Annotated in this window: 37 protein-coding genes and 1 tRNA gene (1 of these 38 cut by a window edge); 14 read left to right on the forward strand and 24 right to left on the reverse strand. The window is 47.9% G+C overall.

What is annotated here, in order from left to right:
• The 4 genes from GWG06_RS21240 to GWG06_RS21255 all read left to right on the forward strand — a co-directional run.
• Positions 1–790, forward strand: the 3' portion of a protein-coding gene (locus GWG06_RS21240; protein ID WP_127034638.1) for an efflux RND transporter periplasmic adaptor subunit. Its footprint begins 386 nt before the window's first position; only the last 790 of its 1,176 coding nucleotides appear in the window; its start codon lies off the left edge, out of view; its stop codon occupies positions 788–790.
• Positions 791–924: 134 nt separating this feature from the next.
• Positions 925–4,101 (forward strand): efflux RND transporter permease subunit, encoded by a 3,177-nt coding sequence (locus tag GWG06_RS21245; protein ID WP_127034640.1) that lies wholly within the window; start codon positions 925–927, stop codon positions 4,099–4,101.
• Positions 4,102–4,179: 78 nt separating this feature from the next.
• Positions 4,180–5,556, forward strand: a complete 1,377-nt coding sequence (locus GWG06_RS21250) for an efflux transporter outer membrane subunit (RefSeq protein ID WP_235938473.1) — start codon at positions 4,180–4,182, stop codon at positions 5,554–5,556.
• Between the two features lie 296 nt (positions 5,557–5,852).
• Positions 5,853–5,937, forward strand: a tRNA-Ser gene (locus GWG06_RS21255).
• A gap of 125 nt (positions 5,938–6,062) precedes the next feature.
• Here GWG06_RS21255 and GWG06_RS21260 read toward each other — a convergent pair.
• The 4 genes from GWG06_RS21260 to GWG06_RS21275 all read right to left on the reverse strand — a co-directional run bounded on the left by GWG06_RS21260 (position 6,063) and on the right by GWG06_RS21275 (position 9,961).
• Positions 6,063–6,971, reverse strand: a complete 909-nt coding sequence (locus GWG06_RS21260; protein WP_160715781.1) for a helix-turn-helix domain-containing protein — start codon at positions 6,969–6,971, stop codon at positions 6,063–6,065.
• Positions 6,968–7,903, reverse strand: a complete 936-nt coding sequence (locus tag GWG06_RS21265; protein WP_160715783.1) for an NAD-dependent epimerase/dehydratase family protein — start codon at positions 7,901–7,903, stop codon at positions 6,968–6,970. The genes GWG06_RS21260 and GWG06_RS21265 overlap by 4 nt, the downstream gene beginning before the upstream one ends.
• Before the next feature lie 50 nt (positions 7,904–7,953).
• Positions 7,954–8,964: a hypothetical protein gene (locus tag GWG06_RS21270; RefSeq protein ID WP_202183081.1), complete on the reverse strand. Its 1,011-nt coding sequence runs from the start codon at positions 8,962–8,964 to the stop codon at positions 7,954–7,956.
• Between the two features lie 205 nt (positions 8,965–9,169).
• Positions 9,170–9,961 carry a methyltransferase, TIGR04325 family gene (locus tag GWG06_RS21275; protein ID WP_160715785.1) on the reverse strand — a complete coding sequence of 264 codons (792 nt, stop codon included), beginning with the start codon at positions 9,959–9,961 and terminating at the stop codon, positions 9,170–9,172.
• Positions 9,962–10,357: 396 nt separating this feature from the next.
• Between GWG06_RS21275 and GWG06_RS21280 the strand changes: the two genes are divergently transcribed.
• From GWG06_RS21280 to GWG06_RS21290, 3 genes are all read left to right on the forward strand, one after another.
• Positions 10,358–10,690: a helix-turn-helix domain-containing protein gene (locus GWG06_RS21280; protein ID WP_160715787.1), complete on the forward strand. Its 333-nt coding sequence runs from the start codon at positions 10,358–10,360 to the stop codon at positions 10,688–10,690.
• A gap of 294 nt (positions 10,691–10,984) precedes the next feature.
• Entirely contained in the window at positions 10,985–11,425 is a 441-nt protein-coding gene (locus GWG06_RS21285) for a MauE/DoxX family redox-associated membrane protein (protein WP_160715789.1), read from the forward strand.
• A gap of 36 nt (positions 11,426–11,461) precedes the next feature.
• The gene (locus GWG06_RS21290) at positions 11,462–11,713 is read left to right on the forward strand and encodes a hypothetical protein (RefSeq protein WP_148128169.1); all 252 of its coding nucleotides are present in this window, start codon (positions 11,462–11,464) and stop codon (positions 11,711–11,713) included.
• 107 nt (positions 11,714–11,820) lie between these two features.
• On the opposite strand, the gene GWG06_RS21295 is transcribed toward GWG06_RS21290, so the two are convergent.
• The 9 genes from GWG06_RS21295 to GWG06_RS21335 all read right to left on the reverse strand — a co-directional run bounded on the left by GWG06_RS21295 (position 11,821) and on the right by GWG06_RS21335 (position 18,665).
• Positions 11,821–12,240, reverse strand: a complete 420-nt coding sequence (locus GWG06_RS21295) for a hypothetical protein (RefSeq protein ID WP_160715791.1) — start codon at positions 12,238–12,240, stop codon at positions 11,821–11,823.
• Between the two features lie 60 nt (positions 12,241–12,300).
• On the reverse strand, positions 12,301–13,434 hold the full coding sequence (locus GWG06_RS21300) for a type I restriction endonuclease (protein ID WP_160715793.1): 1,134 nt from the start codon (positions 13,432–13,434) through the stop codon (positions 12,301–12,303).
• 32 nt (positions 13,435–13,466) lie between these two features.
• Positions 13,467–14,459 (reverse strand): DUF4407 domain-containing protein, encoded by a 993-nt coding sequence (locus GWG06_RS21305; RefSeq protein ID WP_160715795.1) that lies wholly within the window; start codon positions 14,457–14,459, stop codon positions 13,467–13,469.
• Between the two features lie 11 nt (positions 14,460–14,470).
• On the reverse strand, positions 14,471–15,031 hold the full coding sequence (locus tag GWG06_RS21310; RefSeq protein WP_160715797.1) for a hypothetical protein: 561 nt from the start codon (positions 15,029–15,031) through the stop codon (positions 14,471–14,473).
• A gap of 10 nt (positions 15,032–15,041) precedes the next feature.
• A complete protein-coding gene (locus tag GWG06_RS21315; protein ID WP_160715799.1) occupies positions 15,042–15,428 on the reverse strand; it encodes an HNH endonuclease in 387 nt (128 codons plus the stop codon).
• A gap of 325 nt (positions 15,429–15,753) precedes the next feature.
• Entirely contained in the window at positions 15,754–15,966 is a 213-nt protein-coding gene (locus tag GWG06_RS21320) for a hypothetical protein (protein WP_160715801.1), read from the reverse strand.
• 98 nt (positions 15,967–16,064) lie between these two features.
• The gene (locus GWG06_RS21325) at positions 16,065–16,730 is read right to left on the reverse strand and encodes a response regulator (RefSeq protein ID WP_160715803.1); all 666 of its coding nucleotides are present in this window, start codon (positions 16,728–16,730) and stop codon (positions 16,065–16,067) included.
• Complete coding sequence (locus tag GWG06_RS21330) at positions 16,727–18,319, reverse strand: tetratricopeptide repeat-containing sensor histidine kinase (RefSeq protein WP_160715805.1); 1,593 nt, start codon at positions 18,317–18,319, stop codon at positions 16,727–16,729. The genes GWG06_RS21325 and GWG06_RS21330 overlap by 4 nt, the downstream gene beginning before the upstream one ends.
• 193 nt (positions 18,320–18,512) lie before the next feature.
• Entirely contained in the window at positions 18,513–18,665 is a 153-nt protein-coding gene (locus tag GWG06_RS21335) for a hypothetical protein (RefSeq protein ID WP_160715807.1), read from the reverse strand.
• Between the two features lie 359 nt (positions 18,666–19,024).
• On the opposite strand from GWG06_RS21335, the gene GWG06_RS21340 reads away from it, so the two are divergent.
• Entirely contained in the window at positions 19,025–20,017 is a 993-nt protein-coding gene (locus GWG06_RS21340; protein ID WP_160715809.1) for a hypothetical protein, read from the forward strand.
• A 106-nt stretch (positions 20,018–20,123) separates the two neighbouring features.
• On the opposite strand, the gene GWG06_RS21345 is transcribed toward GWG06_RS21340, so the two are convergent.
• The 5 genes from GWG06_RS21345 to GWG06_RS21365 all read right to left on the reverse strand — a co-directional run bounded on the left by GWG06_RS21345 (position 20,124) and on the right by GWG06_RS21365 (position 28,612).
• Complete coding sequence (locus GWG06_RS21345; RefSeq protein ID WP_160715811.1) at positions 20,124–21,644, reverse strand: sulfatase family protein; 1,521 nt, start codon at positions 21,642–21,644, stop codon at positions 20,124–20,126.
• Positions 21,645–21,650: 6 nt separating this feature from the next.
• A complete protein-coding gene (locus tag GWG06_RS21350) occupies positions 21,651–23,303 on the reverse strand; it encodes a RagB/SusD family nutrient uptake outer membrane protein (protein ID WP_160715813.1) in 1,653 nt (550 codons plus the stop codon).
• 18 nt (positions 23,304–23,321) lie between these two features.
• Positions 23,322–26,648, reverse strand: coding sequence for a TonB-dependent receptor (locus GWG06_RS21355; protein ID WP_235938475.1), 3,327 nt, complete (start codon positions 26,646–26,648; stop codon positions 23,322–23,324).
• Positions 26,649–26,824: 176 nt separating this feature from the next.
• The gene (locus GWG06_RS30760) at positions 26,825–27,964 is read right to left on the reverse strand and encodes a FecR family protein (protein WP_160715817.1); all 1,140 of its coding nucleotides are present in this window, start codon (positions 27,962–27,964) and stop codon (positions 26,825–26,827) included.
• 66 nt (positions 27,965–28,030) lie between these two features.
• Entirely contained in the window at positions 28,031–28,612 is a 582-nt protein-coding gene (locus GWG06_RS21365; protein ID WP_160715819.1) for an RNA polymerase sigma factor, read from the reverse strand.
• A 303-nt stretch (positions 28,613–28,915) separates the two neighbouring features.
• On the opposite strand from GWG06_RS21365, the gene gap reads away from it, so the two are divergent.
• A complete protein-coding gene (gap, locus tag GWG06_RS21370; RefSeq protein ID WP_127036410.1) occupies positions 28,916–29,917 on the forward strand; it encodes a type I glyceraldehyde-3-phosphate dehydrogenase in 1,002 nt (333 codons plus the stop codon).
• 131 nt (positions 29,918–30,048) lie between these two features.
• On the opposite strand, the gene msrA is transcribed toward gap, so the two are convergent.
• Positions 30,049–30,537, reverse strand: coding sequence for a peptide-methionine (S)-S-oxide reductase MsrA (gene msrA / locus GWG06_RS21375; protein WP_127036412.1), 489 nt, complete (start codon positions 30,535–30,537; stop codon positions 30,049–30,051).
• A gap of 200 nt (positions 30,538–30,737) precedes the next feature.
• Between msrA and GWG06_RS21380 the strand changes: the two genes are divergently transcribed.
• Positions 30,738–31,271: an SRPBCC family protein gene (locus GWG06_RS21380; RefSeq protein WP_160715821.1), complete on the forward strand. Its 534-nt coding sequence runs from the start codon at positions 30,738–30,740 to the stop codon at positions 31,269–31,271.
• 20 nt (positions 31,272–31,291) lie between these two features.
• Here the strand turns inward: GWG06_RS21380 and GWG06_RS21385 are convergent, their stop codons facing one another.
• Positions 31,292–32,488 carry a winged helix-turn-helix domain-containing protein gene (locus GWG06_RS21385; RefSeq protein WP_127036416.1) on the reverse strand — a complete coding sequence of 399 codons (1,197 nt, stop codon included), beginning with the start codon at positions 32,486–32,488 and terminating at the stop codon, positions 31,292–31,294.
• A gap of 215 nt (positions 32,489–32,703) precedes the next feature.
• On the opposite strand from GWG06_RS21385, the gene GWG06_RS21390 reads away from it, so the two are divergent.
• Both GWG06_RS21390 and GWG06_RS21395 read left to right on the forward strand, forming a co-directional pair.
• On the forward strand, positions 32,704–34,476 hold the full coding sequence (locus tag GWG06_RS21390; RefSeq protein ID WP_160715823.1) for a M57 family metalloprotease: 1,773 nt from the start codon (positions 32,704–32,706) through the stop codon (positions 34,474–34,476).
• A 155-nt stretch (positions 34,477–34,631) separates the two neighbouring features.
• The gene (locus tag GWG06_RS21395) at positions 34,632–37,898 is read left to right on the forward strand and encodes a P-loop NTPase fold protein (protein WP_160715825.1); all 3,267 of its coding nucleotides are present in this window, start codon (positions 34,632–34,634) and stop codon (positions 37,896–37,898) included.
• 297 nt (positions 37,899–38,195) lie between these two features.
• Here the strand turns inward: GWG06_RS21395 and GWG06_RS21400 are convergent, their stop codons facing one another.
• The 4 genes from GWG06_RS21400 to GWG06_RS21415 all read right to left on the reverse strand — a co-directional run bounded on the left by GWG06_RS21400 (position 38,196) and on the right by GWG06_RS21415 (position 41,611).
• Complete coding sequence (locus GWG06_RS21400; RefSeq protein ID WP_160715827.1) at positions 38,196–39,122, reverse strand: MBL fold metallo-hydrolase; 927 nt, start codon at positions 39,120–39,122, stop codon at positions 38,196–38,198.
• A 39-nt stretch (positions 39,123–39,161) separates the two neighbouring features.
• Positions 39,162–39,587: an SRPBCC domain-containing protein gene (locus GWG06_RS21405; protein ID WP_160715829.1), complete on the reverse strand. Its 426-nt coding sequence runs from the start codon at positions 39,585–39,587 to the stop codon at positions 39,162–39,164.
• 116 nt (positions 39,588–39,703) lie between these two features.
• A complete protein-coding gene (locus GWG06_RS21410) occupies positions 39,704–40,831 on the reverse strand; it encodes an acyltransferase (protein ID WP_202183082.1) in 1,128 nt (375 codons plus the stop codon).
• 150 nt (positions 40,832–40,981) lie between these two features.
• Positions 40,982–41,611 (reverse strand): hypothetical protein, encoded by a 630-nt coding sequence (locus tag GWG06_RS21415; RefSeq protein ID WP_160715833.1) that lies wholly within the window; start codon positions 41,609–41,611, stop codon positions 40,982–40,984.
• Between the two features lie 114 nt (positions 41,612–41,725).
• Here GWG06_RS21415 and mqo point away from each other — a divergent pair, with 114 nt between their 5' ends.
• Positions 41,726–43,234, forward strand: a complete 1,509-nt coding sequence (gene mqo / locus GWG06_RS21420) for a malate dehydrogenase (quinone) (RefSeq protein WP_160715835.1) — start codon at positions 41,726–41,728, stop codon at positions 43,232–43,234.
• Positions 43,235–44,083 (forward strand): fumarylacetoacetate hydrolase family protein, encoded by an 849-nt coding sequence (locus GWG06_RS21425; RefSeq protein ID WP_160715837.1) that lies wholly within the window; start codon positions 43,235–43,237, stop codon positions 44,081–44,083. It begins immediately after the preceding gene.
• Positions 44,084–44,334 lie beyond the last annotated feature (251 nt).

Below are 44,334 nucleotides of genomic sequence, written 5' to 3' on the forward strand. Positions count from 1 at the left end.
AGACAGGCTGACGCCGCTGGTAGCCAATAATGTAGTTAGCGATGTGCAGCTGAAAACCGCGCAGGCAGCTTACCAGGCCGCCAAGGCGCAGGTAGCACAGGCGCAGGCCCAGCTGGGCAGCACCGCCATCAACGTGGGGTACACGCTGATTACTGCTCCTGCAAACGGATACATTGGCCGCATCCCTTATAAGGTAGGTGCGCTGGTAGGAAGAGGAGAACCACAACCGCTGACATTATTATCTGATGTTACCGAAGTATATGCCTACTTCTCCATGAGTGAAGCAGACTTCCTGAAATTCAAGAATGAAACAGCCGGTAGCAGCATTGCCGAAAAAGTTAAACAACTGCCCAAAGTTGAACTGAAGCTGGCGGATAACAGCATTTATGCAGAGAAAGGAAGAATTGAAACCATGGAAGGCCAGTTTGATAAAACAATGGGCTCCGTGAGCTTCCGCGCTTCCTTCCCGAATACTGCAGGGCTGCTGCGCTCCGGCAATACCGGTAAGATCCGTATTCCTGAACAGCTGACAGATGCTGTAGTAGTGCCTGCAGAGGCTACCTACGAAATGCAGGATAAAGTGATGGTGTTTGTAGTGGCTGACAGCAACAAGGTTGCGGGTGTGCCTATCAGCATCAGCGGTAAGAGCGGCTCTTATTACCTCGTAGATAAAGGCGTTAAAGCCGGTCAGCGTATCGTGTACTCTGGTCTTGGCCGTCTGCAGGATGGTGCTGTAATAGCTCCGCAGATGGTATCCCTGGACAGTCTGCTGAAAGTAAGACCTCTTTAATGCTACGCTGCGCCTGTGCGGCGGATGAGGTCCGCGCAGGAAGAATCGTATAGGCGGCAGCGTTAATACTGCCGCTGCAGCGCTAACTTCTATTACGTCATCTGAAAAGATGGTGATTAAATTCTATTGCTTTTATGTTTAGAAAATTTATAGAACGGCCCGTACTGGCTACCGTTATATCCATCATCCTGGTTCTGTTGGGAATACTGGCGCTCGTAACGCTTCCCATGAGCCAATTTCCGGAGATCGCGCCACCGAGCGTATCGGTAACAGCGACCTATCCGGGCGCCAACGCCGAAGTGGTAGCACGTTCCGTAGCTACCCCGCTGGAAGAAGCCGTGAACGGGGTGGAGAACATGACCTACATGACCTCCAACTCCAATAACGACGGTTCCATGACGCTGAACATCTACTTCCGGCTCGGCACCGACCCGGACCTGGCAGCGGTGAACGTACAGAACCGCGTGGCAAAAGCTACCAGCCAGCTGCCGGCAGAGGTAATACAGGCAGGTATCAGCACCCAGAAAGTACAGAACAGTATGATTATGGTGGTAGGCCTGACCAGTGATAAAGACGAATATGATGAAACCTTCCTGCAGAACTATGCGAAAATCAATATCGTACCGGAACTGCAACGTGTTAAAGGCGTAGGACAGGCTTCCGTATTCGGTGTGAAAGACTATTCCATGCGTATCTGGCTGATGCCTGACAGGCTTACAGCCTTTAACATGTCTCCGCAGGAAGTACTCGGCGCCATCCGTGAACAGAACCTGGAAGCGGCTCCCGGCCGTTTCGGTGAAAGCAGCAAGGAAGCGTTTGAGTATGTAATCAAATACAAAGGCAAGCTGAACAAAGGGCAGCAGTATGAAGACATCATCCTGCGCGCCAATGCAGATGGTTCTGTATTGCGCCTGAAAGACGTAGCCCGCGTGGAATTCGGTTCCTTCAGCTATGGCAGCTACACCAAAATTGACGGTAAGTATGGTATTGGTATCGCTATCAACCAGACAGCCGGCTCCAATGCGAATGAGATACAGGTACAGATCAATGACCTGATGAAAAAGGCCGCGAAGGCATTCCCTACCGGTATCAAACAGTTCAATATCTACAGTACCAAAAAATTCCTGGATGAATCTATCTACCAGGTAAAACATACACTGGTTATCGCGTTCCTGCTGGTGTTCCTGGTGGTATACATCTTCCTGCAGGATTTCCGGTCTACGCTGATCCCTGCGATAGCCGTACCGGTTGCGATTGTGGGTACCTTCTTCTTTATGAAGCTCTTCGGATTCTCCATCAACCTGCTCACGCTGTTTGCGTTGGTGCTGGCCATCGGTATCGTGGTGGATGACGCCATCGTGGTGGTGGAAGCGGTACACCTGAAGATGGAGAAGGGGGCTAATCCGCGTAACGCTACCTTATCGTCCATGCAGGAAATTTCAGGTGCGATCATCTCCATTACCCTGGTAATGGCGGCAGTGTTTGTTCCGGTTGGTTTCATGGAAGGTCCGGCAGGTGTGTTCTATCGCCAGTTCGCCTTTACCATGGCCATCGCCATTCTGATTTCCGCGTTGAACGCGTTGACACTGAGTCCGGCTTTATGTGCGCTGATATTGAAAAATCACCACGTGCATGATGCTAACGGCAACGGACATACGGAGCCTAAAAAAGGATATGTGAAACGTTTCTTCTCCGCTTTCAATACAGGCTTCAATGCCATGACGGATAAGTATTCCCATACTATTCAGTTCCTCATCAAACGTAAATGGATCACCATCGGTATGCTGCTGATTATCACGCTGGCAACTGTATGGATGATGCGCAGAACGCCGGCCGGCTTTATTCCTACCGAGGACCAGGGCTTTGCAGTGTATGCGGTAACTATGCCTCCGGGATCGTCTCTGGACCGTACCCGCGGCGTGATGGAAAAAGTAGCCAAGATAGTTGAGTCCAAAGGCTTCACCGCCTCCAACTTCAGCCTGTCAGGTTACAACTTCCTCGCCAACTCCAGCAGTGCTTCTTCCGGTGTGGGTTTCATCAACCTGAAAGATCATGCTGAGCGTGGAAAAGTGAAAGATGTGAATGCGCTGATAGGAGAGATCCAGGCAGAACTGGGTGCTATTCCGGATGCAAGTATCTTCCTGTTCCAGATGCCTACCGTACCTGGTTTCAGTAACGTAGCAGGTTTCGAAATGGTGTTGCAGGACCGTACCAACGGTTCGCTGGATAATCTGGCAGGAACAGCGTATGGTTTCATCGGCGAGCTGATGAAGCGTAAGGAAATAGCCTTTGCGTTTACCACTTTCAACAATGGTCATCCGCAGTATGAAATTGAAATAGACGACCGTAAAGCCAAACAGCTGGGTATCGCTGTCAGCGATATCCTCACCACCATGCAGGTGTATTATGGTAGTATGTTTGCCTCTGACTTTAACAGGTTTGGTAAATACTACAGGGTGATTGTACAGGCAGAAGCCAATCAGCGTAAAGACCCTGCTTCCATGGAAGGTGTGTATGTGAAGAACCAGCACGGTGAAATGGTGCCTATCAGCACGGTGGTATCGCTGAAGAAAGTGTACGGTCCGGAAACCGTAACACGTAACAATCTGTTCAATGCCGTAACCATCAATGGTCAGGCTAAGCCGGGCTTCAGTAGCGGTGATGCCATCAAAGCGGTGGAAGAAACAGCAGCGCAGTATCTGCCGAGAGGATATGGTTACGAGTGGGTGGGTATGAGTAAGGAAGAGATCAGCGCCGGTAATCAGGCGATTATCATCTTCACGCTCTGTCTGATCTTCGTATACTTCCTGCTGGCAGCGCAATACGAAAGTTATATCCTGCCGCTGGCAGTAATTCTGTCTATCCCGCTGGGTATCTTCGGTGTGTTTGTGTTCATCAACCTGTTTGGTATAGAAAACAATATCTATGTGCAGGTAGGTCTGATCATGCTGATCGGTTTGCTGGCCAAGAACGCGATTCTGATTGTGGAGTATGCCGTACAGCGCAGACGCAGCGGTATGAGCCTGGTAGGTTCTGCTATCCGTGCTTCCCGTCAGCGTTTACGTCCTATCCTGATGACCTCCTTTGCCTTTATCGTAGGGTTGTTACCGTTAATGTGGGCAACAGGATCATCTGCGCTGGGTAATAAATCTATCAGTACCGGTGCTGCCGGTGGTATGCTGACCGGGGTAATACTGGGGGTGTTTGTGATACCGGTGTTGTTTGTGATCTTCCAGTACCTGCAGGAAAAAGTGAGCCGGAAGCCGGTGTTTGTAGAAGAACATGCAGAGGAAGGCGCACTGGTGCACTAAGGCAGCGAAATATTTCTATTATCAGAATCAGAAAAAAGACAAATGAAAACTAGATCTCACTCATTTATATTTTTGTTGTTGTCCTTAGTTGTAGGGTTAGCAGCTTGCCGGGTTGGCCGTAATTACGAGCGGCCTCCGGTGGTGCTTCCCGCGCAATTTGGCACTGCTGCGCCTTCAGACAGCAGTATTGCAAAAGTTGAATGGAATAAATTTTTTACGGACGCCACCTTACAGGAGCTGATCGGCAAAGCCCTCAGCGGCAACTATGACCTGCAGCTGGCGGTAAAACGCGTAGAGGCGTCACAGGCTTACCTGAAGCAGGCCAAAGCGGCATGGCTGCCGGCATTTAACGCGCAGGCTTCCGCCAATACCAACTTCCCTTCCAAGAAAAGTTTTACCGGGATGAACATGTCCCAGTTCAACTTCGGCGATCACATCGAAGATTTCAACCTGGGTGTGAATATGTCATGGGAGATTGATATATGGGGTAAGATCCGCCGCCAGAAAGAAGCGGCGCTGGCTACCTACCTGCAGACCTACGAAGCGCAGCATGCTGTGCAGACCAGCCTGGTATCGGCCATTGCCAACGGTTATTTCAACCTGTTGATGCTGGATAACCAGCTGACGGTTGCCAGACGTAACGTAGCGCTGAGCGATACCATTGTGAAGATGATCGGTTTGCAGAAGACAGCCGGCGAAGTAACTGAGCTGGCCGTGCAGCAGGCTGTTTCCCAGAAGCAGACAGCCGAGCTGCTGATTCCGCAGCTGGAGCAGGGTATTGCCATCCAGGAAAATGCGATCCGTATCCTCACCGGCGACCTGCCGGGCCCGATCAGCAGAAACCGTTCCCTGCATGATTTCCAGGTAAGTGATTCACTGCCCACCGGTATTCCGGTAGCAATGGTGAGCCGCCGCCCGGATGTCAGGGCCACAGAAATGGGACTGGTAGCAGCCAACGCCCAGGTAGGCGTAGCGCAGGCCAGTATGTACCCGACACTGAATATCACCGCCAGCGGTGGCGCTAACGCCTTCAAGGCGAGCAACTGGTTCTCGCTGCCGGCATCCTTGTTCGGAACAGCAGCCGGTAGCCTTGCCCAGCCTATCTTCCAGCGCCGTGCGCTGAAGACCAGCCTGGAAGTAGCGAAGATACAGCGCGAACAGGCTGTCATCCAATTCAGACAAGCCACGCTGAATGCGGTAGGCGAAGTCAGCGATGCCCTGGTAAAGCTGGATAAACTCAAATCCCAGCAGCAGATAGCCGGTGAACAGGTAAACACCACGCAGCTGGCCGTAAAGCAGGCGCAGATGCTGTTTCGCAGCGGTATGGCCACCTATCTCGAAGTGATTACCGCACAGTCACGTGCCCTCCAGGCCGAACTGGGACAGTCTGAAATCGACCGTCAGCGCCTGAGCGCTATGGTAGACCTGTACCGTTCACTGGGCGGAGGACTGTAGGAGAAGATATAAGAATCAACAGAAGAGCAGAGAATAACCGGAATAGTAAGTACAACAATAGAGGAAAGAGCCCGCCGGATGGGAGACTTTTTTATTTTTTTATGTAGTTATTTGAGATTTTGTTCCTGATTAATATCCTTTCAGGACCTAAAAATCGGAAGAGATAATGATCAGGAACAAAATCTCAAATAACTACATAAAAAAATAACTAAATCCCCCATCCGGCGGGTTTCTTTATGGCATGATGGGAAAAAATTTTTTTATTTGAGTTTCATGTTATACATTTGCGCTCCATTGGAGAGTTGGCAGAGCGGTCGATTGCGGCAGTCTTGAAAACTGTTGACTGTAACAGGTCCCGGGGTTCGAATCCCTGACTCTCCGCAGAAAGAAATAAAAAAGCCTTCGGATATTGTCCGGAGGCTTTTTTATTTATAGCATTATGGAATTGGGAACCCTGTTTGCTGGCTGTTTGAGAGCGCTGAACGCAGGAACCAAATATTACCGGATCAATTAAAAGACTGCCGGAATTCCAGCGGAGAAACAGCCGTACGGTTTTTGAACAAACGATTAAAAGATTGCGGATGTTCAAAACCTAAATAATAAGCAATTTCTGATACTGACATGCCTGTAGTAGAAAGCAGTTCTTTCGCTTTTTCGATGATCCGGTACTGAATATGTTGTTGGGTAGTTTGTCCGGTTTGTACGCGCAGCATATCACTCAGATAATTGGGGCTTAAATGCAATTCATTTGCCACCGATTGTACGCTCGGAATTCCTGCTTTACTCAGGAAGTCACTCCTGAAATATTCATCCAATAAAGTTTCCAGCCTGGTTAATAGGTCGCTGTTGGATTTCTTCCTGGTGAGAAACTGGCGGTTGTAAAAACGGTCGCAGTATTTTAACAGTAATTCGATATTAGATATCACGAGATCTTGTGTAAAAGCGTCCATATTGGTATTGATCTCCCGCTTTATATTGGAAAAAATATCGGTTACGGATTGTTCTTCCTGTTCGGAAAGAAATAATGCTTCATTCACATTGTAAGAAAAGTATCCGTATTTTTTTATAGTTGCCGCGAGTGGGTAGCTGTGTAGAAAATCCTGATGAAACACGAGTACACTGCCTTTTACACCTTCCAGTAAAGGGTCTTCAAAACTCATTACCTGTTGCGGAGCGGTAAAGTACATCATGCCGTCATTAAAATCATAGACCTGCTGCCCGTACTTAAATTTTCCGGTGCATTCTTCTTTGATGGCAATGCCATAAAAATCAGTGATAACAGGCGTTTTCAACAATCCGGGTTCAATCCTGATATCTGTAAAGTCAAAAATACTAATGACCGGGTTGGCCGTTTTTTTCAGTTCTAAGAACTGATGCAGCATGGTGATGGAAGATATTTTTACCGGTGTATTCATGCCTTTATATTGTGTTCGTTTTTAATGGCTGCAATTCCTTGCCTATAGGTGGTTACCTGAAATGCAGGGAAACGTTTTCTGAATTTTGAATCGTCAAAAATATTGTCGTGCTTATATCTGGGTAGTAATTCCTGCAGCTCTTTTACTTTTGTGTTGAATAATGCTGCTATTGTAAAGAAGGTTTCAGGCACAACGGTATACTTCAGTTCTCTGCTATAAATGTCCGCAGCTAAGGCAATGAATTCTTTGTAAGTAAGATGACTATCGTCTACCGGTAAATGCCAGGTCTGGCCAAAAGCTTCAGGAGTATTGCCGATTAAGGCCGTTGCCCGGCTTGCATCGGGTGTCCAGATCAGACTTCTCTTTTTGTCCGCTCTAACCGGTACTTTCAGCCTTTTATCAGCTTTGATGTTATTAAAAACAAAAGTGTTGGTAATACTCTGTGTTTTTCCCGGACCATAAAATTCCGGAGCGCGGCAGATTACGGCTTCCAGTTCCCCGGACTGCATTTCCTTCAGTACCATTTCTGCCATTTGTTTTCTCACCCGCCCTTTTCTGCCAACGGGTTCAAAAACCGTTTCTTCATTAAGTATGCGTTCATCCTGCGGATACATATAGGTGTTGTCAAAAAAGACCAGCCTGGTTCCGTTGATCTTACAGGCATCAATAACATTTTGCAGAATAAGCGGAAACTGCTGTTCCCATAAATCCGAACTGATGGGCAATCCCAGCGTGAAATAAGCTGTCTCGCTACCTTTTACGGCTTCGATAGCTTTTTCCCTGATGGATAAATCTGCTGAAAATACCTCATCTGTATCATTTATTTTTGTGGCCTTCCGGCTTACAATTCTGATACCGGAAGTGAAATTTCTTTTTAATTCCCTTGCAAGTTCTTCGCCAATCTGGCCATTGGCGCCTAAAATTGTCTGCATAATACCATAGTTTTATTTCATCCTCTTCTGAAGCAGTTTGTCAGATGTCATTATTTCCTTTTGTCCTTTACCAGTTCAGGAGTATACAATGCTAACTGAAATTCAGGCTGGTATTCATAACGGATCATTTTACCTAAATTTAAGGATTTTATGAACGTTGATAAAGGACCGTTGCCCAATTGAAGTTTAAAGTTGCTTTTCCTTTTACTGCCGGCTTTTTGAAGAGCACGCGTATCTGAATAGCCGTGTGTCAGCTCTCCTTTTGTGTTTTGATTGATAAAATTGGTGCGGACAATAGCAACTTTGGTGGCGGAAACATCCAGTTTGTTTCCTGTTATGGTAAAATCCGGATTGCCGGTTTCATCATAAAAATGGAATGTCAGATGGTCTTTATTATCCAGGTAGTCGATAGGAATGACCCATTTAGGCAGGTTGTAACCCAGTACACCACGCACTCTTCCCAATTCTGAATCGAGGGGCAGTTTTACCACATATCCCCAGAGATTTTTTTCTTTCAGTTCTCCCAGTAAAGAGAAGATACCCCGGTTGGGTTTATCCGGCTTACCTGTTATGATGGAGATAGATAATTCGTTGTAGGCATCGTTATCGCAATAATGGTAGCGGTAGGCGGTGATGGCGATAAGCCCGCGGCCCGGCATAATGGAAATTGGTTTGACAAGATCCCGGACTGCCGCAGGGATCAACTCTTTCAGGCGCTTCATATCTGCCGTGTAAATGGCCGTAATACTGCTGTTGCTATAATAGAAATTAGGAGAATAGGTAGTAAAGCCTGCTTCTTTTTTCTGTTTCTGAATAGTTTTGAACCAGCTGAGGTCAATATCAGGTCTTTCTGCTGCAATTACCGAAAGGGGAGGATTGGAACGAAACCGGTCGTATAAACCGCCTTTCAGCACAGGTACAGGATGTCCTGCAAGGTCAATCATCACCTGGTTCCTGCTAATGGTATCTGATATAAAACCGGCAGGACCAGCAGGCGCATTGTTTTTACCGGAATACATGCAGATGTGTGTTACGATGATGAAGGTTTTGATAATACTCATGGTGTAATTATTTGATAAGCAAAGTTCAGTAGTATCTCAAAATGGGAAGTAGCTGAATCGGGGGAAGTTGTAACAGTATCTCTGGTACTCTTTCAGGTGGCAGTATAGGCAGGGTGAGATGGCTATTGCGGTGGTAGGGGTGTCCACCGCACACGCTCAGAATAGGCCCGGATAGTTATGCCGCCTGCTATCCGGATGATTTGCCTCACTTTTTAACAAGGCATATGCCTTTTGAATATCCAATAGGTTCGTTATTAATCTGAAGAATAGATTCTCCCTCTACATAGGTTTTGAAATCGCCCTTGATACAGTAATCATGTTCAAAGTGCTGAATGAAGGAGGCTTCATGAAAGAACCAGGCCGGGTAAGATGCTTCATATACCGATGGCCATACCTTTTGAACAGTTAGCCTGTCTTTGTTGTCTCTGATAAAAGGTGTTCTGTCAAACAGTATCGTTTTAAAGCCATAGGAAGTAAGTCTGTGCAGGAAATGATGCGGATCGGGCAAAAACTGGATGACGCCGGAAAGTATGATCAGATCTATGTTTGTAGCCGCCAGGCATTCTTCAATTGAATAAAAGAATTTCAGCGTACTGTTTTCAAACAGATCTCTGCCGCATTCAACATAATGATTCTGCTCAACAATGCACCAGGTAACGCAAACATCAGCCGGCAGAAAATCCTTTATCTGAAAGTAAGTGCTGCCAAGTGAACCTCCAAAGTCCAGTATATTCAAAGGCGTTCCTTTTTCCCAGGCTGTGCGTAGTAAACAGGAGAGTAATGGAAACGGATGTTCTTTTTTGTCAAAAAGTACGGAATCCCTTTCGTAGATAGCTTCTCCGTTTTTTATTTTTAACAGGGCATTTTTTGTTTTTTCCAGAATACTGGCTTTGCAATAACCATCGGAGATGGTGGCAGCTTCCTGCCAGGAAGAATAGTTGCCAAACCACCCATACTCATCCTTTCTGAACTTTTTTTTCAGGAAATACTTTATCATCAGATACACTTTGATTTAAAATTGCTACAGCTGACATATCCTTTTTGCCCGGAAGGAATAAGGAAATAAAGGATTCAACCCGGTATATATCATACAGGTTACTTCATTGTCTATACCAGGATAACGCTGAATGCGGTTTACCCCCTCTACTGCCGGTAAAATTTTATCTGCTGCCTGTTATATAGGTAGTATACCTGACGAAAATTGATATGTGTGATAGTGCCTGGATAAATGAGAAATGAACATATTTTAATTAGATGACATGTTTTTAGGCAGGTGATTTTTATGGATCATTGATTTTTGTTGTCTGTATCATCCCGGCTAAACTATTACCGCCTGTGGTCTTGCCTGAGTGATATTTGATTTGTATTTTTCTGGCAGGTGAAATTCTATGTCATGCGTATTAGCAAATCTCAAATCCTGGCTCTGGCAGAGGTACGTAGGTTCATTGACCAGGAGCCTTCCAGAAGATTCAGTATCCGGGAGCTGGTGCAGCATTCAGGATTAAGTGAAGATAAGCTGACCAGAAGATTTAAAGAGCTGTACCAGGTAAGCATCTATCATCACCAGTTACATGTTGCCATGGGGTATGCTGCTGAACTGCTGCAGCAGGGAGAGCTGGTGAAAACGGTAGCCATAACCTTAGGATATAAGACCCCCGGGAATTTCAGCAGAGCATTTTACAGGGTATTTCAGAAATATCCTTCTGAGATTAAGCCCGGAGCATAATCGGCCACCGCAATCTGGGTTCACTTTTCCCGGTTTTGGATATTAGTTTAAGTTTGTGATCTCATTTTACGATTGTAATTTGCTGCAGCAATAATCATTATACGAACAGTTAATCCGGCGATGCCGGAACAGCCCTTTAACCCTTAATTGTTATATCTCAGGTATAGAAGTAGCTCCAGGAAAATGTTGTAATAGCAACATCTTTTTTTGTTATCCGGTGTTACCGACATTGTTGGTGCTGGCCTGCTATGACTGTAATCAACCTGATGATGTTACACCATTAAACCCTTTCCAGTGAAACGTTCTGTAGTTATTGAAATTATTTGTTACACATTTTTTCTTCTTTTTGTCTATGCAAGCCTGGCTAAACTTTTTATCTATCCTACATATTTGCGGGACCTGAGGCGTTCGCCTTTAACCGGCAATTTTGCGTTCATCTTATCTGTAGCAATTCCTGCTGCCGAGTTGATAATAGCAACCATGGTGCTTATTCCGAAATTCAGACAACGGGGGCTGGTCGGCAGCTTTGTTTTAATGGCGCTGTTTTCGGTGTATGTAGCCTATGTGGTATTCTTTGCTGAAAAGCGTCCCTGCTCCTGCGGAGGCATCTTCCGGAATATGAGCTGGAGAATGCATCTGGTGTTTAATGCCGGTATGACGCTGCTAGCCTGTGCAGGTATACAGCTGAATAAAACAAACGATCTGGTTACTGTATCAGCACAATCGTCATGCTGAAAACTATTTTGATTCTGTATCTTCTAAATATGTTTTATGAAAAAGGTTAAACACATCATTATTACATTGCTGGTCGTTATTGCTGTTGCCGGCGCCAGCTATGGCACTAGGAGCGTTTCGAAAATTTATTATTACAGGAGCGTCGTGGGCCAGTACGTTCCCTTCGAGTCAGAAGTTAGCTGCAGCAAGTTTGCAACTGGTTGTATTGTGCAGACTCCCTGGGCGGGCATGCAGCAGGTATATGTTCAGACAAGCCCCGGGATATTTAAGGCAGTGACCTGGGATTGAGGATTACATGGGGATATCCATGACGTATTTTGTCCTTTGCCATATTACAGTGCCGGAAGGTTTTATCATGGTGAAATGATAAAACCTCCCGACACTTTTGTTCGCAACTAAATTTCTTTATCATGCTGAACGAGAAATGGGGGAAGGAACGTAAGGCCGGCAGCAGCAATTCCCATTATCACAAAGCCGTAACCGATGGAGATGCTGCTGACCAAGGTGTTGGCCAGGTCCCCGAGTACCCCCGCATTAGTTGCAGATGGAATGGAACCTATGTGCTGATTGAATCTGATGAGGAAAGTCCCTGCCATTCCTAAGGCCACTACACCTGGTATCAGTACCCATTTTGTGAATCTGGTAAATGACATAACAGCTGCTATCACTGCCAGTGAGAGAACAATTGTACCGTCTCCTTTTCCGTTTTTAAAGTAGTTGACAGCACCAATAAATGGAATGTTTATCAGGGGCAGAAACACGGATACAGCAAGCAGGCATGAAAATGTAAACAAAATGACTTGACTTCTTTTCATATGTAATGATTGTTGTGGCGAAAATTTATCAATCCCTGGCGGAAGGAGAGGTAAATAGTATTAAATCGGGCGACCGGTTGTGTATACGTCACTATCCGAGTACTTCGGTGAACTCACCTGCACTTTTTCGGCATCATACCATTCTACTGTTCTGTGAAGTATTTCTTCGAATTTAAAGAGATCGTCAATATTCATCAGCTCTGCTCTGGTTTCCTTTTTTTGCTCATCGAAAGTGCCGATATATTTCCGGGAACCGTTAAAGTACAATCTGCAGATGGTTTTCCTGTTGTTGTCATCCAGTAATATAGCGAAATAGGATTGCGCATCCCGATAAACTACTCTGGCAGGCTTTATCTTCTGGCGGAGTATTGTCTTTACAATCATATAGCCTTCTATTTCCTCCTGGGTGGTTTCAATCATGGAACCCTTTTCTTCTACATTGGGCGTTACTTCCTTTTCAGTGTCGGATGGTTCCGCGTCATTTTCCGCTTTCAGCGCGGATTTAAGTCTTTCGGTTATCAGGTCATTGATATATTGCTGGATTGACTTCCTGGTAAGGGAGCCGAGTTGCTCAACAACTTTTGAAGTTAACATTCCCTTGTATATCTGTCTGGCAAAGTGCCGTATCAGCCCTTCGGATGGGTTCTGGAACTCAACATTTATCAAGGTTTTGAGCTCATTCATATATTTGAGTTCGCTCGCAGTAGTCTGGATATTTTCCAGGTTGAAGTATGACTTGTGGAATTTTTTTAATTCTTCAATCTGATTATCTTTTATATCTGTAATGTTAAATTCAAAGAATGGCTTTTCATCCATTTTATTCTGTTCGGAAAGATCTGTATAGAACCGGTAGGTAATTCCATTGGACAATAAGCCGAATTTAGCAGTTGTGGTATGGAAATAGCGGAAAAGCTGAGAATTGTGCGGGTCCAGGTTTTCTCCCCAATGCTTGCATTCGATAAGTATAGACGGCTTCCCTTCTTTCAGTATAGCATAGTCCACTTTTTCACCTTTTTTGATTCCGATATCCGCAATGAATTCCGGCATTACTTCAAAGGGATCAAATACATCGTAACCCAGTACTTTAATGAAGGGCATGATAAAAGCATTTTTAGTAGCTTCTTCAGTCTGAATCTGATTTTTGAGCTTTTCGACTTTGTCGCCGAAGAGTTTGATTTCGTCTTTAAAATCCATAGGAGTTTTTTTCTGTTGAAGTAAGAAACATATCATTCAAATCCTTTTCCAAGGGCATCCAGCCGTCGCATTTGCAATTGCATATGATGCATTACCACTTTTTCGTAGTCATTTGACAGATCGCCCATTTTACTGAATAGTACCAGCAGTTCTATGAAGAGAAAGAAGAGAATCCACAGGATCCAGAAATATAAGGCAACGGAAGATGCGGATAACATCTGTTTCATAATCATTAGCTCATCCAGGAAGCCTGTACTGGATTTCATTTCCTTTTCCAGTGCGGGTTTGATGTGCAATAATTCATTTTCCTTAATGGCCTTTTGCTGCCGCATAGCGCCAATGGCCGAGTCGAGGGACGGCAGTAATGCTATTTTGGGATTGGGTACTAATGTAGTGGCAACTGTTACTTCACCTACCGACTTCCAGATTGTTGACTCTCCGCCTGTCGGTGTTGTTGTTTGCACGGGTACGCGTTTGGTTACTTTCTGGGTAGTGGTGGCGGTCAGGTTGGGGTGGTTACTGATATCCGTCACATAGCTTTCTCTTTCCAGTTCTTTTTTATCGATCGATGTATCCAGCGCCGCGATCTGCTTTCGTAATTCTTCGGTTTTCGAAGGTAATAATCTGTCTACTTTTACCGAAACGTAAGAAATTTTTTCGATCTCAATATCTTTTTCGAACAATATCTGATCGATGATTACTGCGCCCAGAAAGGACATCATGACGGCCAGGCAGGCCCTGGAAACCAGCAGCAGCGGACTGGGCTTTATGCACAGGATAATCTGTTTTTCAACCTGTACAATAATGACGGTAGCAAGAAAACCCGCGAGTATGCATCCTGGGAGACTAAGCGACAGATAACGATGCGCAAAAGTAAAACCAATAAAAAACCACAGAATACAGACAATCAGCATAGCTGCGGTATATTTCTTCACAGATTTAAAAGCAGCTTCACTGCAATGCCGCAGGATGTTGTAATTGTAACCTGTCATGAAGCAGCCGAAGCGGATCCATAGATGTTTCATAACACTTGGTTTTAAAAGGTTTTGTTCAGAATCATGTGACTGGAAATGGCTGCAAGGCCATTCCTGAATCCCCTGGTATAGCTGATGATAATGCCATGACCAACACCTTCGTTCTGTTTTGCCTGTTCTTCGATTTCTTTGACCTGACTGATATGACTCTCGGCAATTTCCTTCTTGACACTAAGTTCTTCAACGGTATCAATCATGCCGCTTCTGCTGCGGCTTGAGATGTGGAAGTTGATTTGCCGGATAAAATCTTCGTAGAACGTTTTTACTTTCCGGATAGATCTTTCCAGGTCATTCTTTAAAGCAATCACATTTTGATCGAGATGGGTGGCATCCGGATTTATCAGGGCATCATTATACCCTTTGGATTCATAATTCTTGTCCAGGAAATCGTATAAAAGAAGGATGCCGCCGTTGAGTGGTGTAACGGATTTTGCTTCAGGCGGCTCTTTTTCCGGTGCTTCCTTCTCGATAAAGAGCGTTTCCGGAATATCGGGTATTGCAGGCTCCATGGCCATGGTATGCCCATTCAGGCGTTGCCGGTTGAAAATATTGAATAAGCCCATACATATTTTATTAAATAGTGATTGTGGGTACTTTATACTTATTATGTCCTTTGCTGTGGCAGGATTCGCAAAGCGTGATGAGTAAATGACCGGGATAATCCCAGGGGACGCGGAACCGTTGCTCGCTCGCTATAAAGTGGTATTGCCGGTGATGCACCTGCAAGTCTTTGTCACTACGGCAATACACACAGCGATGCATGTCCCGCTCCAGTATTTTCTTTCGTTTCGCTTTCCAGTCCGGATGAAATAAAAGCGCGCCGTAACTGCCGTGAGATTTGACGTTCAGGTAATCCTGTTCCTGTGATTTTGCCGGAACATTCTCCTGAACATACCGGCTGTAAGACTGATCTCCCTGAAACTGCAGGTATTTATACGGCGCATGGTTTGGAATTGTCATAATAATAAAGATTGGAGGTTATTGTAGCATCATTCCGGTTAGAACCACCTTATTGATTGCACCGGCATGGCGTTCTGGTTTCCCATTTGCACAGCGTTCTGATGGCCATTGCTTTCTCAAGAGGGATGCCGATAATCTGGCGCCTGCAATTGTTTAATCCGGGGCAATTGGGATTATAGTGATACCTCTCAGCATATTTACTGTCACAGATATACACTATTATCTGATTGCAGTGAAAATGAATTATAAGCAACCAGGCATACAGGAGTTTCATAGCTTGATCGGTTCTGAAGATAAGGGGTTACAGAAGAACGGGGAAAAATGCTTAACTGGTATGGCAGGGCCTGGAACAGGTCCGGCAGCCATTTGCTTTCTCATAACGTTTCTTTGCTTCCAGAACGGCTGCCTGACATGTTTCAAATTCTCCCAGGTAAGTCCGGTTATACATCAAAAGAAAATAAGGGCAGGTGGCGGTGTGTACTTCATGATCGCCTTTGTCAGACTGAGGATTATTGTTTACGTAATACTTCTGTTTCATGGTTATTTTAATTTTATAAAACAAAAGTATATTTCATCCACTGTCTTATTTTATGGGAAACCGTAATCCGGAGTTTGCCGGCTGAATTTTTAAAATATTCAGATAGCACCCAGTTCTTTGAAGTAAATCACTAATTGCTCGTTCTTGGTAAAACCAAGTGTGTCTTTCATCTGATTAAGTTTTTTTTCAACGCTGCTTAATCCTGATGGCTTTATTCCTTTCTGCTGGAGGTATGCCGGTATGTCTTTCTGCAGCATCCCCTGGGAAAGCAGCTTTATGATGATGATATCAACATCTGAAAAGGAGTAGGAATTCTTTTTATCTATTAACTGACTGATATGTCGGGGGAAATAACGCCGGTGGCGGCCAATTTCCCTGATGGCCTCTTTCAGCTCCTTCGCGTCGTTTCTGGCTTTGCGTACAAAGCCGTCAATGTCATACTTGTTATAGAGCTGATCAATAGTGGCAGGCTTGTGTTCTGCTGAGAAGATCAGGATATTCAGGTCGGGTTGCACTTCCCTGGCAGCGATAATCAGATCTATACCGCCGGAAATTGCCTGCTTTGTACCATCCGGATCGAAGGACAGGTCTGTAATAAGAAGATCGAAGGAGCTGTCTGTTTTAACTGCCTGTACGATTTTACTCAGTGCATCATCGCAATAATAGGCATATGCTATATTGGTAATGTCCAGTTCTTCCAGTGTTTTCTGTACAGAAATATTGGCGCTTTCGTGATCTTCAGCAATAAGTACCTTTGTAATCATGAGGATTGAGCTATTGGGATGGTAATGTGAATTTTTAATCCTTTAGCAGGATGTTCAAATGTATATTGCCCGTTAACTTTTCTGATACGGTTTCCCGTATTCCGTAATCCGTTTCCATACTTAACTTGCCCGGAAATACCGATGCCATTATCGGTATAGCGTATTTGCAGCAGGCTGTTCTGACATTCAAACTTTATCATCACGGAATCGGCCTGGCTGTGTTTTTTCATATTAACCATCAATTCCTGCAGAATATGTTCAACCTCATGTTGTACCTGTACATCGACCTGGTTCCATAGCGCAGCGCTGTTTCCGATGATCAGGACCTTGATATGCCCGGAGCCGAATGCTTCCAGCAAATTGTCAATTTTAACAGGAAAGGGAATTTTTGAGATGACAGGGGGTTCATAGGAGATATCACGGGAGCGCTCATACAGTACTTCAATCCTATCTATAAGTTCTTCCTTGTCAACCGATGTTTTATGCTCAAGACCTGACATTATGTTGTACAAGCCATTGGCTACTACGTCATGCACCCGCTGAGAGGTGGTCAGCTGAAAGTCCTGTATAGCCTGGCGGGAGGCAAATTCTATCTCCTGCCGGCGTCTGCGGGAACGATGTACTAAAGCAATACCGGCTGTAATGAAAGAGAGGATAACCAGCACCAGTATGAACCACTGTACTACCAGCTGGGTTCTCTTTTGGGCATTATCCTTTTGCAGCTGGAGATTGTCAGCCTTGCTTTTTGCGGTTTCGTACCGGATTAATGCGAATTGGTTCTTGGCTGTATTCTTGGCCGTCTGGATACTATCTGTCAGATTTTGGTAACGGATGAAATATGGTTTCAACAGATTGATGGGACTAAGTGTAATAAGTTTGGACAGTGCTTCGACTTCGTCATCCGGACTGTTCATCTGCCGGGCGATTTCGTACCTTTTACCGGCATAGTAAAGCGCCGAATCCGGTAAGGATGGCGAATAATAGTCTGACAGATGCGCGTAAGAGGCATTAAGCCCCCTGATGTCGTTTGAATCCTTTCGGATCTGTAAGGCCTGGTATAGTTCAGGACCAGCGGGATAAGCAGGATCTTTCAGCCATTTGGTTCTGGCATAATTGGAAAGGATCCGGGCATACTCTTTCTTATCCCTGCTCTTTGCCAGTAAGGATTTGTATAGGCTGACAGCCTCGTTATAGTCGCCTTTCTTCTGATAAGTCAGCGCTATACTGTTTAAGGCAATAGCTTCGAAGTCCGTTTTATTTACGTATCTGAGCGCTTTGTTGTAATAATCGATTGCTGCTTCATAGTTCCTGAGATTAAGACAGACATTGCCCAGTTCATGGTAGTTAGAGCGAAGGACACCGTGGTGTTTTTTGTTACGTTCATTGAGATAGGTAAGGGATTTCAACAGACTTTCCTGTCCTCCGTAATGATCTCCCTCATACTCCTGGATGATGCCCATGTAAGTGTAGGCCATTGCAATATCCAGGCTGTCAGTGGCACTGGTTGCAACCAGATTGAAATAATAAAAGGCAGAGTCATTATTTTTATTGAAGAATGATTCTCCTTTATCCAACGTAGGGGCTGACACTGGTTGGGGAGATTTCCGTTTGGAGGTGCAGGCTAAGAGACTTCCAAGGAGTATGGACAGGATGATGGTTGAGGGGCGCACTAAATGATTATTTCTCTTAAAATTATTGAATTTCTCAGTTTTTGGAAATTAATATTGACAAGTAAATAAAAGAAGTGAGGCAAGAATTTTCTTGCCTCACGTAAAGTAAATATCAGGGCTTTCTCGGAGGAATTGTTCCGGTTTCGCCACCGGTATCCCCCAGAATAGTTACCTGTTCGCCATTGTTAGGATGGTTGTTATTCCCGTTGTTGGAATGGTTGGGGCATAAGAATGCCGTGAAAAAGCTGAATAATATATAAAACATTGTTGTTTTTTTTAATTTGTTTTGAAATAAGCTGCCGGTTGCCGGGCAGCCGGCAGCGGAGATTGAGTCAGTGAAGAAGCGCTTCTTGTTTTTGGGAAGTGTGGGTGTGGATTACGGAAGCTGTTGATCGCTTCCCAAAGCCGGTAACCGGCTTCCGCTTTCTTTACCCGGAGTGCATCGGTTCTGTACAGAGAACCTCTTAGCTAAGGAGGTGTTTACCCGATTGCAAAACAAAGATAGGATGGTGTAAGTGGTTGATTTGTAGGTGGTTCCGGTAAATCCTTTAAATCCTGAATTTCCCCTGGTAATTCCGGAAATGCAGATGTGAATTCCAATTATTCAGTTCAATAATTTGATTTATGACAACATGTTTTCCTGATTACCGGCAGCTGGTCATGCGGGCATATGAACGAAAGAAGGTAAACAATACATTACCTCTCGGCCTGATGCATCTCACTCCTGCAAACCTCAAAGATGAATGTGTGAAGAGTTGTACTAAAGATGTAAGTAGACGGGATGAGAAGATCATCAGGGATTTCTGCGGGGATTTGAATGAATCGAAAAGCTATAAGGATATCATTAAGCGATGTGACACGGATAGATTCAGGCCGCTGGTGAATTACCTGAAAGGAAAATCAGAAAATACAGATGAGAAGAATATCGAGTTGCTGGCCTGGCTTATTGATTTTTCCGGCAGGCCCTGGGAAATAGGGAAAAAGATTTCCGGAGAGGAAGATGTAAATGAAGACCCGGCGCCAAATGATGTCAACACGGTAGCAGAAGAAGAGGAAGTTTTATCAGATGCCCCGGTCAGCTTACCTCTGGCCGGAAGCGAGCTGCCTGCCGGAAATCCGGTAATTCCGGGAAATCCAATAATTCCGATAATTCAGGCGGAGACGGAGGACTCAAAAAGAGGGGAAATGATGGGCTTTACAACCACGACAGCTAATCCTCCCCGGAAATTAAAAGAAAAATCCGCGAAAACGCTGGCCGCAGTTATGTTATCGCTGGTGCTGGGAGCAGGTAGCATATGGTGGTGGCAAAATAGAAACCAGTCCGGCGCGGGCTGCATGTACTGGTCCGAAGATCATTATGAGCCTATAGCCTGTGATCAGAAAAAGCCCAATGTGAAGATTATAGCATTTGATGCCAGGAGGATGGAAAATTTTAAAAAGATAACCCAACCAGACACCATCACCTACCAGGCCATAGGGAAGGTTTGGTATTCCAAGATTAACAATAAAATGGAATATTATACATCGGGAGGAGAGCATCCGGTGGCCTTTGACCGGGAACTGAAGCCAATTACGGCTTATATTATTGATATTCATATCCGGAAGATCACGAATTGACAAATGAGCTGAAGAGGGGAGGCCATTCCTTACATTCCCGGTATGCTATAAAAAAGCAGATGGCCATCGCAACGATAACCATCTGCTTTACCACTTCTCCTCTCAGCTACTTCCCCGCCTTCACCTTCTCCAGTTCTGCCGCCATCTTCTTCACTTTCTCCGGATATTGCTCCGCTACATTCATGCGCTCCGGTGTTTTCCCACGAAGGTCATACAACTGGGGGTTGCTGTCATTGCCCAGTTCAATATTCACATCGGTAGCTACTTTGGGGCCTTTCGACGGAGATATATATTTCCAGTTGCCGGTGATAAAGGATAACGGTCCGCCCTGCGTAATTACATACGGGCGGTTCTTCACTGATTTCCCTGTCAGCTGCGGCAGCATGTCAAAGCTGTCGGGCGCATCGCCAGGGGCGTATGCCTGACCAGTGAGTGCTGCCAGTGAGGCGAAAAGGTCTATCTGGCTGATGAGTGCCGGGGAGCTGCGGTTCCCTTTGATGCCTGCGGGCCATTGCACGATGAAAGGTACGCGGGCGCCTGCTTCAAAGGCGCTGTATTTGCCGCCGCGCAGCGGCCCTGCAGGCTGATGTCCGCCGGCCAGTGCTACTGCCTGATCCAGGTAGCCGTCATTCAGTACGGGGCCGTTGTCACTGCTGAAGATAATCAGGGTGTTCTGTGTAAGCCCCAGGCTATCCAGCGCATGCACCAGCTGCCCTACGGTCCAGTCCAGCTGCAGGATGGCGTCTCCGCGCAGCCCCATGCCGCTTTTACCGCGAAACTGGCTGTGCGGATACCTGGGCACATGTATATCGCCGCTGGCAAAATAAAGGAAGAAGGGGTGTTGTTTGTTGTCGCTGATAAACTGTATGGCTTTGCCGGTGATGGTACCTGCGATATCAGCATCTTTCCAGCGGGCGCTGTTACCGCCGGTCATCCAGCCTATCCTGCTGATGCTGTCTACGATAGTCTGATTATGCCCCTGGTGCGGATCGGGCAGCATGCGTAGCTGCTCCGGGTTTTCTTTGCCGGTAGGGTCGTTGCCCACCTTATGTTTATAGCTGACGGTGATGGGGTCGTTGCTATCGAGGTGTACGACGTGATGATTTTCTACGAACACACAGGGTACGCGGTCCAGTGTTGCGGGCATGATAAAGGCATAGCTGAAACCTGTTTCCAGCGGACCGGGGCTGATAGCGGTATTCCAGTCTACGCCGGCGCTGCTGCCAAGTCCGAGGTGCCATTTGCCGATAACAGCTGTATTGTATCCGCCCTGCTGCAACATCCCCGGTAATGTCTGCCGGTCGGTCGGCAGAATGAGGGCTGCGTCGCCGGGGGCTATGCCGGTATTCCGTTGCCGCCACGGGTATTTACCGGTAAGTATCCCATAACGGGAAGGGGTACACGTAGCAGAGGTGGCATACGCGTTGGTGAAGCGTATTCCTTTTTTCGCCAGCTGATCGATATGCGGGGTGTGTATTTTTGTCATGCCGTAGCAGCTCACATCGCCATAGCCGAGGTCATCTGCATAGATGATAATGATATTGGGCTTCCGTTGCGCGGAAGCTGTCAGCGCACAGGCTATACAGATGAACCAGATACCTGTTTTTCTGATAAGGGAAGAATACATGATCGGTTAATTCAGATTAGGATTAATATTTGTTTCGCGTTGAGGGATGGGCCATCTGTCGTCTACGCCGGCCCTGAAGGCTTTGCTGGTAACATACCAGCGGCTGTACGGATCTGTGTTGCTGCCTTTTTTGCGGAGGATGACAGCCCCCGGAAAAGCAGCGCCGTAGAAATCACCGCTCAGCACTTGTGGCGCAATACCCCAGCGCAGCAGGTCCCAGTAACGGATACCTTCGAGTGCCAGTTCATTGCGGCGCTCACGGCGTAACAGGGTGCGTAATGCGGCCGGATCTGTCAGCGTAATGCGGGGCATATTCACAGAGGCGCGGCCCCTTACCCGGTTGATGGTATTGTCCAGCAGCCCCTGGTCTATCCCATCGCCGGCTTCCAGCCTGGCTTCGAGATAGCTGAGCAGTACTTCGGCATAACGGATAACGGGCAGATCGATGCCTGAATTCTGCAGATCGCCGCCGGCAAAATTTTCGTAATTGAATTTCTTCATGCCAAAACCTGTACGGGTGGCTTGTTTGGTGGTGGTCAGCTGATCTGGTGATTTGCTGGAATCCGGATGTGTGATATAGCGGAGATTCCGGAATGCCTGGTTGTTATACATCACGGTGTACCGCAGGCGGGGATCGCGTTGCGCTGAAACATCTGCGGGATTATAACGGGGATCGCTGAACGAAAACGGCGTGCCGTCGGTGAACTCATACGATTCCACGAGGCTGCCCAGCGGACAATACAGGTGCCAGCCGCCGGCCATGGCAGGATAGAGATGTTGCAGCATGGCATTGGAGGCGAGGTCCTGGGTATACTGTGTGGCAAAGATGATTTCCCTGCTGCCTTCGTTGGTGCCGTTGAAAAGGCTCTGGTAATCGGCTTCTATCAGGTTGTCGTTATAATCGATGATTTTTTTATAGGTGGCGGCAGCCGCAGCATATTGTTTTTCTGCCAGCTGCAGCCTGCCGAGAAAGGCCAGTGCAGCCTGTTTGCTGGCGCGTCCGCGCTCTGCGGCAGGAATATCCTTGTATTGTGGCAGATCGCTGATGGCGGCATTCAGCTCATCGGTAACAAACTGTACGATCTGTGCCCTGGGCGTTTTGGTAATGGTATTGGCTTCCTCCAGGGAGAGCGTGCGCGTAACCAGCGGCACATCCTTCCAGTATTGCGACATATAGAAATAGGTGCAGGCCCGCAGAAAACGCGTTTCGGCGATAAACCGCTTCAGCCTGTCGGCGCTGACGGGCGTCTTACCTACATTCTCCAGGAAATAATTACAGCGGCCGATACGTATATAACTGGCATTCCAGTAATCGCTGAGGATACTGTTATCTGCTGTCAGCGTACCGTTACTCAGCCTGTTCAGGGCGGCATTATCTCCGCGGCGGTCATAGGCATTGTCTGTGGCAAATTCGAGCATCAGCAAACCATAGTATGACCACCAGTCGGTGGCGGAAAACTCTGCCGCCTTCGTCATCTGGATATTACTGCGGTATACGCCGCTGAGTGCCAGCAGGGCATTCTGTTCGCTGGTCCAGAACACTTCGTTGGAATAGTTGTTGAGCGGTGATTTATCCAGTGCCTTTTTGCAGGAGACTGCGGCGACGGCCATGAATAATATCACCAGCTGTTTTTTATATTTTGAAAAGATAGTAATCATGTACTTGCAATTGAAAGATTAGAAATTGACATTCAATCCAACGGTATAGTTGGCGAGGATAGGATAGTAGGAGCCGCCGGTATTGATTTCCGGATCCCAGCCGCGGCGGTATTTACTCCACGTCCGTAGATTTTCTGCGCTCAGACTCAGCCGCAGTCCTTCTATACGGGCTTTCTGCAACATACTTCTGGGAAAGCTGTATCCCAGCTGTATGCTCTTCAGCCGCAGGTAAGAACCGTTCAGTATCCAGTACGAAGAGGGCTGCGTATTGGCAGTACCCTGGTTGGAGATGACTTCCAGGCGGGGATATTGCGCGTCGCGTCGCGGATTGTCTGCAGACCATCTTTCTTCCATCTGCCAGCGTTGTACATTGCCATTCTGGTAGAACGCCCATCCGGCGTAGTTATTCAGCATACCCTTCACGCCTGCAATCCCCTGCAAAAGTATGTTCAGATCAAAACCTTTGTAGCTGCCGCCCAGGTTAATGCCATAAGTGTATTTCGGAATGGTGGAACCCAGCACTTTGCGGTCGTATTGCGGCGTCACTTTACCATCCGGCTTGCCATCAGGACCGCTGATATCTTTATAGCGGATATCGCCGGGCTGCGGGTTCGGACTGATGGCGCTCATATCGTTTGATGCCTTCCAGGCGGCTATATCGGCGGCATCTGTGAAAAGTCCGTCTGCTTCATAACCATAGTACACGTTCATCGGATACCCGATGAAAAGCGTGCTGCCGTTACCGATGAGGCCATTAGGCTGATTAATGTTACCGACGCCGAGGTCCAGCACCTGGTTGTTGGTAATGGTTAAATTACCGCCGATGTTATAGCTGAACCTGCCGATATTATTACGGTAGCTGGCAGTGAATTCCCAGCCGGTATTTTTCAGCTTACCTGAATTCTGCTGCCCGACACTGGCGCCCAGCACCCAGGAAACGCTGCTGGAGGGACTTACCAGGATATCATATGTGTAGCGGTCGAAATAGGCGATGCTAATGTTCAGTTTCTGGCGGAAGAAAGAGGCATCAATACCCACATCTTTGGTACGCGTAGATTCCCAGTGAATAGTGGAATCTGCAATGGTCGTTCTGGCCGCACCGGGGCTGACAACACTCCCGAACGGATAGTTATAGCCGGTGAATAATAAGTTCTGATAAGGATAATCGCCGATGTTCTGGTTGCCCAGCGTACCATAGGAAGCGCGCAGCTTCAGTTCATCCAGCCAGCGGATATTGTTTTTTACAAAAGATTCTTCTGAGATGCGCCACCCGATTGCCATTGAAGGGAAGAATGCGTATTTGTCGCTTTTAGGAAAACGGGAAGAACCATCATAGCGTAAGTTGGTTTCGAAGAGATATTTTTTGTTGTAGTTATATTGGATACGCCCGAATACGGAGTTCAGGGCCGATTCGTTGGCATAGCTGTTATTGGTTTGGGTAGAAGGATCTCCGAGTCCCAGCTCGGTAAGGTCGTTGCTCGGAAGACCTGTTCTGGCTGCGTTTAATCCTTCATGATAATAACTTTCAAAAGAATAACCTGCCAGCACGCCCACTTCATGTTTCCGGAATTGTTTTTTGTATTCGGCCAGTGCCTGAACGGTTTTATATTGTATCAGTGAGTCTGCCTGCGAAAGGCTGGACGGTCCCAGGAAGATGTTGGCATTGATACGCTGGGTAGCCAGGAATGTTTTGCCTTGCAGCTGCATTTGCGTACAACCGCCGATTACAGACAGTTTGAGCGAAGGTATCACAGACCAGTCCAGCCGCATGTTGCCATTCAGATCCAGGCTCCTGTTTTTGTAGAAGGAGGCACTTTCCAGCCAGGCCACGGGATTGCCTTTGTTCACATTGCCCGCTCCCCAGTCGCCGTTGCTCATCCGGATAGGATAGTTAGGTGTGGTTCGTACCGCTGCGGAAATAATATCCTGCATACCGGTAGCGTCCAGCGTAGCGGGAGTAGCTGGCTGCCGTATGTTGGACTGGGTGACAGCCAGTCGGGTAGTGAGTTTCAGCGTATTGCTGATGTTGGTGCCGAGGTTTAAACGCACATTGTAGCGTTTGTAGTTGTTGCCGGTAACCAGGCCGTCCTGGTTCAGCATACCGGCGGAGATGAGATACTGCGTTTTGTCGTTACCGTTAGACAGGGAGATGTTATGTCCTGTCTGGATGAAATTTTTCCGGAAGGTAGCGCTGATGTAGTCGGCATCGGGGAAATTGTCAGGATCACTGCCATCCGCAAATTTCCGGATCTGTTCAGCGGTATATGATCCCGGCTGTGCTTCATTCATCAGGGTAGCGTATTCCTGTGCATTCACGAAAGCCGGGGTAGAAGTAATTTTCTGCAGCCCTGCATACCCGTTGTAGCTGAGCCGGAGTTTGCCGGCAGCGCCGGTTTTGGTGGTTACGAGGATAACGCCGTTGGCCGCGCGGGCGCCGTAAATGGCGGCAGAGGAAGCATCTTTTAACACGGAGATGCTTTCCACATCATTGGGATCTATATCATTGAAGGTACTGGTGGGGATACCATCCACCAGAATCAGGGCACTGGGGGTAGCGCCGAAAGAGCCGACTCCCCTGATCTGGATGGTGTTATTAACGCCGGGCTGGCCGGAACGTTGTATGACGGTAACGCCGGGCATCTGGCCGGTAAGTGCCTGCGAGAGCTGCGGCACCGGACGGTTATTGATGGCTTTGCTGCCCAGCTGCGATACAGCGCCGATCACCTGCGATTTATGCTGGGTGCCATAGGCTACTACTACCACTTCATCCCTTTTGATGCTTTGCCTGCTTAATATGATGTTGATGGAAGAAAGGCCATTGACGGACATTTCCCGGGTTTCATAGCCTACGAAGGAAATTTCCAGGAGCGCATTTTCCGGTACCTGGAGGGTGAACCGGCCTTCCGCATCGGTAGAAGTGCCTCTGGCAGTGCCTTTTACACGTACGGTAGCGCCAGGCAGCGGCGTGCCGTCTTCGTCTTTTACCACGCCCTTCAGTTCGGCCGCCGCTACCACCGCCTTTACAGGCACGGAGGGCAGCGCCGGTAAAGGCGTGCCGCTTCTCACCACCACCACTTTATCTACGATGCTGAAGGTAAGGTTCCTGGCAGACAGGCATTGCGCCAGCACCTCCCGGATATCTGCCCGGACTACATGCAATGTTACCGGAGCAGCAGATTTCAGCAGTTTCTCCTTGTAGAAAAACTGGTATCCGCTCTGCTTCTCTATCTCTTTAAAAACAATTTTCAGATTTACCTGGCGGAGAGATAAACTGATCTGTTGTGAATAGCTGCGGGCACTGATCTGTAAACACAGGGCCAATAGTAATAATGCCGTAAGCTTCATGGCCACTAAGATTTTGGTGATGCCTGCCCTTTTCCGGAGGGCATACGGAAACTTCGCTCCTAAAAGCATAAATTTGTGTGGTTTGGGTGAGAAAATTGAGATGACCGTCTTGTATTTCCACTGACCTGAATCCTGCCGGCGGTGCTGGAACACTGCCGGTTTTTTCTTTGTCAGCCTCAGGGCATAACAGTTACCTGTCTGCCGTTTATTTTAAAATGTATATCATTCAGCGATAGTATCTGCAGTACTTTTGACAATGGCAGATCACGGGAGATCCTGCCGGAAAATCCATCTTCGGTAATGTTGCCTTCAAAGCGTACTTCCACATCATACCACCTGGCGATCTGTTTCATCAGCACGTGAATGCTGACATCTTCAAACCAGAAATACCCGTTTTTCCAGGCGATGGCCTGTTCCGTATCTTCATACGTGATGGCTATGTTGTCTGCGCTGCCGGTTCTGGCCTGCTGACCGGGTCTGAGCAGGTGATTGTTTATTTTCACACAGCCGCTCACCAGCGTGGTAGCGGTATAATCCTCGTCGTTATAGGCATGAACGTTAAACGATGTACCCAGTACGGTAATCTCGTGATGACCTGCCAGCTGCACCCGGAAGGGCCGGCCGGCATCCCGGGCAACTTCAAAGTAGGCTTCGCCGCTGACTTCCACCGCACGCTCTTTGCCTGTAAAAGCAGCCGGAAAGCGGAGGGATGTTGCCGCGTTGAGCCATACGCGTGTACCGTCGGACAGTACCAGGCTGTAATGGTTACCACGGCCGGTAGAGATGGTATTCCAGGTAACGTCGCCGTTACCATGACCGGTGTACACCAGTTGTTTATTCACCATCCTGACAGCTGCATTGCCCTGCTGGCGCATCAATCCGTTGGAGGCGGTATCCAGGGCAATCACGGAGGCGTCGCCGAGTGTGAGGGTAGCGTGTTCTTTTCCCGGCGCCATATCAGCTGCAATTACCTGCACAGGCGCTGTAACGCTCTGCTGGCGGTTATGCAGCCACAGGTACGCAGCGCCCAGGAGTAGCCCGCTTACGGCCGCGGCCATGGCATAGGGCCGCCAGTAGCGCCGTTGTACAGGCGCCGGCTCGCTTCGCAGGATTTGCTGTAAAATATTATCCGCATCATTCCGGGCAATGACATCATCGGTGTCAGCAAGTTTTTCGCCGTTCTGCATGATGAGCATTTCCAGCGTTTCGGGTGGAGCATGCTCCAGCAGGGCCATCAGCTCTGCTATCTGCGCCGGTGTGGCGGTTCGGTTATAGTAGAGGGCAAAAAGCTCCTCCAGCCTGGTCTGGTTCATCATAACAGTGGTTGCTCATGATGATAGACAGTCAGCCGATACAAAAAGGGGGAGGGGGCTGAAAAAAAATTATTGCAACATACAGATAGCCGCTGTAGTTATGGCCAGCTGCAGTCTGACGTGTCTGGAAATAGCTCTGACAGCGGATTCCAGGTGCGACTTGACTGTTTCACGGCCAATGCCCAGGTGAGCGGCGATTTCCTGGTAGGTCATCCGCTGGTGACGATGCAGCAGCCAGATTTCTTTCTGCCGTGGCGATAGTTTATCAATGGCATCATCTATCAGCGAGTACATACTGGCCGAAGGATCCGGCTGATCTGCCACCATCGTATGTTCTCTGGCCCATTGCTCCCATTGGCGGTACTCGCGTACTTTTTTCTGCAACGCGTTGAGCGCATGATTTTTCGACATCGTCAAAAGATAGGCGCGGATATGCGTTATTCCCGTCAGCGTGGCGCGGTTATGCCAGATCTTCAGGAACACATCCTGTACTACCTCTTCTGCCAGCTGCCTGGAAGCGGTGATACGAAAAATATGCGTGGCCAGGAAAGGATGCCACTGGTCAAATAATGCTGTAAAGGCCTGTTCATCTCCAAGGGCTACCCTTGAAAGCAGGATGGCTGACTCGTTTTCTCTCACATGATTGTTCACTGCCTGCGATGATTGGTTGAAATATGTATTAATTGCTATCGTCCTGCTGCTGTATTTACATATTGTCCGCTATTGGTGGCGGCGGAGTTGCCTGCTTACAAAGATGTGGAAAAATCCAGAAAATACAAGCAGAAAATAAGAAAGGATCATCACTGCAGGAAGATGATATGGAAAGAAATACAGGACCAGACAATTCCCACATCCGGAAAGTAAAGCTGAAATCCTTTGTCAGCAATACATTGCACCGGTCTTTTGTTATTTTCCGCGTTATCAGATAACTTTACCCGCTATAATAACATCAACATGAGGATAGCTATTAATGGTTTCGGGCGTATCGGCAGGATTTGTTTACGCATGTTACTGGAAAGAAAGGGCATAGAAGTAGTTGCCATCAATGATCTGGCAGATACTCCGACCCTGGCGCATCTGTATACCTATGATTCCGTGCATGGGCCGTTTAAAGGAGAGGTAGAAGCGACCAGCGACTCCCTGGTCATTGACGGGAAACCCATCCGTATTTTCTCTGAACGTGATCCGTTGAAGCTGCCCTGGGCAGCACTGCATATAGACCTGGTGATAGAATCTACCGGGAAGTTTACTACCAGGGCCGCCGCAGAGCTGCACCTGCAGGCCGGCGCGAAGCAGGTAATCGTATCTGCCCCCTCGCCGGATAAAGATATTCCTACGGTTGTATTAGGGGTCAACGATCATGTCATCGATCTCACCTCACCGGTATTATCCAATGCCTCCTGCACCACCAACAACGTGGCGCCGATGGTGAAAGTGCTGGACGACAACTGGGGAATTGTAGATGGATACATAACTACCGTACACTCTATGACAGGAGATCAGAACCTGCATGATGCCCCGCACCGGGATCTGCGCAGAGCGCGTGCAGCATCGGCTTCCATCATCCCTACTTCTACAGGGGCTGCAAAAGCCATCACCTCCATATTCCCTCACCTGGAAGGCAGAATGGGCGGCGCCGGTATCCGCGTACCGGTATTAAACGGCTCACTCACCGATTTTACCTGCATCCTCAAAACGCAGCCTAAAGACGTGCGTGAAATCAACGCAAAGTTTAAAGAAGCCGCCGCCACCTCCATGAAGGGTGTATTGAAATATACCGAACACCCCATCGTTTCAATAGATATTGTTGATAATCCCTATTCCTGCACCTTCGATGCCTTACTCACCTCTATTGTAGGCGACCTCGTAAAAGTAGTAGGATGGTATGATAATGAGTTCGGGTATTCTAACAGGCTGGCGGATCTGGTGGTGAGAATCGGGGAACTTGGGAAATAATTACGAATTGCGAATTACGAATTACGAATGAGACACGAAGATTTAAGCGAAAAAGTAAATTCTTTATCCGCTTAAATCTTCGTGTCTCATTCGTAATTCGTAATTCGCAATTCGTAATTAAATTTAAGATTTTAAATTTTCCAATCCGGCCTCACAAAATGACACGTATACCCATACGGATGTTTCTGTAAATAATCCTGGTGTTCTTCTTCTGCATCCCAGAAATCTCCGGCAGGCAATACTTCTGTAACAATTTTGCCGGGCCATTTGCCGGAGGCATTGAGTGCTGCTATCAGTTCGGTGGCAGTATCACGTTGCCGGTCGTCCAGATAAAAAATGGCGGAACGGTAGGAGGTGCCAATGTCATTACCCTGCCGGTTACGCGTGGTAGGATCATGTATCTGGAAGAAAAATTCCAGCAGCGTGCGGTAAGATAATACCGTGGGATCAAAGGTAACTGCTATGCCTTCTGCATGCGATCCATGATTCCTGTAGGTGGCATGTGGTACATCGCCACCAGTATATCCAACAACGGTGGAGGTAACGCCGGGCAGCTGCCGGATTAATTCTTCCACGCCCCAAAAGCAGCCGCCGGCAAGAATGGCTTTTTCTGCAGTCATATATCAGGTGTTTTTATGAAATGAAGTTATAGCATTGCGCTGAATTAATCAATCTGTTGTATTGATTTCAGCCATCAGCTACTATCTGATCTGCCGGGGAATACCTGCTTTTTCTTTCGTTTTCTTACAAGGCCGGCTGGTATGACAGCTTTAATTTTGAGTCAGTAAAAATATTAAATCATCGTCTAACCGGTACTTGTATGAAAAAGCTGTTTTATTCCATCATTATCCTGCTGGCGGCAGTGGCTGTAGTTATAGGCGGCCTGGAGCTGTTCAGTCATTACACCCCATCCACCAGCATCCATAAAGATGCGCCGGTACAAACCAGGAAATCTATTGTTATCCATGCAACTCCGGAAAAGGTATGGACACTGCTGAGCAACGTTAACCACTGGAGCAGCTGGCAAACTGATATCCGGCATCCGAGGCTGAACGGACAGTTTGTGCCTGGTAATTCCTTTACCTGGGAAAGCGGAGGATTAAATATCCGTTCAGATATACATACGGCAACGCCTTATTCCAATATCGGGTGGTCCGGTCCGGCTTTCGGTGCATTCGCTATCCACCTGTGGACATTCACCGCCCTGCCAGATGGATATACCAGGGTAGATGTGGAAGAAAGTATGGAAGGATGGCTGGTAAAACTAATGGCACATAAATTTCAGCAGGGCCTGGACGACTCCCTGGATAAATGGCTGGCAGCGCTGAAAACCACTGCAGAGCAAGGAAAGTAAATTTTATTTTAACATGCACCTCAGAGGTTTTCCTTTATCGCTTTCAGGTATTTTTTGTTGTTTGATTTTGTAATGACGATACTCCTGCACTTGTTGAATGCTGCAAAATTTTTAAGCGCATCAATAACTTTGTCAAGCATCGGCTGACTCAGGGTCAGTGATTCAAAATGAAGATTGTGTACCGTTAAGATGCCTTTTTTTCTTTCTGCCTTGGCATCCATTCTGGCAACGAAGGTATCGCCGATCAGTATGGGGAGGCAAAAATATCCGTACTTACGTTTAGGCGCCGGAACAAAACATTCGATCTGATAATCAAAATCGAAGAAATCCTTTAACCGGTGCCGGAATACATTCAGTATATCGAAAGGAGAGAGAATGAAGGCATCGCCGCTCAGTGTAATCTTTTTGTTTTTATAGGCAGGCAGCATAAATAGCGGCCCGGTGTTCAGCCCTTCTATCGCCACGCTGCAGACTTCTCCGGCTTTCACCATCTTTTCCAGGGTTGCTTTTACAAGGTGATCTTTGGCGTAATGGGCGCGCCAGGTGATATCTTTTGTATACGCAATGCCCAGCGATTTTAATGAGCGAAGAATAACATGCCGCGCAAATTCTTCCGGTGAAGGCAGGGTAGTATCAATATCCGTAGGAATTAGATTGATGGGAAGGTCATACACTTTCTGGAATTTTTTATCCCGTGTAGACATTAGTCTGCCATCGTAGTAGAGCCGTTCCAGCGCTACCTTCGCCGGCCGCCAGTCCCACCAGCCGGAGCTGGTTCCCGGCCGGTCGTTTTCAAAATCCTTTACCATCAGTGGCCCTTCGCGCGCAATACGATCCAATACCTTGTCCATGAGACTGATTTCCTGCGGTGTCTGGGATGGTCTGCGTTGCAGGAATCCTTCCTTCACCGGCAGTGAAAAACGGAATTCTTCCATCGGAATATATCCTGCGGCAAAGGTGAAGAATTCAAAAATACGTCCGTCTGCCTGCAGTTCATCCACCCACTCCATTTTGTAATCAGGTATACGTGCAGCCATGGAATGATGATGTGCGCGCTCCACTACATAATTCGTATCTATCTGAACAAATCCCAGGTGATCTATCAGTTTGAAAACGGCTTCTATGCCTTTGCCAAACTGGGCCGGACGTGCCAGCCCTGCTGCATGGAGCACAATTTTTCTGGCTTGTGTACTGGAGAGATGATACTGCTGCGTCATGTAAGTAAATTAAGAAAATATTTGAAGAGTAGCAGTTGTTGATGCCGGAAAAATTGTATTGCATCCACAGGCTGTAAAACGATAGCATTCCTCCTGTATATATTTGTCCGGTCACCGGATGTAACAGTTGATCTTAACCCTCCCCGCTGTTTCCTGTCTCCGAAAGCCTGGCTTTATCTGTTATTCTTTCATGTAGCTAAAATAATCTGTCAGCTATGCAAAACAAATTTCCCCTTTTCCTTTGTTGTCTGTTGATTTTACTGGGTTTCTCCTGCAGGAAGGAATCCTCGCCGCCCGATGATGCCGGCGCTTCCTTCACGTCTGTGCTGTCGCGCATCAGGGCGGCAGGCTTCAGTACGGAAGGCGTACAACGTATTGACAGTGGTTATCTCGTGGAGCGGGATATACTGCTGTATGAAAAAGACCTGGTAGTATTGCCGGAGAATGTGATTTTACGTGTTGCTGAAACAGAGCAGTACAGTACGCGGGAGCTGGTGCGTAACCTGCCGCGCACGCTCAGGGTGCGTGCAGCCGGACTGCCGCAGCCGTATGTACAGGCTGTGCAGCAGGCGATAGCCAATTATAATGCGCTGGGCCTGGCGCTGACATTTACGTACGTAGCCTCCGGCACCGTGGATATTACGGTAAACGGCACCTGCATGGGCACCGGCCTTCGGGGTACCTCCGGGTTTCCGGCCAACGGTAATCCGTATCCGACCATCACACTGAATACCTGTTCCCCGGAATTGAGTAACAACACGGATTTTATCCGGCATGTGATAGAGCATGAGATAGGCCACAGTATTGGCCTGCGGCATACAGACTGGTTCAGTAGCGTAAGCTGTGGCGGCGCTGCGGTGAATGAAGGCGCCGGAACAATCGGTGCGCTTCCTATTCCCGGTACTCCTTCCGGCTTCGATGAGGGCTCTTTCATGTTGAAGTGCTATAGTCTGGGTGTGACCGGCGATCCCGGCGGCAGCTTCAATGCGAACGACCGGATTGCAATGGAAGGCCTGTATGCGCCGTTTCGGGAGACGCCTTGTAATTCCTCGCCGGTGGCCATTTCCAGGGATGTCAATAACATGAGTGTGTTTGCAATAGGACCTTCCAGTAACCTGATACATAAGTCATGGAATAATACCGGTAAATGGGCGAGATGGCAAATCCTGGGGCCCATCAATTCACTGCCCGCTGCTGTTTCCAGGTCTGTAAATTTCATGGATGTTTTTGCAAAAGGAGCTTCCGGGAACCTGGTGCACCTTCCCTGGACAAGTGCCAGAGGATGGGGCAAATGGATAGACCTGCAGGGCAGCGTTGAGGGCGCCCCGGCGGCTGTTTCCAGAGCACCTGGCGTGATTACGGTATTTGCCAGAAGCGCTGCCAACAGGCTGGTATCCAGAACATGGATCAACGGCAGCGGATGGCAGGCCTGGGAAGACCTGGGCGGTAATATCATTTCCGATCCGGCAGCGGTTTCCAGGGATGCTAACAACATATTTGTATTTGCGCAGACCGCCGGCAATACCCTGGCGCATATTTCCTGGTCTGCCGGTACCGGATGGTCTGCCTGGAGTAACCTGGGCGGCGCCATCGACGGCGTGCCTGCAGCAGATTCCAGGATACCGCAGGTAGTAAATGTTTTTGCAAAGAGTACTACCGGCACACTGACCACCATCAGCTGGTCAGAAAGCGGTGGCTGGTCCGCCTGGAGCGACCTGGGCGGAGTATTGTCTTCCGCTCCGGCAGCCGTTTCCAGAGATGCCGGCAACCTGCAGGTGTTTGCCGTTTCAGGTACGGCAATAGTGAGCTACAACTGGACAACCCCCGGCAGCTGGACACCGGGAAACCTGGGCGGCCCTGTTAATAGCATGCCTGCTGTTACTTCCCGCAGCGCTGATTATGTAAATGTATTTGCAAGATCAGGAATGGAGGTACATATGATCTCCTGGACAAATGGCACCGGCTGGACAACCTGGGGCGGCATTTAAATACGGATGTGATATCGTTGAAAAGCGGTCATCATCACGATGACCGCTTTTTTAATGCTGCTATATGGTTTGTAACTCAGCAGAACGGCGGTTCTGCTGCGTAATCTGTTCTCCCGTAAAATCAATCTCTCAAAAAACAAGGAAAGAAATTATATTTGTCTGCAACCATTTATACGCAGATCAACCAAAACAATTTAGCCCCGGCATCCCTTATGGCACTGGAAAAGATTATTGCTAAACATACTATCAGCATTACCCCTTCACCAAATGCAGCAGACATTGCTGTCGTTTCCGTCAACAATGAAGGCACGGCCGGACTCCTGAATGAACAGGTGCTGAACGCATATGGCTATACGATAGATGACCTGCCCGGCAGCAAACAATTGATGTCCGGCTTTAGCGCTATCCCCGACACAAAAGGTAAACCGATTATTTTCGTAGTAACCCTCGACGGCAGAAAGAGAACGGAAATACTGCTGGAAGATAACCTGTTAAGGGCTTTAAGAGAGTACAGGGGCTGGCTTGCCGGGAGAAAAGTATGGCTGCCCCTGATGGGAACAGGCGCGGGTGGGCTTACACCAGAGGAAAGCTATAACATTACTGTAAAAGTTATTAACAGGTTTCTAAGGGAAGTAATAACAGACTGCACTTTTATACTTTCGCTGCCTGATTCGAAGGAAGGCTGGCAGCTGGACCGCATACTGAAGCATGAATCCGGTGAGAAACAGGATAGCATAAAAGCATTTCTGCAAAAGATTTCCGGCAAATTTTACCTGGCAGGATCTGTCTGGGATGGCGGAGAGCAGGCAGACAGATTCTTTGATGAAGGCATCTGGGAAAAAGGATTTGATGATGACAGCTATGCAGCCATTATCAACCAGATCCGGCCTGGCGATATCATCATCATCAAATCTACCTTTGCCACCCGCAACGGCGATACTTTTCTCCGCGTGAAAGCACTGGGAATAGTAACAGATAATGAACAGGACGGCGCAGCCGTTGACGTGGACTGGAGAATTACCGGACTCAGAACAGATATTTCCGGCCTCAGTTACTACAGAGATACGATCTCCGCTGTCAGTGATGCCGACGTAGTCACCATTTTCAATCACCTTGACCCAATCCTCTGGCTTGAACTGCTGCAGGCGCCCGTTCCGGACGTACCGCCGGCCCTGCCAAAGATAGCAGGACTTATCAGCGACAGCGAAAAGGGATTGGACTACCTGGGCATATCGCAGGATGTAACCGCATTCGCCAGGGTTATTGCTGCCAAAAGCTTTGAGCCACCACTGGCCATCGCCCTGTTCGGAGAGTGGGGCTCCGGTAAAAGTTTCTTCATCCGCAAGCTATGGGATAAAATCGATGAACTGTCCCACCAATCCAACACGGATATGTATTGTAAAGGTGTGGTGCATATTCATTTCAATGCATGGTCCTATATGGATGCCAACCTGTGGGCCAGCTTCGTCTGCAGAATATTTGAAGGGCTGCAGGAATACATCCGGAATGAAAAAATATCCAGGCAGCGGATGGCTATTATCAAAAGGGAATTAAGCCAGCAGCTGAATGTCACCAAAGCAGGCCTTGAAGTATTACAGGATAAAAAGACCGCAGTAGAAGGGCAGATCAAGGAACTGGAAGAAAAAAGAAATGATGCCAGGCGACAGGTGGCCAGGCAACTGCTGGCCCTCAAGAGAAAAACTGCCTGGAAAATACTGCATAATACAGATCAGGAATTTAATGCCAGGAAAAGAATTATAGAGACGCTGCAGTCCAATGAATCGCTGGTGAAAACAACAGAGGAACTGCATAAGATCATTCCTGATAAATACTGGGATAATCCGCAGCAGGCTTATGAACAGGCACGATCTGCCGCCACTTTCCTGAAGGAATTTTTCCTGGGAAAAAATGTAGTACGGAACCTCATCTGGTTATTTTTTATACTGGCGGTGATTTTTATGACCCCGCTGGCCCTGGAAGCCTTTGATATAGAAGTACGGGATTTATATTTCCCGGTTTCAAAAGAAGCCCTGTCAATGCTGGTTACACTTGGCTTTCTCTGGGGAAGGGCTGCGTCCATCTATCGTAAATTACAACCCCTTGTGGCATCTTTCTGGAAGATAAAAGAAAAGTATGAGGAAGCCAGAAGCGAAGCGCTGGCGAATCTGGAACAGGAAGAAAAAGTACTTACCCTGCAGATAGAAAAAGGGAAGGAAGAAATATTACTGCTGTCAGAACAGATTCGTAAAGCAGAAGTTATCTCCATAGAACTGGATTACAGGATAAACAATGCGCTGGCTACAGAAACCCTGTATTCCTTTATAGAAGACAGATCCCAGAGCGAAGACTATAAAAAGCACCTGGGTATCATCTCCACGATAAGAAAAGATTTTGAAATACTGAATGGTCTTTTCATAGACCATAAAAGTGAGGTGGTGAACCAGCAGCAGGCGCAAAAGTTCAGGGAATATTTCAAAAGGCCGGTGGAACGTATCATCCTGTACATCGATGACCTGGACCGCTGCGCGGAAGAGAACGTGGTGCAGGTACTGGAGGCCGTTAACCTGCTGATGGCTTTTCCGCTGTTTGTAGTGGTGGTAGGCGTAGATCCCCGCTGGATAAGGAATGCCCTGATCAAAAAGTATGCATTGCAGTTTGCCGGCAACCTGAACGGCCATGTACATGCCGGTATTGAGCCGATAGCGCCTGCCAATTACCTGGAGAAAATATTCCAGATACCTTTTCACCTGAAGGCAGCTCCGGTAAAAAGCGTGAAAGAGATGATCCGGCAGCTGGCCATCAAATCACTGCAACCTGAGGTGGCAGCAGAAGAAACGAACAGGAAAAATCCTGCATCATCCGCGGCGGCAACAAAACCCAATGCTGTACCGGAAGATACCGGTGAAACACAGGGAAAATCCCGGACTGATAATGGTAATCACCAGGAAGAAACAAGCAACACAATACCCGACGGTACTGCATTCCTTGAATTAACAGCAACCGAGGCCGCCATGATGGAAGATATGGGCGAAATCCTCGGCCCTAATCCCCGCGCCTTAAAACGCTTTGTAAATATCTTCAAGGTAATCAAGGCTCATGATGAATACACGCTGGACAAGTCGCTGACAGATGAAGACCAGCTGGCCATACTATTCATCCTGGCGCTCTCCATCGGTCGCTTCAAAAAGATCATGCCCGCCTTCGAAACCTTCATTCACGATGAAACGAATGCGGAATACCCCATCAACGCCTACATATTACAACATTACTCCAACGAAGAAACCGAATTAAACAACTTAAAGCGCCACCTCCAGGAATTCACCTCCGGCAGCGGCAACTTCGAAAAACTCCGCCAGATCAAAGGGCGGATGTTTAATAATCATTATTCGTTTATTAACAGGTTTACCTTTAAATGGGATTAATTACGAATTACGAATCATTGGCGTCCGGGAAACCTTCTGAAATCCAGTCTGGTATTGGTTTTTTGAGGCTCCAAGCCCCCGACTAATCAGAAGCGGCTAAAATTCAATATCATTAACGTTTTTCGCAGATTACATAGATTTTTACCGGACACCAATGATTACGAATTGCGAATTACGAATGTAGAAGCGAAGATTAAACCGAAGATTTAAGGAGGTAACTATCAAACATCTCCTTAAATCTTCGGTTTAATCTTCGCTTCTACATTCGTAATTCGCAATTCGTAATTCGCAATTAATTCAAATCCTCACCCTTTCTCCCAGCCTCGCCACCTTAAACCCTTTCCCCAGCACTTCCTTCGTTTGCGGGCTGCCGGCATCCAGTAATGGATTGGTATGGTTCAGGTGAATGAAATATATTTTGTTTTTATCTGCTGTCGAGAGATGTTCAAACAAAGCCATACTCTCTGTAACAAACGGATGTGGTATTTCAGAGATGGGGCGGTTGTTGATTTCTGCGCCATCGAAGAAGGTGGCGTCAATGAAGGCATAGTCTACCTGGCGGATGAGGGTAGTGATGTCCGTTTGCCACCTGGACCATTTATCTATATCAGGAATGAAGAGCAGTTTTTTATGCGGGCCGGTTATGATGAAACCGGCGGTTTCTGAAAATTCATCGCGGTGGGGTACCTGTAGGGCGGTGACGGTTATGTCGGAAGACAAGATAACCATAGAATCGGTATGAATGGTACGGAGACTGATATTCTGCAGTGACACCAGCTGGCTCCAGGGGCCGTTTTGTGTCAGAAAGGAGTGCATGCGGGGCATGACATATACCGGCACCTGTTGCGCATTCATGGCTTCCCGGCCCAGGTACATCAGGCCGGCGTAATGACCGATATGCGCATGGGTGAGGAAGATGCCGTCCGGCGTTTCCCGGTTACTGAAGGCAGCGTGCTGCCGCAGCAGCTTCATCTGCCGGGGAAGATCGGGTGTAGCATCGAATATCCAGCTGCGTTGATGTTCCGGGTCAATCAGGCCCAGCGAAGCTATCATCCGGGAAGGGTCGGGATGGCGGAATAAATGCCGGCAACATGCTTTGGTGCAGCCAATATGCGGAGAACCGCCATCCTGTACATTGCCCAGGACCACTACATATGGGCTGCCCTGTCCGCTGGAGAGGAGAGGCAGCAGGGTGCATAATACTATTGCTATCGCAGCTTTCATACCTGTCTGGTTATGCAGCGAAGCTAGGGTATCTGCAGGTTAAACAGAAACACTTTCTGTATACTGTCTGAAGGTATTCAGCACGCCGGCGCAGAAATCACGCTGCAGGTCCGGGGAAGGGGCAGGAGCCGGATCAAAGGTCTCTGAAATCCTTACGCCTTCCGGGACTACGGCAAAGAGGATGGTGGACTTTCTGCCGTCGTGGAGCGTGTAACTGATTTTTTCCATCGGGAGCACTTCATCGTAAATGCCTTTAAAGTCAAATCCCTTACTGTCTCTGGTTTCCATCACATAGAGGAAGCTGCCGCCGGGGCGTACATCATTTTCCACGCGGGAGGTAAACCAGTCGTCTGATGGATTGTTCCAGCGCATAATGTGTTCGGGCGCTGTCCAGCAGGCCCATACTTTTTCAATGGGAGCCTGTATGAAGGTGGTGACGGTGATGGGTGATACGGTATGTTGCATAACTCAAAAATACCGGTATAGCCGCACAGATAAGAGGGGGTATCCTGACAAAAAAAGGGAATTTTGCGTCCGCTTTTCTCCAGCCGTGATGTGCATCACCACGGCTGGAAAGGCTGCTAGCTTACGAAGCGGCGTGTTATGCGGGAGGCGCTCATGATGCGTGCAATCAGGTAGCTGACCAGTACGGAGAAGCCTGCTATTGCCAGCAGCCGTACAATAACGGGCAGGGTTTCCATGCTCCCGAAAATATCATAACCTATCTGCACAAAAACAAAATGACACAGGTAAATGCCGAAAGTCAGCGATGCCAGCCGCGACAGCACCGGTGAGGCCGGGATGTTCATCCGCTGTACCAGTACAAAAACAGGAAAGGTCATCATAAATACGTTGATCCCTGCAAAATACCAGACGATCTCCAGGTTGGCATAGTTGGCCGGGAAATAACGTTGCGTCAGCACAAAGCCCAGCGAGGTAATCAGGTAACCTGCTGTAAACATGGGAATGCAGATGGCTAACATCCTGCGGCGGCTCCAGGTGAGCGGATATTTCACCAGGTAATAAGCCAGCACCAGGTAACCGATGAAGCCTGAAAAATAATAGAAGGTGCCGTAGCTATTCCAGTCGCAGATCCCCAGCAGACCCATATTGCCATAGTTGCCTTTATAGCCCAGCAGCGGCGCTGCCATTTTGATGTAAGGCAATACCAGCGTGATACCCCAGATATAGAGGAAAAGCCGGATGTCCTGCCTGCCGGCAGTGTTGAGCCAGGCGCTGATGACCGGCATAATCAGGTAAAGCCCGATAAGCATATAGAGGTACCATAATGGAATGGTATCGAAATTAAAGTTGAAGATAAACGTATATAGTTTTTGCAGAGATGTCTGCAGCGTATGATCTCCGGGTAGCAGTGACGGGTTGCCGGAAGCCGGGTTAATATAATTCAGGTAGATGAAAAACAGGACCGGCAGCATCATAGACCAGAAGGCCAGCGGGATAACGATGCGGCCTATACGTTTCCGGTAGAAATCAGCCATGCTGGTCTGCACCGGTAACAGTAACACGCCGGTCATCATCGCAAACAGCGGTACACAGGGCCTTACCAGGCTGCCGGTGAATGCGCCGGAAAGAAAAGATAGGCGGTCGGCGTCAAACTGTGCTACAAAAGGATCGCAGCAGTGGGAGAGAATAACCAGCAGGCAGGCAATAATACGCAGGAGGTCCACCCATCCAATGTTCACTTTCATTTTTTGTTCCATACTACTATTCATAGGCTGGTAAAATACTCAGAATATTTTGGGATTTACGGATTTTGGAATTTTGAAATTTATAAATGCAGCGAAGATCTCCGCTGCATTTAAATTCCAAAATCCGTAAATTCCAAAATTCCAAAATATTTACGGGTTGTAGCTCATACCGCTATGCATGGAAAGCCTGGCGCTGCTGCTGTCCTGCGGAGCATATACCCACATGCCGCGGCATTTATTCCCGGGGTCAAATTCAAAGCTGATGCCCTGGGAAAGGTCTTCGTATACCTGGAGGCTTATGTGGCCCTTGTTGTATTTGCCGGTTTTCTTCAGGTTAAATTGCTGTTGTATCTGTTCCAGTGTTGAACCGGCGCCTATTCCGGTTGTTGTTTTAAAGGCGGGTGATGACACATAGACCGTTTTTACATGGGTAATGGCTTCATCCTTTCCGCCCATGTTACGCTGCGAATAGATGCTGGTCTGATATACGCCTCCCGGATGCTTGGAGTACCAGGCGTTGAAATAGGTGCCCATGGCGGCATCGGACATATCCGGTTTTCCCAGTGTTTTCAGCAGGGAGTCTGCATTGGCCTGTATAACGGTCATGCCTATGCGTTTTCCGGGGATGATTTCATAGGCTGGATCAGGGGGCGCGGCTACTTGGTTTTGTGCTGTGGCGGCTGGTACGGTATCTGCAGTTGCCGCCTGCTGCCTGGAGGCCGGTTGCTGGCAGGCCAGTGTGGCTGTCAGCATAAACAGGGCCGTTAAGTATCTATACATATATTTTTTTTATGGTGATGTTTTTGCAACTCAATAAATATACCATTTTCCGGTGCTGAACAATTCGGGAGGTCCCGCGGTAATATAGTTGTCATATTCAAAATCAGGATTTATATGCAGAAGCAAGTATTACATACCGACGTGTTAATGATAGGCGCAGGTATTATGAGCGCCACGCTGGCTACCATGCTGCGGCAGCTGTCGCCGGAAAAATCCATACATATCTACGAACGCCTGGATACCGTTGCCGGCGAAAGCTCGGATGCCTGGAACAATGCCGGTACGGGGCATTCCGCATTATGTGAACTGAATTATACGCCGGAACGGGAAGACGGAACCATCGATACCAGCAAGGCTATTCATATCATGGAACAGTTTGAGGTGTCCAAACAGTTCTGGACCTACCTGCTGGAACAGGGACTGTTGCAGCAGCCGGAGGATTTTATCCGCAGTGTACCGCATATGAGTTTCGTACACGGAGAAAAGGATGTGATCTATCTCCGTAAAAGATTTGAAGCCCTGCAGCAGTACCGTCTGTATCAGGGAATGGAATATGCTGAAGATCCGGCAACACTGCAGCGATGGATACCGTTGGTGATGGAAGGCCGCGATCAGTCTGAAAAAGCGGCGGCCACTCATATGGAGCTGGGCACCGATGTGAACTATGGCGCCCTCACGCGCGCACTGATGCATGAACTGCAACAACAACACAATACCAGCCTGCACCTGGAGCATGAAGTGGAAGATCTCGACCGGGACGGAGATAAATGGGAGGCACGCATCAAAAACCTGATTACCGGAGATACTTTTCACCTCACCGCCGATTTCGTATTTATCGGCGCCGGCGGTGGCGCACTCCACCTGCTGCAGAAGTCGCGTATCCCTGAAAGCCGCGAATATGGCGGGTTTCCGGTCGGCGGGGAATGGCTGATCTGTAAGAAGCCGGAAATCGTTAACCGGCATCATGCCAAGGTATACGGACAGGCATCCGTAGGCGCGCCACCCATGAGCGTACCCCATCTGGATACCAGGATTATCGGAGCGGAGAAAGCTATCCTGTTCGGACCATTCGCCACCTTCTCCACCAAATTCCTGAAGGAAGGCTCTGCATGGGATCTTTTTGAGTCCATAAAATACTGGAATATTCTGCCCATGATGCAGGTGGGACTTGAAAACTTCGATCTGGAGAAATATCTTGTGTCGCAGTTGAGCCTGTCTTTCGAAGACAGAATAGCAGCGCTGAGAATATTTTTCCCCAACGCCACCGCAGCAGACTGGGAATTGCAGGAAGCCGGGCAGCGGGTACAGGTTATCTACAATGATCCTGATAACGGAGGCACGCTCCGCTTCGGCACAGAGGTAGTCGTCAGCAACGATGGCAGCATATCAGCGCTGCTGGGAGCTTCGCCGGGTGCCTCTACCGCTGTATCTATCATGCTGGACCTGCTGGCGCGCTGCTTCCCTGACAAACTACAAGGAGCATGGAAAGATAAACTGCAACAGATGATACCTTCCTACGGCCTGCGCCTGGAAGAACATCCGGAGCTGGCCTGGCAGGTCAGAAACCGTACCAGCAAAGCATTGCAGCTCAGCTGGAAACAACCTGAAATAAATAAACAATAGATGAAACTAATCAGATCCGGAAACCGGGGAGAAGAAAAACCCGGTATTCTACTGCACGATGAACGTTACGATACTTCAGGACTGGGAGAAGACTATACCCACGATTTCCTTGCCAGCGGCGGATTGCAGCGCCTCGCCTTTTTTGTAGAAAAGGAAAAGGACCGCCTGCCCAAAGTAGCGCCGACAGAACGATGGGGAGTGCCGCTGGCCAACCCGGGAAAAATTATCTGCGTAGGATTGAATTACCACGATCATATCAGCGAAACAGGATTCATCCCTGAAGCGGAGCCTATCCTCTTTCTCAAAGCCATGAGCGCCCTCAACGGCCCGTTCGACGGTATCACCATTCCTAAAGGCAGCCTGGAAACAGACTGGGAAACAGAACTGGGAGTAGTGATAGGCAAAACAGGTACCAACATAGAAAAGCCCGAAGCTATAGACTTTATCGCCGGTTATATACTGGTCAACGATGTCAGCGAACGTGCCTATATGAAGAAAAGAGGCGGCACCTGGGACAAGGGCAAAGGTTGTAACACCTTCGCTCCGCTGGGCCCTTACTTTGTCACCAAAGATGAAATACCCGACCCCGGCAACCTCCGTATCTGGCTTACCCTCAATGGAGAACTGATGCAGAACGGCAATACCTCCGGCCTCATCACTAAAATTCCAGACCTCGTCGCATACAGCAGCGAGTTTTTCGGCCTCTTCCCCGGCGACATCATCTCTACCGGCTCTCCCGCAGGCAGCGGCGTGGGCCGCACCCCGCAACGCTTCCTCCGCCCCGGCGACATAATAGAATACGGCATTGATGGGCTGGGGAGCGGGAGGCAGGAATGCAGGGAGTTTTAGATTGGAAATTACGAATTGCGAATCTATAGTGTCCGGGGAAACTAAAAGCCATAGTTAGCTTAGCGCTTCCGCGATTAACCAATAGGGCATGAAGGGCCTGAGAATGAGTATTTGTCTAAAATAACCAAAAGATATTTCAAATACTCAATTCTCTGGCCCCTCTAAAAAGTAAGCCCTTTTTCTAAGGAGAGAATAATTTTAGCTGTATAAAGTCAGGCTCTTTATTATGTCGGAGAAGTGCTTTCTCAGGT

It is taken from the genome of Chitinophaga solisilvae (assembly GCF_009928525.1).
Taxonomy (GTDB): domain Bacteria; phylum Bacteroidota; class Bacteroidia; order Chitinophagales; family Chitinophagaceae; genus Chitinophaga; species Chitinophaga solisilvae.

What these genes read in the sequence shown, in the direction of transcription:
- GWG06_RS21245 (WP_127034640.1), top strand. Translation starts at nt 925, where the DNA reads ATGTTTAGAAAATTTATAGAACGGCCCGTACTGGCTACCGTTATATCC.
- GWG06_RS21260 (WP_160715781.1), bottom strand. Translation starts at nt 6,971, where the DNA reads ATGAATACACCGGTAAAAATATCTTCCATCACCATGCTGCATCAGTTC.
- GWG06_RS21265 (WP_160715783.1), bottom strand. Translation starts at nt 7,903, where the DNA reads ATGCAGACAATTTTAGGCGCCAATGGCCAGATTGGCGAAGAACTTGCA.
- GWG06_RS21270 (WP_202183081.1), bottom strand. Translation starts at nt 8,964, where the DNA reads ATGAGTATTATCAAAACCTTCATCATCGTAACACACATCTGCATGTAT.
- GWG06_RS21275 (WP_160715785.1), bottom strand. Translation starts at nt 9,961, where the DNA reads ATGATAAAGTATTTCCTGAAAAAAAAGTTCAGAAAGGATGAGTATGGG.
- GWG06_RS21280 (WP_160715787.1), top strand. Translation starts at nt 10,358, where the DNA reads ATGCGTATTAGCAAATCTCAAATCCTGGCTCTGGCAGAGGTACGTAGG.
- GWG06_RS21290 (WP_148128169.1), top strand. Translation starts at nt 11,462, where the DNA reads ATGAAAAAGGTTAAACACATCATTATTACATTGCTGGTCGTTATTGCT.
- GWG06_RS21295 (WP_160715791.1), bottom strand. Translation starts at nt 12,240, where the DNA reads ATGAAAAGAAGTCAAGTCATTTTGTTTACATTTTCATGCCTGCTTGCT.
- GWG06_RS21300 (WP_160715793.1), bottom strand. Translation starts at nt 13,434, where the DNA reads ATGGATTTTAAAGACGAAATCAAACTCTTCGGCGACAAAGTCGAAAAG.
- GWG06_RS21305 (WP_160715795.1), bottom strand. Translation starts at nt 14,459, where the DNA reads ATGAAACATCTATGGATCCGCTTCGGCTGCTTCATGACAGGTTACAAT.
- GWG06_RS21310 (WP_160715797.1), bottom strand. Translation starts at nt 15,031, where the DNA reads ATGGGCTTATTCAATATTTTCAACCGGCAACGCCTGAATGGGCATACC.
- GWG06_RS21315 (WP_160715799.1), bottom strand. Translation starts at nt 15,428, where the DNA reads ATGACAATTCCAAACCATGCGCCGTATAAATACCTGCAGTTTCAGGGA.
- GWG06_RS21320 (WP_160715801.1), bottom strand. Translation starts at nt 15,966, where the DNA reads ATGAAACAGAAGTATTACGTAAACAATAATCCTCAGTCTGACAAAGGC.
- GWG06_RS21325 (WP_160715803.1), bottom strand. Translation starts at nt 16,730, where the DNA reads ATGATTACAAAGGTACTTATTGCTGAAGATCACGAAAGCGCCAATATT.
- GWG06_RS21335 (WP_160715807.1), bottom strand. Translation starts at nt 18,665, where the DNA reads ATGTTTTATATATTATTCAGCTTTTTCACGGCATTCTTATGCCCCAAC.
- GWG06_RS21340 (WP_160715809.1), top strand. Translation starts at nt 19,025, where the DNA reads ATGACAACATGTTTTCCTGATTACCGGCAGCTGGTCATGCGGGCATAT.
- GWG06_RS21345 (WP_160715811.1), bottom strand. Translation starts at nt 21,644, where the DNA reads ATGTATTCTTCCCTTATCAGAAAAACAGGTATCTGGTTCATCTGTATA.
- GWG06_RS21350 (WP_160715813.1), bottom strand. Translation starts at nt 23,303, where the DNA reads ATGATTACTATCTTTTCAAAATATAAAAAACAGCTGGTGATATTATTC.
- GWG06_RS21355 (WP_235938475.1), bottom strand. Translation starts at nt 26,648, where the DNA reads ATGAAGCTTACGGCATTATTACTATTGGCCCTGTGTTTACAGATCAGT.
- GWG06_RS30760 (WP_160715817.1), bottom strand. Translation starts at nt 27,964, where the DNA reads ATGATGAACCAGACCAGGCTGGAGGAGCTTTTTGCCCTCTACTATAAC.
- gap (WP_127036410.1), top strand. Translation starts at nt 28,916, where the DNA reads ATGAGGATAGCTATTAATGGTTTCGGGCGTATCGGCAGGATTTGTTTA.
- msrA (WP_127036412.1), bottom strand. Translation starts at nt 30,537, where the DNA reads ATGACTGCAGAAAAAGCCATTCTTGCCGGCGGCTGCTTTTGGGGCGTG.
- GWG06_RS21380 (WP_160715821.1), top strand. Translation starts at nt 30,738, where the DNA reads ATGAAAAAGCTGTTTTATTCCATCATTATCCTGCTGGCGGCAGTGGCT.
- GWG06_RS21385 (WP_127036416.1), bottom strand. Translation starts at nt 32,488, where the DNA reads ATGACGCAGCAGTATCATCTCTCCAGTACACAAGCCAGAAAAATTGTG.
- GWG06_RS21390 (WP_160715823.1), top strand. Translation starts at nt 32,704, where the DNA reads ATGCAAAACAAATTTCCCCTTTTCCTTTGTTGTCTGTTGATTTTACTG.
- GWG06_RS21400 (WP_160715827.1), bottom strand. Translation starts at nt 39,122, where the DNA reads ATGAAAGCTGCGATAGCAATAGTATTATGCACCCTGCTGCCTCTCCTC.
- GWG06_RS21405 (WP_160715829.1), bottom strand. Translation starts at nt 39,587, where the DNA reads ATGCAACATACCGTATCACCCATCACCGTCACCACCTTCATACAGGCT.
- GWG06_RS21410 (WP_202183082.1), bottom strand. Translation starts at nt 40,831, where the DNA reads ATGAAAGTGAACATTGGATGGGTGGACCTCCTGCGTATTATTGCCTGC.
- GWG06_RS21415 (WP_160715833.1), bottom strand. Translation starts at nt 41,611, where the DNA reads ATGTATAGATACTTAACGGCCCTGTTTATGCTGACAGCCACACTGGCC.
- mqo (WP_160715835.1), top strand. Translation starts at nt 41,726, where the DNA reads ATGCAGAAGCAAGTATTACATACCGACGTGTTAATGATAGGCGCAGGT.
- GWG06_RS21425 (WP_160715837.1), top strand. Translation starts at nt 43,235, where the DNA reads ATGAAACTAATCAGATCCGGAAACCGGGGAGAAGAAAAACCCGGTATT.